Here is a 57,671-nt window from a genome sequence, read left to right as displayed (position 1 = left end):
TCGATTTAATTTTAAGAAACTTATATTAGTAGATCATGCTGAATCTCCTTTATATGATGTGCAACAGACTATGGTTTCTAATAAATGTAATGACATTATCTATGTTGTTGGGAATATTAGGGATACAAAGAAGATGGAATCTTTATTTGAACTTTATAGACCTAATTTAGTATATCACGCAGCGGCTTATAAGCATGTTCCTCTAATGGAATCATTCCCTTATGAAGCTATTCATACCAATGTAAAGGGGACTAAAGTGATTGCAGACTTATCAGTTCAATTTGGAGTATCAAAGTTTGTAATGGTTTCTACAGATAAAGCTGTAAATCCTACTAACGTTATGGGAGCAACTAAGCGTGCTGCTGAACTATATGTATCTACATTAAAAGATAATGGTATTACAAGTTTTATAGTAACTCGTTTTGGGAATGTTCTTGGTTCTAATGGATCTGTGATTCCATTGTTTAAACGTCAGATAGATGCTGGAGGACCATTAACAGTAACGCATCAAGATATTACTCGTTTCTTTATGACAATTCCTGAAGCTTGTCAATTAGTATTAGAAGCTTCAATTATGGGGAATGGAGGAGAAATCTTTGTTTTCGATATGGGAAAATCTATGAAGATATTTGACTTGGCTAAACGTATGATACGACTGAGTGGTTATAGTTATCCTGAAGACATCGACATTAAGATTACAGGTCTGAGACCAGGAGAGAAGATCTTCGAAGAGTTACTCGCTAATGATGAGAATACGGTGAAGACACATCATGAAAAGATAATGATTGCAAAAGTACGTAATCAAGATTTAGATGTGGTAAAAGCGAATCTAGAGATGATGTGTAACTATGTGTGTGAGAATGAGGGACAGGATGATGTAGAGTACTTAGTGAAACAATTAAAGATAATCGTTCCAGAATTTAAATCTCAGAATTCAAGATTTGAATGCTTAGATGAAGAAATAGAAAAATGTTCAGTTAGCTAACTGAACATTTTTTTTGTGTTATATGCTAAATCTGTAATCTCAGTAGGAAAATCATTTAATTCTAATATTTTGATTGCATTAGTTGTTTGTGGTTGACCTAGCTTTAATTTGTAGTCAAAATGTAACTCATTGTTGACAATACTTTCTTGTAAGTATTGACATTGATAACCTTCTTTTTCTAGTAGCTCAATGAGTTCGATATCATGTGTAGATACTATAACTATATCTTTCTCTTTATTTAGATATTTAAGTATAGCATACGCAGCGGAGATTCTTTCTTTTGTATTAGTTCCTTTTAGTATTTCGTCTAATACATATAATTGTGGATTTGTAGTATTTGATTGTATTATGAAGTGCTTTATTTGTTTTACTTCTTGTAGGTAATAACTAGTGTCATTATGTAAGTCATCTGTTATTCGGATAGAACTGTTGATTTGGTAAAAGTTAGCTTTATATGATGTAGCGAATACATACCCTATTGTTTGAGCTAATATTGTATTTAAGGTCAATGCTCTTATGAATGTAGTTTTACCTGCCATATTAGAACCTGTTAGTAGCAGGCTTTTATTTTCTAAATGTATTGTATTACTTACACAATTTTCGATTAATGGATGGATTAGGTTTTCTATTTGTATTTCTTTGCTATTGTGGAATACAGGTTGACATAGTCGATTATTTGTTTGTAGAGAAGCTATTGAGATTGCTGTATCTATCTTTGCAATTGTTTCAAAAGAAGTTTTTAGCTCTTCTTTAGCATGTTGTGCTCTTAAAAGAAAAGATTCGAAGGTTATAACTTCGATATTAAGCATTATTTTTAGTAGTTCTATAGGGAACATTACTAATGTAGTTATCTCATCTTTAATAGCGCTGTCTGATGTGAAAAAATAGGTTAGTGTATTTAATTTGCGCAGTGTAGGTATAGCTTTTTTTGTTTCGGTAAAATTATATGCTGTAGATAACTTTTGCATCTTTAGTAACTGACTAGTTGAATTAAGAATATGTTTAAAGTTTTGTGTAGCACTTAGCTGATCATATTGCGCTTATTTATTTTTATAATGTAAGACCAAGTTGACACTAAATACCGGAAGTAATACTAGTATCCAGATTAAACTATGTAAACTTAATAGTAAAGAACTAATTGTAATGATATTCAATACATAAGCTAGTTTTAGTTTGAAACGGTTTATTGTGATGTTATGGGTGAATAGAGTGTGATAGTAGTATATACTTCTATTCGTTAAGGTACTTAGTAGCATTTGTACTTTTAATCTTTCATCACTGTCAGTTCTGAAGAAATTAATTGTTTGATCAAGGTCTCTTACTTCTTCTGGTGACTTAATCGTGTGCAGTTTGTGATATAAGTATTGTTGTCCTATTAAGGAGTGTGTTCTGTCTAGATAAGTAAACGTATCGTCTAAATCAAGATCTTGATTAATAGTTTTGCTAATTGTTTGATACGATGTATTATGACCTAATGCGTGATGGTATGATGCTATTTTGTCAAAATTAAAATCAGTTAATCCTTTTGGATGTCCCCAGCTTTCTTTTAATTTTTGAAGTTGAGCATTCCTTTTGTTTCTATTTCTTTTTTTATCAAAAAGAATATATAGTATCAGTAATATAAATACACCTAGAATCCAGTTCATAATTTTGGTTTAGTTAAGTAAATATAAACCAATTCTAGTAATGTGTATAAGAGAGGATTCTTCTTATAGGAAAATATAAAAAAAAGAGACTACCAACAGCAGTCTCTTTATATGAATTGGATAAGAATATTACAAGCTAAATTTAGCTTTGATATCTTCTACTCTGTCTAATTTTTCCCAAGTGAATAATTCTACTTCTACTTCTTTAGTTTCTCCACCAGGTCTAGTGAATACTTTTTTTACTACTTGAGGTTTGCGTCCCATATGTCCATAAGCAGCAGTCTCGCTATAGATAGGGTTTCTTAGTTTAAGACTAGTTTCAATGAAGTATGGTCTTAGGTCAAATAACTCACTAACTTTTTTAGCGATTTCACCATCAGTTAGATTAACATTGCTTGTTCCGTAAGTATTGATGTATAAACCTGTTGGTTTAGCAACTCCAATAGCATAAGAAACTTGAACTAATACTTCATCAGCAACACCTGCCGCCACTAGGTTCTTAGCGATATGTCTAGTTGCGTAAGCTGCACTACGGTCTACTTTACTAGGGTCTTTACCAGAGAAAGCACCTCCACCGTGAGCACCTTTACCACCATAAGTATCTACGATAATCTTACGACCTGTCAATCCTGTATCTCCATGAGGACCTCCAATAACGAATACACCTGTTGGATTGATTAAGTACTCTATTTCTTCATTATTCTCAAATAAATATTTGTATTGAGGATATTTATTTAAAAGACGAGTAATTAAGATCTCTTTGATGTCTTTCTCTATTCGTGCTTGCATTGCTTTCTCAGCAACTTCTTTAGCTTGAGCAGAGTTATCCGTTGGTTGAACGAAATCATCATGTTGAGTAGAAAGTACGATAGTAACAATTCTGATAGGAGTATTGTTATCATCATATTCTAATGTAACTTGACTTTTCGCATCTGGTCTTAAATAAGTAACTTCCGTATTTTCTCTACGGATAGCTGCTAATTCTTGTAGCAATTTATGAGAAAGGTCTAATGCTAGAGGCATATAGTCTTCAGTCTCTTTAGTTGCATAACCAAACATCATCCCTTGGTCACCAGCTCCTTGTTCTTCTGGACTCTTTCTGTCTACTCCTTGGTTGATGTCAGCAGACTGTTCGTGGATAGCAGATAAGATACCACATGAGTTAGCGTCAAACATATATTCACTCTTAGTGTAACCAATACGTTTGATTACCTCTCTAGCGATTTGTTGTACGTCTAAGTATGTTTTAGATTTAACTTCACCAGCTAAAACTACTTGTCCTGTTGTTACTAAAGTTTCACAAGCCACTTTAGAATCTTGATCGAACGCTAAAAAGTTATCGATTAAAGCATCAGAGATTTGATCAGCAATTTTATCTGGATGTCCTTCACTAACTGATTCAGATGTAAAGTAATAAGCCATAATAATTGTTTTTTTAAGATTTTAAAAATAGAGGAAATGGCTAAAGGGGAAGTATGAATTTCTGCTTTAGCATTTTTTACCGAGGTTGCAATCAGTACAAATTTTTCCTCCTGTTATTTATGGTGCAAATGTATTAACTATTTTGGTAATCAAACAAATATTTTTGTAATTTATATTTATGTTAACGATTGATGGTGTTTGTAAATAGATGAAATTTAAATGCTTATCGATAAGAACTGATTTGAAGACCTACTAATTTTATATCTCTGTATGGTTCATCTCTTTTTAACTCTTTTACATTGAAGAGTAAGATAAAGGTTGAGATATTAATTGTTAATTATTGTTTATGAATTATAGTATTAATAAAAATTACTTCAAAAAATAATAATACGTTATATTTTATTGATTGTTTTGTATTTTTGCTATCAGTTTACAACTTAAATAAACAACAATCGAATGAGACTACACAACATAGAAGACCAAAAATTAGTTACACCAAAATTAGCTTTAGATTTCTTAGTGGAAGGAAATAAGCGTTTTGTAGAAAACTTAAAAGCACATAGTAATCTGTTAGAACAAGTAAACTCTACTAAAGAAGGACAGTTTCCATTCGCTATTATATTGAGTTGTATTGACAGCCGTACATCTGCTGAGTTAATCTTTGACCAAGGATTAGGTGATATCTTTAGTGCTCGTATTGCTGGTAATGTATTGAATGAAGATATTATTGGTTCTATGGAATTTGCATGTAAATTAGCAGGTAGTAAACTTATCATGGTTTTAGGACATTCACATTGTGGAGCTATTACTGGAGCTTGTAAAGGTGCAAAATTAGGGCATTTAACTAATTTATTAGCTAAAGTAGAACCTTCAATAGAGTATGTAAAAGAGAATAATAATAACCTTGATATAGAATCGAAAGAAGCAGTTGATTTAGTTGCTTATCACAACGTAGATCATACTATTGACCATATCTTAAGTAAAAGTACTGTTCTGAGTGAAATGTATCAAGCAGGTGAGATAGGAATCGTAGGGGCTTTTTATAAAGTAGAAACAGGTGAAGTGAACATTGTAAAAGAAATGTTTGTAGAGAAAAAATAAGACTATGGCACATAGTGATTTTTATAAGAAGATTCTAGAGCGCAATAAGCAATGGGTAGAGGAGAGACTAACTGTAAATCCTAATTACTTCAAAAGACTTAGCGAAAAACAAACACCCCCTGTATTATGGATAGGGTGTTCTGATAGTAGAGTACCAGCTAACGAAATTATAGGAGCAGAACCAGGTGATGTTTTTGTACATCGTAATATTGCGAATATGGTAATACACTCTGACATGAATATGTTGAGTGTTCTAGATTACGCTGTTAATATTCTGAAGATTAAAGATATCATTGTTTGTGGTCACTATGGATGCGGTGGGGTACTAGCTGCAATGAAGAATGAGTCTTACGGTCTGATCGATAACTGGATTAGACATATCAAGACTGTCTATAGATTACACAATGTAGAGTTAGATCAGATAGATGATGAAGTACAACGATTTAATCGTTTTGTAGAGCTAAATGTACAAGAGCAAGTGTATGATTTAGCAAAAACATCAATCGTACAAGAAGCTTGGTCTCGCAATCAAGAACTTGGAATACACGGATGGGTATACGGTCTTAACTCTGGTTATGTAACAGATTTAAATGTAAACTTGATGAGTAATCAAGATCTAGACGAAGTATACCAACTTCGATTTAGAAAGATATAGTTTATATTCGTTACTGCTCTGTATTTTCATTAAATGAAGAGGGGAGTAATGATGGGATAAACTTTAATAAAATAGGTAATAATATGCCTCCTCCAGGTAAAATAAAGATAGCAAGAGAAGGGATGGTTTTAATAACTTCTATAGTTTGTTTTTTGACCATCTTTTTTTCTTCTTTATTTAAATCTCTATGTGTAGAATCCACTAATAACTTCATTAGTTGGGTGTTCTTCTGTAATTCATTTACTAGCCTAGTTTTGTTTCGCGTTAGTAATAGCTCGATATAGCTTGTAGAGTTTTTGATTACATTATCAAATAAGTTGCTTGATTTGTAATAATGGTAATCATATTTATTTTTAACCAATACTATCGAAAAGTAAAATATACTCTCTTCTATCATCGTCTGTGAATAAGGAATAGACAAGAATGGCTCTTCCTCGAAGTTAGGTAGTATAATTTCTTGTACATCGTTTTTCCATGAGTTACATACGATGTAGTCTATCATAAAGTTTGCCTCGAAGCTACTGATAGGAGTATTCGGTTTTATAGAATCAATAGCTGCGCTGTTATTAGTTTTGTCTAAAAAGTCTATTAGTTGTAGGTCTTTTTTGCTTAACTCCTCTTTATTTCTTTTAACAGATAATGTTATTTCTTTTAATTGTTCTACCGTGTGTTGTATAAAGATTGTCGGATCTGTTTTTTCATTGATATAAGCCTCGAATGCTAGTATATCAATGAATAATAGAATCATATTTAGTACAAAATCATTGTTTTTTGATTGAGAAAAGAAATGTTCTTTACATCTGATAGAAAAGATATTTTCTAGTTTGTTATAAGGGTTTTTTTCTTCAAAGAATGAAGAGAATATATTGCTCTTATGAGGAATGAATACTTCGTAAAACTCTATGAGCTTATCGATGAAATTCTGTTGATTATCCCCATTGTTATATATATAATAAATCTTTTCTAAAAGCTGTAAGTAGCAGATCTTAGAAAGTTCTTCTTGTGTGTATTTAAAGTTTTTATAAATACTTGGTAATTCATCAATATCAATTATTCCATAACTGAATCCTATTCTTCTAATCTGTGTTGAAATCTCATGACAATTCTGAGTAGAGAAGATTTGATAGTCTAGGTGTTCTGTAAAGTATTTTTTGATCCAGCCGTTAGTAGATGGGTTCATAGCTTGTATTGATTTAAAAGAATAAAAGTGGTGATGGTTAGATCACCACTTTTTTATAATATTACCATTTTACTTGTTTTTCTATCGCTTTAATCATCTCTGAAGCAATATCTTTATTTGTAGCACCTTCTATTCCTTCTAATCCAGGAGAAGAGTTTACTTCTAGTAGAAGAGGGCCTTTAGCAGAGCGAATAATATCTACTCCAGCTACTTTTAGGTTCATAGCTTTAGCAGCTTTGATTGCTATCTTTTTCTCTTCTGGTGTTACTTTGATTACAGATGCTGTACCACCTAAGTGAATATTAGCTCTAAACTCACCAGGTAGGGCTTCGCGTTGTATAGCTGCTACAACTTTTCCGTCTACCACGAAGCAACGTATATCCTTACCATTCGCCTCTTTAATAAACTCTTGAACTAAGATGTTTGCATTAAGACTTTTGAATGCATTGATCACACTTTCTGCTGCTTTTTTCGTTTCTGCTAGTACTACACCTTTACCTTGTGTTCCTTCTAATAATTTGACAATAAGAGGACTTCCTCCCACCATCTTTATTAAATCATTAGTGTCTAAAGGCGAGTTAGCAAAACCAGTAGTAGGAATGTCTACACCGTTATTTAATAATAACTGAAGAGAAAACAGTTTGTCTCTTGATTGTGCTATCGCTGCAGCACTATTTAAACTATATACTTTAAGAGATTCGAAATGTCTAGTTAACGCACATCCATAATAGGTCATACTTGGTCGTATACGAGGTATCACTGCGTCAAAATCATTTAGAACTCGCCCACCTCGATAGTGTATCTCTGGTTGGTTAGCATCTAGTTTCATATAACAGTATTTCAGATTTAAGAAGTGCATTTCGTGACCTCTTAATTCTCCTGCTTCTATAATTCTTTTATTGCTGTATAGTTCTGGGTTACTAGCTAATAATCCTATACGCAGACCTTTCTTCTCTGTTTTTGGTTTAGTATAGTATTCTTCTAGTTTTTCTGTTGTTGGTTGACCTAGTAAGAAGTGCTTTTCAGGATCTACTAACACACGTCCTCCCATAGCTTCTCTTCCTAGTAGCATTCTATATCCCATAGAATCTCTATTAGTCAAAGTCAGTTCTATCACCCAGTTTGTATCCGCAATGGATATTTCTGTTTGGATTACGTATCTAGATTCTCTAGAGCCACTAGAGCTCTTCACGATTCTTTTATCTATTACCTTAGATTCACAGTGGATAACAGTTTTTCCATTGTTTTGCAGAGGATTGACATCAAATTTGACCCACTTTTCTCCCTCTTTTTCAAAAGGAACAATGTTTATAGCATGTAACGCAGATGTCTTAGCACCCGAGTCAACACGCGCTTTAATAGCAGGGATATTTAAAGTAGAAAAAGAACACCATTCTTCACTACCAACAATAACTTTGTCTAACATATATTAATAATAATCTAATGCGAATGTAGTGTATTAAAGATAATGCTTTTACACGAGATAGAAAAAAAAGTAAAATTTAATGATTTTACAACATATTGATGCTGGTTTAGAGAGAATATGTGACAAAAAAGCTTGTTAAGTGTTTGATTGTTTATGTTTTATAATAAAATATGGATCGTAGTTAGAGTTGTAAGGTGCTAAGAGTGGAATAAAATAATCCAATCAAAAGGTAAAAGAGTAGGTGTGTTGTAGTGTAATAGCTTGGATTTAAGAAGATAAAATATAAGGACTTAGCTTGCACTTTCTTGAGGTTTGCTAGGGGTATCCTTGGGGTTTACTAGGCAAAAAGCGGGTTTTGTCGAAGGAATGTCCTAGAATACTCCTAGAAACCCTAAAGCAACTTAGAGCAAAATAAAGAAAAGTAGGGTGTAGAAGGGAAGAAGAATAGGAGATGTGAGGGAATAAAAAAAGAGGATATCCTTTAAGGATATCCTCTTTTTATTGACTTCTTCTTGAGAGAAGAATGTTTATTATTTTGCTATAATTGCTATTTCTAATGCATCCTTAGCTTCGTTAAGTTTCATCTCGATACTGTCACCTAACGTTATTTTTGAATTTACAATCTCCTCTGCTAGAGGATCTTCTATATACTTCTGAATCGCTCTTTTAAGAGGTCTTGCTCCATATTGTTTATCGAAACCTTTTTCGGCAATAAAGTCTTTTGCGTCTGGACTTAATGTTAATTCATAACCAAGGTCAGTAATTCTTCTAAATAACTTCTGAAGCTCTATATTTATGATTAAGTCTATATGATTTCTTTCTAAAGCGTTAAATACAATGATATCATCTATTCTATTTAAAAACTCAGGTGCAAAGGCTTTTTTCAGCGCATTTTCTATCACAGATTTAGAATGTTGATCCGTTTGTTCCTGTCTAGCAGTGGTGCCAAAACCTACTCCTTGTCCAAAATCTTTTAACTGACGTGCTCCGATATTAGAAGTCATGATGATAATCGTGTTTCTAAAATCAACTTTTCGTCCTAAACTATCTGTTAGATGTCCATCGTCAAGTACTTGTAGAAGCATATTAAATACATCTGGATGTGCTTTTTCGATTTCATCAAAAAGAATCACGCTATAAGGTTTTCTTCTGATTTTCTCTGTTAACTGACCACCTTCTTCATAACCAACATATCCTGGAGGCGCTCCTACTAATCTAGAGATAGCGAACTTCTCCATGTATTCACTCATGTCGATACGGATAAGAGCATCTTCAGAGTCAAACATTTCTTTAGCGATTACTTTAGCTAATTGTGTCTTACCAACTCCTGTCTGTCCTAAGAAAATAAAGGAACCAATAGGTCTATTAGGGTCTTTTAATCCAGCTCTATTTCTTTGGATTGCTTTCGCTATTTTACTAACGGCTTCGTCTTGACCAATAACCTTACCTTTGATTAACTGAGGAAGATTAGCAAGTTTAGTGATTTCTTTTTCTGCAATTCTATTTACAGGAATGCCTGTCATCATTGAAACAACGTCAGCAACATTCTCTTCAGTAACCACTATTCTGTTTTCTTTTACTTCTTGTTCCCAGTTTTCTTGAGCTACAGCTAAGTCTTTTTCTAGTTGTTTTTCATCATCTCTTAAACGAGCAGCCTCTTCATACTTCTGTTTTTGTACCATTTCATTCTTTTGCTCCTTAGTATGTTCTAGTTTTTGTTCTAGTTCAAGGATATTATCTGGTACATTGATATTAGTGATATGAACACGAGAACCTACTTCATCCATAGCATCGATAGCTTTGTCTGGTAAGAAACGATCACTCATATATCTGTTCGTTAGCTTAACACATGCTTCGATAGCTTCATCAGTATAAGTAACATTATGGTGGCTTTCGTACTTGTCTTTAATATTGTTTAAGATCGTAATTGTTTCGTCTACAGTAGTAGGTTCTACGATTACTTTTTGGAAACGACGTTCTAAAGCTCCATCTTTCTCGATATGCTGTCTAAACTCATCTAATGTTGTAGCACCGATACATTGGATTTCACCTCGAGCTAATGCAGGTTTGAACATATTAGATGCGTCTAGTGAACCCGTAGCTCCACCAGCTCCTACGATAGTATGTATCTCATCAATAAATAAGATAATATCATCATTCTTCTCTAGTTCATTCATTACAGCCTTCATTCTCTCTTCAAACTGTCCTCTGTATTTAGTACCCGCTACAAGACTAGCTAAGTCAAGAGTTACGACTCTCTTGTTATATAAGATACGAGATACTTTTTTCTGAACAATGCGCAGAGCTAATCCTTCCGCTATAGCAGATTTACCTACACCAGGTTCACCGATTAGTAGAGGGTTGTTCTTCTTGCGTCTACTTAGAATTTGAGATACGCGTTCTATTTCTTTTTCACGCCCAACTACAGGATCTAGCTTGCCATTCTCAGCCATTTCGGTTAAATCTCTACCAAAATTATCTAATACTGGAGTTTTACTTCTCTTAGATGTTTTAGCTGTAACATTGTCATTGCTGTCAGTACTTTTACTGTCATCTTGACTTGCATCATCAAAAGTTTGTGCTTTTGGACTTTCAAATAAATCATCAGAAGAGTCTTTTTGAGCCTCGCTAGTATTTAAATACGCTTGTTTCACAGCTTCATAATCCACCTTCATCTTATTTAAGATTTGTGTAGTAGGATCATCGCTATTTTTTAGAATACAAAGCAGCAAGTGAACAGTGTTTATCTCTGTACTTTTGAATAGTTTTACTTCTAAGTATGTAAGTCTTAATGCACGCTCAGCCTGTTTTGTGAGGTGCAATTGTAGTTTATTACTCAGCAGTTCTTTATTATGAGAAGCAGGGTTTAATGTTTCTATTTTATGACGTAGAAAATCAACATCTATGTCCAGGTTATTTAAAATATTAGACGCTTCACCTTGTTCCACTTTTAATAGTCCTAGTAATAGATGTTCAGTACCGATAGAGTCATGACTAAGCCTAATAGCTTCGTCTTTGCTATATGAAATAACATCTTTTACTTCTTGTGAGAAATTATCATCCATTTTTCAATTCAAATTAGGTGAATATTCATTTTAATCTTTAAAGATACAAAAAGTGTACCTATAGTATAAAGCTGACAATAGCTAATTGACAAAAAAAAACTTTAATAAAAAAGGAAGAATGTGTTTTTTTTAGAAAAAATCAATTTGTTAGATAATCAAATGAAATACTTGTATAAAAACGTGGAGAAAACCTATAAAAACTGTATATTAGCGCGTTTAATAATTTGACAATTTTTAATTTTATATACTTATGTCTGAAGGAGAAAAGTTAATTCCTATTAACATAGAAGAGCAAATGAAATCTGCTTATATCGACTACTCGATGTCAGTTATTGTTTCTAGAGCGCTTCCTGATGTTAGAGATGGCTTAAAACCTGTTCATCGAAGAGTATTATTTGGAATGTATGAATTAGGCATCATGTCTAATAGAGCACATAAAAAGTCTGCGAGAATTGTAGGAGAGGTTTTAGGTAAATATCACCCACATGGAGATAGTTCAGTGTACGACGCTATGGTACGTATGGCACAGGATTGGAGTATGCGTTATCTACTAGTGGACGGACAAGGTAACTTTGGATCTGTAGATGGAGATAGTCCTGCAGCGATGCGTTACACAGAGGCAAGAATGAAAAAGATGTCTGAAGAGATTCTTGCTGATATTGACAAAGAGACTGTAGATTTTCAATTAAACTTCGATGATACTTTAGAAGAACCTAAAGTAATGCCGACTAGAATCCCTACGTTATTAGTGAATGGGGCATCGGGTATCGCGGTAGGTATGGCAACGAATATGGCACCTCATAACTTATCAGAGGTTATAGATGGTACATTAGCTTATATCGATAATAATGATATTGAAATCGATGAATTAATCAATTATATTAAAGCTCCTGATTTCCCTACTGGTGGTATTATCTATGGATATGAAGGAGTACGCGAAGCTTTTAAAACTGGTCGTGGACGTGTAGTAATGCGTGCTAAAGCTAATTTTGAAGAAGTAGATGGTAGAGAGTCTATCGTAGTGACTGAGATTCCTTTCCAAGTTAATAAAGCAGAAATGATTAAGAAAACTGCTGAAGCTATTAACGAGAAAAAGATCGAAGGTATTGCTACTATTCGCGATGAATCTGATAGAAAAGGAATGCGTATTGTATACGTATTAAAGCGTGACGCAGTTCCAAATATTGTTTTAAATACACTTTATAAATATACTCAATTGCAGTCTTCTTTTAGTGTGAATAATATCGCATTAGTAAACGGAAGACCTCAATTATTAGATTTAAAAGAGTTAATCTCTCATTTCGTTGATCACCGTTTGGATGTGGTGACTCGTAGAACTCAGTTTGAGTTAAGAAAAGCAGAAGAAAGAGCGCATATTTTAGAAGGATTAATTATTGCATCTGATAATATCGATGAAGTAATTGCTCTTATTCGTTCTTCTAGTAATGCTGATGAGGCTAGAGCTAAATTAATAGAGCGCTTTAACTTATCAGAGATTCAAGCTCGTGCAATTGTAGAAATGCGTTTACGTCAGTTAACTGGACTAGAGCAGGATAAACTACGTGCTGAGTATGAAGAGATCATGAAGTTAATTAATCATTTAAGAGAGTTATTAGCTAGCGTAGAGCTAAGAATGAACTTGATTAAAGAGGAATTAATTGAGATAAAAGAAAAATATGGTGATGAGCGTCGTTCTGTTATAGAATATGCAGGAGGAGATGTTAGTATCACTGATTTAATTGCTGATGAGCAAGTAGTAATTACTATTTCTCATGCAGGATATATTAAACGTACTCCACTGACTGAGTACAAAACTCAGAATAGAGGAGGAGTAGGACAGAAGTCTGCTGGTACAAGAGATCAAGATTTCTTAGAGCATATGTATGTGGCTACTAATCACCAGTACATGTTGTTCTTCACTCAAAAAGGTAAGTGTTTCTGGATGAGAGTTTATGAAATTCCAGAAGGTACTAAGACAAGTAAAGGACGTGCTATTCAGAACTTGATCAATATCGAGAATGATGATAAAGTGAAAGCGTTTATCTGTACTCAAGATCTTAAAGATGAAGAGTACATCAATGAGCACTTCGTTATCATGGCTACAAAACAAGGTCAGGTGAAGAAAACTCCATTAGAGCAATATTCTAGACCTCGTCAAAATGGTATTAATGCGATTACGATTAAAGAGGATGACGAATTACTAGAAGCAAAATTAACTGATGGTAAGAGTAAGGTGTTATTAGCACTTCGTTCTGGTAAGTTAGTTCGTTTTGATGAAGAGAAAACTCGTCCTATGGGTAGAACAGCTTCAGGAGTTAGAGGTATTACATTAGCAGATGACAAAGATGAAGTAATCGGTATGGTGTCTGTAAGTGATTTAAATAGTGAGATTCTTGTAGTATCAGAGAATGGTTATGGTAAGCGTTCTTCTTTAGATGAATACCGTGAGACTAACCGTGGAGGTAAAGGAGTTAAGACAATGAACATTACTGATAAGACAGGATTGTTAGTGTCTATTAATTCTGTTACTGATGCAGATGACTTAATGATTATTAACAAATCAGGTTTAACTATTCGTATGAAGGTTTCTGATCTTCGCGTAATGGGACGTGCAACTCAAGGAGTTCGTTTAATTAATATTAAAGGAAACGACTCTATCGCAGCTGTATGTAAAGTTATGGCAGAGGATGATGAAGATATCTTAGAAGGAGATGTTGATACAATCATTGATATTGATGATCAAGGGAGTGATAATTTAGAATAAAACACATACCAATATATTATGAATAAAAGATATGTTTACTTATTGTCAGCTTTAATGTTATCAGGGTTGACAATGGCTCAAAAGAAAGAGCTTAAAGACGCTGAGAAAGCTGTAAAAAAAGGAAATGTAACTGAAGCAACTGCTGCGTTAAAAGCAGTTGAGGCAGTATTAGGAAATGCTTCTAACGCTGAGAAAGCACAATATTATGCTCTACAAGGTACATTAGCATATTCTCAAATTCAAAAAGATGTAGATGTAGATAATAACGTTGATGCTATTATTGCTTCTTACAAAAAATTGAATGAGTTTGAAACAAATAAAGGAAGTAAAATCGTTAAACAGGCTGATGAAGAGATAGCAAGTGTTGCAACTAAAGTTGTAGGACAAGCTATTGAAGATAATGGTTCCGCTAATTATAAGGGAGCGACTAGACGTTTTACTCAAGCTTATCAGTTAAGCCCTAAAGATACAGTGTATTTATACTATGCTGCTTCTACGGCTATTAACTCTAAAGATTATGCTACTGCTGTAGAGAACTATAAGCAATTAGTTGATCTAGGATATAATGGAAGTGAGTCTTACTATACAGCTATAGAGAAAGCTTCTGGTCAAGTACAAAGTTTTGGAAAAGACTCTAAAATGCGTGACTTGATGGTAAAACAAGGTACTCATACTGACCCTAAGTTTGTAAAAGAGGATTCTAAAAGACCAGAAATTCTTAAGAACTTAGTGTTAATCTATAGCCAAGAAGGTAAAACAGAAGAGGCTGAGAAAGCTATCGTAGCAGCTAGAGAAGCTAACCCAGATGATATCAACTTATTATTAACTCATATGGATCTTTATTTAAAGTCTAATAATATGGGTAAATATGAGGAGTTAGCAAAACAAGCTTTAGCTAAAAACCCTAATGACGATGTATTATTATACAACTTAGGAGTTACTAGTTTTGATGCTGGACGTTTTGAAGATGCCCGTAAATATTATGAAGAAGCTATCCGTATCAACCCTAAGTCTGAGAATGCTTATTTAAACATGGCTTTCCTTAAGTTACAACCAGACCAAGAGTTGACTAATAAAATGAATAGCTTAGGTATGTCTGCTGCTGATAATAAGAAATATGAGCAGTACCAAAAAGAAAAACATGCTATTTATAAAGATGCGATGAATGACTTAGAGAAAGTTATTTCTATCAATCCTGGTAATGAAGCAGCTATTAGTACTTTAAAAAATATTTATCGTGCATTAGAAATGACAGATAAATTAAAAGCATTAGAAGCTAAAACAAACAAATAATAATAGGATTCTATTATAATATAAAAAGGTGGATTTATTAAATCCACCTTTTGTTTTTTAGAGCATTTCAGTTTACTATTAAACAAAAAAAGAGAAACATTAGTTTCTCTTTTTTTGTACTTATATATTTCTAATTTGGGTTAGTTTATCTTCCCAGATTTTTAAATCATCTCTTTGTTTTTCGATGCTCTTTTTAACTTCTTTTACAAAAGGATTGTCATCAGTAGCATTGTGAATATAAGCTAGGTTGTTTTCTAATTGAATGATAGAAGAGTTTATTTCTTCTATTTTTCTTTGAATAAATAGAGCTTCATTCTGTAGCTTTCGCTTGTCATTTGTCTCTAATATAGATTCTAATCTATTATTAAATTTAACAGCTTCAGTTTCTCTTTTACTCAAACTTAGTTTATCAAATAGTACATCTAGAATCTTGTTGAACTTACCTTCTATAAAACGTTTATTAGCAGGAACAGCACCAATAGATTTCCAGTTATTGATATGATTCTTAATTTCTCCTAGATCTGTCTTGTGATCACCAGATAGTTGGAATCCTTTTAATAAATCTAAGTATTCTTTCTTTCTATTATAAGCATCTAATTCTACAGCTGATTCTTTATTTTTAATAGCATGGTATCTATCAAAGTAAGAGTTACAAGCTTCTTTAAAGTCAGCCCATAGTTGATCAGAGTATTTGCGAGGTACATGGCCTATTAGTTTCCAGTCATCCTGTATCTTTTTCATAATCGGAGTAACCTTTGCAAAATCTTCACTGTCCTTTAATTCTTGAGCTCTTTTTATCAATGCTAGTTTTTTAGCATAGTTGTCTTGTTGCTCTTTTTTAAGCTCTTTGTAATAAGCATTTTTATTGCTATTAAAGTTTCTTGTAGCTAGTTTAAATAGATCCCAAACTTGCTCATTATTATCTAATGGTACTTTACCTATAGAGAAGAAACGCTGTCTTAGCTCTTCTACTTTAGCTATTTCTTTCTGCCATTGGTTATGGTTGGTTATCTTTTGCTTAGAAAGAATGTCTATTTCGCTTATTATAGCCACTTTTAAGGCAAGATTTTCTCTTTCGACACTTCTCAGTTGTTCGAATAATATTTCTCGCTTATCGTGCAGTTGTTTAGTGATTTCGCTGAACTGATCCCAGATTTGTTCTCTTATCTCTCGATCTACAGGACCGATCTCTTCTTTCCAGATTCTGTGTAGCGTCTGTAACTCTCTAAATGACTTAATAATGTCGTCATTCTCTAATAGCTCTTCTGCTCTTGCGATTAGCTTTTGTTTCTGTTCTAAGTTATATTTAAAGTCAAGATCTCTTGATTCTCTATCTAGGTGTAACTGATCGTAGAATCTCTCTACATGGAAGTGGTAGTTATTCCATACGTGATTGTATTTGTCCTTTGGGATAGGTCCCGCAGTCTTCCATTCTTCTCTAAGTTCTCCTAATTGTTTTAATGCATCACCGTTATGCTCGTTTTCTATTAATTGTTTTAATTTTTCTATAATAGATAAACGTTTTTCTAGATTTACATTAAGATTATTCTGAAGTTGTTTAAAGTATGCATTTTTAGCTACTCTATACTCATCATAGTATTTGTCAAAATCAGTTTTAATAGGAAGGATGTATTGAAAATCTGACTCATTCGCATCAGGATTCTCATCAAAGAAAGCTTCTTTCTTCTCATCCACAAGATCATTATACTTAGTATAGAATTCTTTTTTGATGTCTTCTACGTGATCTTTAATAGCTGTTACTTTGTAATTCTTGATTAGCTTATGAAGTTCCTTAGTTAGCTTTTCTAAGTCTAGTTTTTCATAGTTAACAGTAGGGATATTGCTTTCTTCATAAGAAGCTAAATCTTCACCTTCCTCAGCATTTGAAGCTGTAATAGAATCAAGAGCTTTTTCTTTATCAGTTGGGACAACCGCATTTGAATTTGATTCCGGTTTTTGTCCATCTGCTAGCTCATGCAGGTTATCATTCTTTTGTTCTAACATGTTTGAAAAAGTATTTATTTAAACAATATGTAGTAAAGCACAATAAATAAACGTGCTCTCTCAAATTTAGGAAAAAATATTGAATAAATCGCAATTTTCTTTTGCTAGAACTATTTATATCAATTATTTAGTATTAATCTCCACTGAATGGCTTATTCCAAATCTTATATGCTTTTTCTGCTTGAAGTACTAGCATTTCATAGCCGTTCTTTACTTTTGCACCATACACTTTTGCTTCTTTCATTAAGGTCGTTTCTTCAGGATTATAGATAAGATCGTATACTATATGTCTCTTCGATAGCAAGTGTACAGGGACTTCAGGCATCTGATCAATATTAGGAAAAGTCCCAACAGGTGTAGTATTGATTATAATGGTATAATGATTCATTACTTCTTCAGTCAGTTCGCTATAAGTTAGGTTATACTCTTCTTTTGTTCTGCTTACGAAAGTGTATTTTATACCTAATTTCTTAAGAGCATATTCTATTGCCTTGCTAGCTCCTCCAGTACCAAGTATTAAGGCGCGCTTATGATGGAATTTTAGCATTGGTTTTAGAGAATGGTAAAATCCATACCAATCCGTATTATAACCTTTTAATTGGCCTTTTTTATTAATTTGAATCGTGTTAACTGCTCCTATAGCTATCGCTTTTTTAGAAAGTGAGTCTAGATATGGGATAATAGATTGTTTATAAGGGATAGTTACATTTAACCCTTTAGTATCCTTGTGGTCTTCTAGTATTTTAGAAAACTCATTTATGTTTTGTAAATCAAAGTTTACATAGATACTTTTTCTATCTTTTAATTTCTCAAATTTTTCTGCAAAGTAAGTACGTGAGAAAGAATAATCTATGTTTTTACCTATTAATCCGTAGCGTTTAGTCATATTGAGTTCTTATAAAAAAAGCTATTCAGAAGAATAGCTTTATTGTTTATTGTGATTTTTGATAATACTTTGTACTATAGGATTCTCCCATTGATTAGGGAAGTATGTCTCTATAATTGTTCTCTTTTCAAAGTTCTTGTTTAGACCATTAGTTAGACATTCTGTACCTTTATCTATATCATGTAGGGTAAAGTGTATAACAGCTAGTCTATAATCTATCTCAGCATCATTAGGATGGAAGTTAGCTATTTGTAAAAGCTTCTGTATAGCAGTGTCAAAATCTCCTAGAAGATATAATACATCTGCCCAACCAGTCCAATGCTCTACAATATCAGTTCCAAGCTCTGCAGCTACCTTATAACCTCGTTCAGCTTCTTCAAAGTTAAACAATGTTTTATTTAGAATAGCATGTCTTATCCAGTATTTTTCATTGAACTCATCAATTTGTAATGCTTTTTGCAGATAGAATAATGCTTTTTCGTAATTAGTTTCTATGATACATAAATCAGTCAATGCTATCCAACCTTTGTCTAGCATAGGGTCTTCATGTACCGCTCTTTTGTAATACTGATAAGCTTGTGGGAAGTTATTAAGACTCTCATGACAACTACCTATACGCATAAGTACATAAGAATTAGGATCGTCTAATTCTAGTGTAGTCATGTAGTTTTCAATAGCTTCTTTATACTTATTTAGCTTTTCTTGCGTTTTTCCCTTTTCGATATAAGCTCCGATAAACTCTTCATCTATCAGGGTAGCATAATCAAAAGCCCACTCTGCCTTCTCATAATTCTTAACAGTGAAGTATTGTCTTCCTAATTGGTGCCAAGCAATCTCACTATATGGATTCTTATCAATAAATTTAGTTAAGTACGAAATAGCTTCCTCATTTTCACTAAGGAAGTCAAAACAGTATATAACATTATATAAAGCAGATTGATCCTCTTCATCATGTTCTAGACATAGGATAAAGTTATCTTTTGCTTGATCTATTTTATCTAATAATAGATATTCCATTCCTAATAAAGAGTAGACATCTGCTAGATCCTCTGTCAGAGTCAATGCTTTTTGTAGAGATACAATAGCTTCTTCATGTCTTCCTTTTTTAGAGTATACAGTAGCGCGTTGAATGAAAACTTCTTCATTCTCCGGATCGATACTCTCTATTTCGTTTAATAAGCGGTCAGCAGCTTCTAATTTGTTTTGGAATACTAATAATTCTACTTCTACCAGTTTTAACCCAATAGAGTTAGGATGTTGTTCTAGTCCCAGTTTTAGCGCTTTTTTCGCTAGGTTTAGCTTTCCAGAATCGAGATAGTGTAGAATGATATTCTCAAACTCTTCTGAATCAAAAAACAAAACCTTATTGGTCTTTAACATAGACTCAAAACGAGATAGAGATAATTTGTATTCTTCTTCTTCGTTATCTAAATGCATATTTGTATTTAAGTTGATTATTTAGGATACTATAATCCTAATTCTTTTTGTACTTCATTTAGCGCTTCAATGATGATAGCACATCCTTCTTTTATTTCTGTTTCTGATACTGTAAGGGGAGGAGTGATTCTTATCGCTTTTCCTTCAAATAGTAACCAGAATAATATTAATCCTTTGTCTTGACACTTCATGATCACTCTATTGGTGATATCAGCACTAGGTGTCATAGGAGCGATCATTAAACCACGACCTCTGATTTCTTCAATAAGAGGGTGAACTAATAGCTCTCTAAACAACTTTTCTTTTTCTAGTGTCTGAGCCATAAGGTCAGTTTCTACTAATTCTCTTAAAGTAGCTAAACTCGCTGCTGCGATAACAGGGTGCCCACCAAAAGTAGTGATATGACCAAATCTAGGGTTGTCATATAACAGATTCATGTGTTCGTCACTAGCAGTGAATGCACCTACAGGCATCCCACTAGCCATACCTTTTCCCATAACGATTACGTCAGGAACTACATCATAGTTTTGGAACCCAAACAGTTTACCTGTTCTACCGAAACCAGGTTGGATTTCATCTACGATCATTAACGCACCTACTTCAGTACATCTTTCACGTACTTTAGTTAAGAATCCGTCAAAAGGCTCTACAAATCCAGCACCTCCTTGTATAGTCTCTAAGATGATACCAGCTGTTTTAGTTGTTATCTTTTGTAAGTCTTCTACACAGTTAAAGTGAATGAAGTCCACATCAGGAAGTAATGGTCTAAAAGCACGCTTTCTTTCCTCAAACCCCATAACACTCATAGATCCCATAGTATTACCATGGTAAGCGTTAAAGCAAGAGATTAGTTGACTTCTTCCAGTTACTCTTTTTGCTAGTTTTAGAGCTCCTTCAGTAGCTTCAGTACCCGAGTTCACTAAATAGGTTTTATTTAATGGAGCAGGGATGTTCTCAGCTAATAGTTTGCAGAATTCTACAGAAGGATCTTGGATATATTCACCATATACCATAACATGCGAATACTTATCTAATTGATCCTTAATCGCGTTATTTACTCTTTCGTGTTGGTGTCCTAATGTACATGCAGATACACCTGCTACGAAGTCTAAATACGCTTTGTTATTCTTGTCATATATATAAGATCCTTTAGCATGAGAAATCTCCATTGCTAGAGGATTAGGTGAAGTCTGTGCTTGGTATTTATAAAAATCTTCTTTCATTACTTTACTTTTTGTCTTTTTTAGACGCTTTATTCTCTTGTTTTTTGCTGTCCTCTTCTAGCTTTTTAGATAGACCAGGAGTAGCTTTTATAGTTTCAGGGAGTATATCAATTGGTTTGTTGAACCCTTCTTTCATGTCTTCTCTCGCTTGTTCTCTCTTTTTTTCTTTATTTATTTCTTCATCAGTGAATATATCTTCTAATGAATTTATTTTTTCATCCCCTCTGTATAAGAAATCTCTTAATAGACGAGCATTCTTAGGTAGTAGCTTTTCAGGGTAGAGATCACCTTTAGGATCTACGTACTTCGTAGCCGTATTAATCTTACCTTCTAGGAAAGTAACATTGATATGACTGCAAATCCCTTTATCTATACCTACTAATTCATTCTTATCATTGTACATATAGTAGATAAGCTCCGCATTTTTAATCAGGTCTAACTCATCTAATTTATTCTCTTTAAACTTACCATATAAGTTAACACCTTTTAATTGATTATAACCATCTCCGATAGTATCTTTTTGAATCACGAAGGCATTTTCTAATACTTTTAGAGAGTCCATCTTCTGTGTCTCTGCATTACTTAGTAGGTGAATAAAACGACCTGTGACCTGGCTATCTCCATTCCAGATAACAGGTTTACCTATCATCTGTGTTAGCCCCACTTTTTCACTCCAGTGAATAGAGTCAGCTTTACCACTCATACTATCACGTAGTATACGAGCATCGTTAAAGGCACGTATTACACGCTCTTTGTCTTTTCCAGTCAGTAAGATACGTGGAGCATGCATATATACAGAATCTCCCTCTTGTGACTTCATACTAACTAAAGCTTTTTTAGTAACGAACATTGAGTCTTGAGCTTTGTATAACTCTGCGTAGTGTCCCGTTATTTTACTTTTGTTGATTGTATCTGTTATTCTAACGTTATTCGTTGCAGAAGCAAAATCTTTTAGTTTAGAATAATAGATAGAGTCTCCTTCTATTTTTCTTTTATCATACCAGATGAAAGAGTTTTTTACCATCTTACCTAAATCGTTTTTTACATCGTAAAAACCATTTTCTGTATAGATATAATCTTCTTTGTTAGTTATTGTTGAAGGGCCAAATACATACGAGTGTTGTGGAACTTCATAAAAATCTAAGTGATTAGACTTGATCACTGTTCCCTTATCTGAAGTTACTTTTACAGCTGTGAAGAATTGGAATTTCTTTTCAGTAGTGTAGTAACGTCCTTTTTCACTTTCTAATACGCTACCCTTGTTGTGAATAGTGGCATGACTATCATAGAATACAAGGTCTTTAAAACGATCGTACTTTAAAGTATCTGTCTCTAGGGTAGAGTCTGGAGAAGTAAGTAATACATCACCTTGTGCATAAGCAAAACCATTGATTCCATTATATTCTGCATAATGACTATTCATCGTAAGGGTGTCACCTTGTACAATGTGAACATTCCCAAAAAGCTTTAGGTAATTTTCTTTTTCGAAGAAGTACGCTTTATTACATGTCATATTCATGCCGTCATGCTCAGCAGAGATATTTCCTGTTAAGATTACGGCATCTGGCAGTACCTCATGATTAATATCAGAGTAGTCTGCGTGATGTATGATGATTTTTTTTTTGTTTTGACTAAAACCTAGTAATGCGAATAGTATAAAAAGTAAATAATACGGTATTGTTCTCAAGTCACTATATTTTTTTCAAATTTAAGTAAAAAATGCGTACAAAGATTTTAGTTAAGAAGAATTTATAAACAGGGTAGAAGAAGGGCAAAAAAAAACACTTCCTAAGAAGTGTTTTTAAGTATCTTATTTTACGATAGTCTGTGTTCTATCTGGACCTACTGAAACTATTTTTACAGGTACACCTACTTCATCTTCGATGAATTTGATATACTCTTTTAGTTCCACTGGTAATTGATCATACTCTGTCAATCCTGTTAAGTCAGCTTTCCAACCTTTTTTCTCAACATAAATTGGTTCAACGTTTTCTGGCTCGATATTGTAAGGTAAGTGAGTGATCTCTTCTCCTTTATACGAGTATTTAGTACATACTTGTAATGATTCAAAACCTGATAATACGTCAGCTTTCATCATGTATAATTCTGTAACTCCATTCACGTCTACTGCGTATTTTAAAGCTACTAGGTCTAACCATCCACAACGTCTAGCACGTCCTGTAACAGAACCGAACTCACGACCTACAGTTGCCATAGTAGCACCGATTTCGTTATCTAATTCTGTAGGGAATGGTCCACTACCAACACGTGTAGTATAAGCTTTAAAAATACCAAATACATTTTTAACTTTATTTGGAGCTACTCCTAATCCTGTACATGCACCTGCTGCTGTAGTAGTAGATGATGTAACGAATGGATATGTTCCAAAGTCAACGTCTAACAGCGATCCTTGTGCACCTTCTGCTAGGACAGATTTACCTTCTCTTAGAGCTGTATGGATATAGTTTTCACTATCGATGAACGTTAATTTCTTTAATTGCTCTACTGCTGCGAAGAACTCTTCTTCTAATTCAGCTAAGTTGTATTGCAATTCTACATCGTGGAACTTAATCATTGCCTCATGCTTATCTGCTAAGTTGCGGTAACGCTCTTTAAAGTCAGCAAGTTCGATGTCTCCAACTCTTAATCCATTTCTACCTGTTTTGTCCATATAAGTTGGGCCAATACCTTTTAATGTAGAACCGATTTTAGCTTTTCCTTTTGCTGCTTCAGAAGCTGCATCAAGTAAGCGGTGAGTAGGTAAGATTAAGTGAGCTTTTCTAGAAATTAATAATCTTGTGTAAATGTCGATGTTGAACTTCTCTAATCCCTCAATCTCTTTGATGAAAACTACTGGGTCAATCACTACACCATTTCCAATGATGTTAATAGAATTTTTATGGAAAATTCCAGAAGGGATAGTGCGTAATACATGTTTAATCCCATCAAATTCTAAAGTGTGTCCCGCGTTTGGTCCTCCTTGAAAACGAGCAATGATGTCATATTTAGAAGTTAGTACATCTACGATTTTACCTTTTCCTTCATCGCCCCATTGCAAGCCTAGTAGTAAGTCTACTGTCATTGTTTGTGTTGTTAAAAAGTTTGAAAATTAGTTGTTGTTTTCCACTTGTTCTTCCTCTTCTACTGTTTTTCTACTTCCGTAGAAGTATAGAGAATGATTGTGGATGTCTATATTAAAGATTTCTTCAATTGTCTTTTTAATAGTCTGTATACGCGGATCACAAAACTCGATTACTTCTCCTGTATCGGTTAAGATAATGTGATCATGCTGTTTATCGAAATATGACTTCTCGTAATGTGCTTGGTTTTGACCAAATTGGTGTCTTCTTACAAGCCCACATTCTAAAAGAATTTCAATAGTATTGTAAAGCGTAGCTCTACTTACACGATAATTTTTATTCTTCATTTTGATATAAAGAGACTCTATATCAAAGTGCTCTTCGCTATCATATATTTCTTGAAGAATAGCATATCTCTCAGGTGTTTTACGATGTCCTCTTTCTTCTAAAAACTTCGTGAACACATTTTTTACGATTTCTTGATTTTTTTCACTTCCCATATTCAAAAATATCTTAGTTGCAAATATAGAGCTATTTTCGTTTGAATTATAATAAATCAAATAAGGTTAGTCTATATGCGAATAAATTATAATTATTTTATGATGGATTTACACGTGTTACTTTTTCTATTCCCTCGATTTTCTTAAGGTTACCCATCATTTTTTTCAGTACATCATTGTTCGGAACGATCACTGTGATAGATCCTTTAAATATTCCAGCATTTTCACTTAATGAGATACTGCGAATATTGATGACTTTACTTTCTATGATAATCTTCGTAATCTCAGTAGTCAGACCAGCAGAATCAAGACCTGTAATATTGATAGTCGCTTCGAAGTTCATCGCTTCCTTAGAATCTACCCAATGTGCTTGGATGATTCTATAAGCATAATTAGATCGCATACTGATCGCGTTAGGACAGTCAGTCTTATGTACTTTTATTCCTTCATTTATCGTTACGAATCCGAATGCATCATCACCTGGTATAGGGTTACAACAAGTAGCTAGCTTGTAATCTAACTTCTCATTGTCTTTACCGAATACAAGTAAATCACCTGTTTTATTAGCAGCTGTATCTGTGATAACTGGGATAGAAGGCGCTCTTTTTATTGTCTTTTTAAAGAAGCTAAATAAAGAGTTGTTTCTATTGGCAGCGTATTCTTTTAACTGAACGTTATCAATGACACCAGCTCCAATTCTATAGAATAAATCTTGACTTGTTTTTAGCTTAAAATAAGCTACCATTTCATTGACCGTTTTTTCGTCTAGATTTACCTTTAGGTGTTTTAGCTTGCGCTGTAGTTGTTCTTTACCATCTTCAGCTATGCGCTTCGTATCTTCATTTAAAGAACTCTTAATCTTGTTTTTAGCACGAGTCGTAGTCACATAATCTAGCCAACTTACGCTAGGTTTTTTGTTTTCTGATGTGATTACTTCTACTTGATCACCACTAGCAAGCACGTGATTTAGGGGTACTAGTCTACCGTTAACACGAGTTCCTCTAGTACGCAAGCCTACCTCTGAGTGTATCGCAAAGGCAAAGTCAAGGGCTGTAGCTCCTTTAGGTAGAGATTTAATCTCTCCTTTTGGAGTAAAGATGTAAATCTCTTTAGCATATAAACTCAGCTTAAAGTCTTCTACAAAATCTACAGCATCTGTTTCCGCATTTTCTAATGCTTCTTTCAGTTGATTAAGCCATCTGTCTAAGCTGTTTTCTTCTGTGATACCTTGTTTATACTTATAGTGAGCAGCATACCCTTTCTCAGCTATTTCATCCATGCGCTCACTTCGTATCTGTATCTCTATCCACCTTCCTTTAGGTCCCATCACTGTGATGTGTAATGCTTCATATCCAGTAGATTTAGGAGCTGATATCCAATCTCTAAGTCTGTTTGGGCTAGGGCGGAAGTGGTCTGTCACAATAGAATAAATCTTCCATGCGATAAATTTCTCATCATGTGGAGTAGACTTATAGATAATACGCAACGCAAATTTATCGTAAACCTCATCAAAGGTTACGTTCTGAGCCTTCATTTTACGACGGATAGAGTAGATAGATTTTGGTCTACCTTTCATAGAATATTCTACTTGCTCTTCGTCTAATGATTTTTTTAATATCTCACTTACAGTCTGTATGTACTGATCTTGTTCCTCTTTACTTTCTTGCATTCTATTGACGATGTCTTGATAGATGCGAGGTTCTGTATATTTTAGACCTAAGTCTTCTAGTTTAGTCTTGATGTTAAATAATCCTAGTCTATGTGCTAAAGGGGCATAGATATATAAAGTTTCAGACGCTATTTTGGCCTGTTTATAATCTACCATGCTTTCCATAGTCTGCATATTGTGAAGTCGGTCAGCTATCTTAATTAAGATTACACGGACATCATCATTAAGTGTCAATAGCATTTTGCGGTAGTTCTCCGCTTGCATTGAGATATGAGGATCTGGTTCTAACAGCGCCATCTTTGTCAATCCTTCAACAATTTTAGCAATTTTAGGATTAAACCATTCTTCTATTTGCTCTACCGTAATATCTGTGTCTTCTACTACATCATGCATTAAAGCAGCTGCAATAGAAGTAGGACCCAAACCGATTTCTGAAGCGACAATTTTGGCCACAGCAATTGGGTGGAAAATATAAGCTTCTCCAGATTTTCTTCTTTGGTCTTTATGAGCTTCAACCGCTACATCAAATGCTTTACGGATTAGTTTTTTATCATCCTCAGATAAGGTCTGATAACTTATTTTTAAAAGCTCTTTGTATTCTTTAGCAATTGCTTTGTTTTCTAATTCAATTTCTTCCTCTGTCATATATAATTCGCAACTTTTATATCTAAAATAGTGTTCATTAAATATAGTGAAAAAACAGTTATAGGAGGACTATGATTTGTTAAAAAAATAGAGATTTATTATTTAGTTTTATTTCTTACACCTTGTTTGTTGTCAATTGATTAGATAGTATATTTGGATTTAAATAAGATTAAGAGAGCTAAATAATAGAGTAAATGATAGTAAAATACTGACTGATAAAGGTGAAATGATAAACTGTATGTTTATGAAAGAGATATATTATATATGATATTGTGTAATTCTTAAGAATAATCTAGTAAATCTCTTTTGTTGTCCTTAATGTATAGGTTTAATCTCATTTGGAATGAGTAAGTAGTAATTAAGACATGAATCTGTAATCACTCCGTTATTTTAGCCAAAATAACGGACTCACTACGGACTCATAACGGACACAGTACGGACTTATACCAAATCAATCTAATACCATTCAGCTAGAAAACTAGAGTAGTTTAGGATAATTAGTTAATCTGAAATATTTTATGAGTCATTAATCTGAAAGTGGCTAAATAACGATTAGAAGTTCTAGAGTGCAATATAATGAAAATAGAATCTATTTTCCCATTGCTCTTCTTCTTTCTGCTACTTCTGACATGTAGTTTTCTATGTAGGGAAGGACTTCTTCTAAAGTAGGAATCCTATTGAAGGTCTGCGCTTTTCTACCAAAGTAACCTCTTAGTTCACTCTGTATTTTTCCATCTTTATTGACTATAGATACAGTGTTGTCCACACTGGCAGTACCTTCGAGTATTAAGGCAAATTGATATAGCTTTTGAGAGCAATATTGAGTATGTTCTATTAGTACATCTATAGGCAGTGTATTTTTAGTAATCTGGGTAGTTAACCCATGGGCTTGATGTAAAGTTGCCTCTTCAGTTGGTAAGTTTAAGAATGGATGACCTACTTGTAGAGGTTGGTTCATTAAAGAATTAGTGTCCTTTTCCCACCAAAAACCTCTTGCGATAACTTCAACAAATTGGTCATGAAACTTAAAGATATAATGCTTAAAATCTGTACGCATATCTTCTACATCACCACCGAATTCATAAGCTCTTCCATAATGACTTTTTTCATATTTATATCGTTCCATCTGCCATTTTGAATGTTGTACTACATAAACCCAAGGCACTTCCTTATCTTCTGTCCAGTCATCTGGATAGGGAAGATATTCTCCACGACATACTCGTATCGCATCTAGATTACTAAATGTGATACGTCCGTACTGCTCATCTTCTGTGTTAAAGTAGATACCTGTAAGTTCGTCACCATACAGTACAGTAGGTGATAATACATAGTCTGCTTCTATTGGTACTGTGATACCTAGTGCATATTCAGTTTGATTCATTTGTTTTATGCTTTGTTGTCAAGGCGCATACGCATAGAGATATTAAAGGTCTCAAACCCTTCTCTTAGGTATAGGTCTATTGCTTTATTATTTTGAGAGAGAACACTTAGTTCAAAGTAGTTTACCTTATTTTGAACTCCCCATTCTTTGACAGTTTGGATTAGCTTCTTTCCATAGCCTTTTCCGCGACTATCTGGGTTAACGACTAAATCCAATAGGTAAACTAAACGTTGCTGCACAAAGCAGTTATAGGGTGGTGCGCTCTGTAACTGTGCTATAGCAAAGCCTTGAACTTCTTTATCGTCTTCTGCTACAAAAATAATAAAATCATTTTCTCCTTTGATAACACTTTCTATAAAAGCAGTGTCTTGCTGAGCTACCTTCATATAGGCAGGCTCTAATGCTGCCATTCCGTCAAAGAGGGTACTGTATAGTTTATGTATCGCAGGGATGTCGTCTAAGTGTGCTTTTCTTATCATGGGTTGTAGTATTAAATGACTAAAATATAGGTTTATCATTAGACTGACTAGGACATATGATATTTTTATATGAAAGGAGTTGGTAGCATAGGTTATATTTTTATCTTAGTAGGTAGCTGACCATAGTATTTCTTAAATGCTGTGGAGAAGTGGTGACTGTGTTTATAACCTACATACTCTGCTATCTCGTAGATATTATACTCTCTACTTTTTATCATTTCTAAAGCTTTCTGCATGCGCAGGTCATGGATATACTTAAACGTAGTCGTTCCGAAGAGTGTTTTAAAGCCTTTCTTTAGTTTGGTTTGATTAATACCTACTCTCAACGCTAACTCTTGTATTGTGAAGTCTTTGTTATAATTATCTGTGATATACGATTTGATTTCGTGTAGCGCCTGTTCATCTTTTCGGTGAAGGCTTAATTCTTTATGGGGTCTATTATAACTCCAATTGTGGTATTGTAATAAATGAGCTTCCTCTACTTTATTATTGATATAGTGTTCTGCAAGTTTTCCTTGATATGGATTAGAGATAAGCTGTTGTAATACTTGTAATGTATTAAGATTTAAGTCAAAGATGAGTTTAGAAGATTGGCTACCTAATAGCTCTTCTAAGTATTCTTTTTCTTCTTCAAATAAGTTGGTGACAAAGGTTTTGTTTACGGCTATTTCTAAGAATTCTCCTCTTTTGTCTTTTGCTGTTTTCATAATGTGTTCATAAGGAACAGCTTTTTCTTTAAACAATAGAGCCCCTTGCTCATGAATGTTGAGGTTGTCATGGTTTAAGGTTAAGCTACTTCCTTGTATACAGCTACATGTAAGAATAGATTCTTTAGTAGGGAGTACAGTGTGATAGAAGTCTTCTTCGGCAGTATATACCCCGTGTTTAATACTCGCTATAGCAGTATGGATTACTGTAATATCCATAGTATGTGTAGCTCCTACTATATGATGACTATCTACGATTAAGTTCCCTTGATTATTTCCTTGTAACATAGCTTATGTTTCTTATCATCTGCAAAAATAAGTTTTTATATTGGTTTTAAATAAGTTGTTAGTGAAATGATTTGTAGTTAGTTATGATACTTCTTCTCACGTTGTTTTATGACCTTATAGCGTTGTCTAGTAAGTATAATTCTTTAGGAATTTTGTAAGATAATAATAGCTTAGTTGAGGTAAAGCTTAAAACTAAGCTTTTAAAATGTGTTTTATGATTTTTAAAGACAAATGGTTTATACTATTTATTTTATTAGTAGCAACGATACTCTCTCCTTTAGATTTTTATATTGTTAATTTAGCATTGCCTTCTATACAACACTCACTTCGATCGAGTAGTAGTGAACTGCAGATGATAGTTTCTTTCTATACTAGTGCTTATGCTGTGTTTCAGATATCAGGAGGAAGATTTGGAGATATCTATGGAAGGAGAAAGATATTTATAATTGGATTAATAGGTTTTATTAGTTCATCTGTACTCTGTGGTCTCTCTCAATCTCCTGTGATGATGATTATAGGTAGAGTATTACAAGGGGTATCAGGAGCAGTTATGATACCACAGGTTTTGGCTATTCTGCATACGCTTTTTGATGAAAGAGAAAAGCGTTTAGTAATGGCTTTGTATAGTTTTACTTTTGGGATAGCCGCCGCATTAGGACAATATCTTGGGGCAGTATTGATAGAGTGGAATGTGTTTAACTTAGGATGGCGTGTGATATTCTTAGTTAATCTGCCTGTGGGGCTATTTGCGTTGGTCATGGCAATTATAGCCTTGCCTAAACAAGAGTTTAAGTCAATAGAGAAAGTCGATTATGGAGGGACTGCTTTGTTAAGTTTAGGATTAATGAGCTTTATCTATCCTTTGACTACTATAGTGGAGAGGGGAATAGATATACAGACTATAGTATTCTTAGTTGCTTCAGTAGTATTTTTGTATTTGTTTGTCAAGGTTCAGTATAAGCGTAAACAAGAAGAAAAGAGCATTTTAGTAGACTTTACTATCTTTAAGTTTAAGAATTTAAAACTAGGAGTAATTACAAGCTTTCTATACTATGCAAGTGGAGTGTTTTATTTAGTATTAGGTATTTATTTACAAGAAGAATTACACTGGACAAGTATGGAGGCAGGTAAGGCTATTATTCCTTTTGGTATTGGATTTATTATTATGTCGTTGAGCTCTTCTTTAATAAGTAAGTACTTTAAGCAGACTATACTTTCTTTAGGATTAGTTGTGTATGGAATAGGTTTCTTATTATTACTATATACTTTGTATAGTTTTGAGCCCTTTTTGTTTAAGGTTGATTTATTTGTAATTGGATGTGGAATGGGATTGACATTAGCATCTGTAGTTCGATTAAGCTTAAGTAATATACCTGTTCAGTTCGCAGGATTAGCTTCAGGAGTTGTCAATTGTGGTTTGCAGATAGGTTCAGCATTTGGAGTAGCTGCTATTGGAAGTGTGTTTTTTGGCATTGCTCAAACTATAGATTATACTTTAGCGTTTGCAGTAGTGCTGGCTTTAATTTGTGTATTATTACTAATAGCTTTGTTTTTGAGTTTTGGCATTGTCAAAGCTCTAAAAGAGTAATAAGAAACGCCCTTGCAAATCATTGCAAGGGCGTTTCTTATTATATCTTATACCTCATTACAGTATGAACAGGCTCGAAATGTTCTTTGAGATATAACTCATAAGCACGTTTGTTTTGTTCTACTACAAGAAGCTCTATGTAGTCTACTTGTTTATCTTTTGCCCATAGTTTAACAGCATCAATTAATTGCTTCCCAATTCCTGAGCTACGATACTCAGGCTCTACATAGATATCAGCAAAGTTGAGGTATCTATGTTGCACAAAGCATTCATAAGGTAAAGTATGCTCTATAAACAAAGCAACCATACCAATCAGTTGCCCATTATCTACAGCGACTAAGAAGTCCCATTCATCCGATTGTATGGTTTCTTCTAAGAATTCAATAGCAGGTAGATCAGCTTTAAAGTAATCAGGTTGATATTCTTGCATTACTACAAACTGCTTTTGATAAAGCAATTGTAATTGAGGTATATCTTCTAATCTAGCAGGACGTATTTGTATCATATTATTTAAACCATTTACTTAAAAAGTTTTTCAATGTGTTTTTGCTTTTAAGATCTAAAGGAACATCTAAATCGTGTTCTTTAGCTATATCTAAGTAATAAGCCAACTTTTCACTGTTTTTAAACTTCTCATCATAGGCATAAATATACAACAAATCAGTAGTAGCATATACATAACCTTTTTCCACAGCTTGTTCAAAGTATTCAATGGCTTTAGCCGTATCTTGTTTAACTTCATAACCAAGGTTATAGAATTTACCCATTAAGAAAGAACCTAAATGATCTTCTTCTTTAAGGTCTTTTTTAATATACTTCAACGCTTTTTTATACTCACCAAGAAGGTAATAACAATCAGCAATATAATTAGTCACATAGAAGCCCCATGTTTTGTCTAAAGGAAGAAAGTACTTTAGTGCTTCTTTAAAATCTCTTTCAACTCCCTCTGCGCCTTCATAGTAAATATAAGCTAAGTTTAACTTAGCTTGACTATTTCCTCTTTCAGCTCCTAATTTATAATATTTTATAGCTTGTTTACTGTCATAAGCTACTCCTAAGGCTTCAAAATACATATAACCAATGTTTGTAGCAGAATAATGATTACCCAACTCAGAAGCCTTTAAAAATAACTTTAATGCTTTAGGATAATCAAGATGTTCTTCTTCAGTTAAATATTTGTACCCTAAGTCTTGCAAGAGATCATCATTGTTTAATTCTTCTGCAAAGCTCAGTAATTGTTCATACAACTCTGTAAAGTCATTTTCTAAGTAATAATCTTTAATCTTAGTAATATAAAAAGGTTCTAAATTTTTATAATCCCTTAGTGTAAATTGTTTTGACTGTACTGTAAAAGAAGGTTTAAACAAACCTACTTCACCTTCCTGATTGTAATGCATTCGAGTAGCTAATGCTATTAATTGGGTATTAGATAATAGTTGCAAACTATTGTCATGCCAAGTATATACACCATTGTTTTTGTAAATAATAACAGGGTAGGTACTTTTGTTTAGAGGGTGTATTGTTATATAACTACATCCTTCTACTAATGGTATTTCTTCTTCTGTTCTTATTAATGACCATTGATTGTTTTTTAATGCATACAAATCATCTGCCACATTTTTTAAGTCTGTACAAACTTGTAATGGAGTAGTCCATACCCGTCTGTTACAATCATAAATACCTTTTTTCTTGCCAGAACTTACATATACTTCACCTATTCTAAGATTGATATCCATTAAGATATACTTTTCTATACGACCTTTTATAGGTGCGAATAAGTTTTGTTGTAACTCAATATCATAGATAGACATTCCAGCATCAGTGATTACTTTAATACATTTCTCCGATAACCCTTCTGCTGTTTTTACATTATCTAAGACAAGTTCTCCCTGTGCATTAATAATTTTCTTGAGTTTTGTGCCATTTGTTGAAGGAACTAATAAGCAATTACCTGTACCAATATCTGTGATATCACTAAAATCAAAGTTACCTATAAAACTATACTCGTTAGAATACATGATGTTTTTATTCTTCTGTTTTCCACAGAAATATTGATAATAGTATTCGAATGGAGCAGTAGAGGTAAACGGTATACACTCTTTTCCCTTATAATTAAATACAGCGTATAAATCACCTTGTAGAACATTGTAATAATCGTCTTTTAGTAGCTCTATTTCATCGTAGATAAAGTCTGTGATATAAGATTGAGATGTAAGATTATATAGTGCATATTTCTCTTCTTTCTTTAAAGAACAAGTTATTATGGTGTCATAGTTTTCAGGATCATCAGTATTACTCTGTACATAAGTGATACCCGTATCACTCACATAGTCCCAAACAGGCTCTAAGACAATCTTTCCTGTTTTATCTATTAATCCACATTTATCATTTAAAATAATATAAGCTAATCCACTTTCTTCAAACTCCCCAATTCCATCATAAATAGCAGGTAGAATAATCTCTCCATCAAGTTTTTTTATTCCCCAACGCTCGTTCTCTTCAAAGTGTAAAAAGTCATAGTTTGGTTGAAAAGCAACTTCTAACCAATCCCATCCATAGTTAGCATTATCATTATTAAGATACTCTTGGAATGTACTAAAAGGAAAGAAGTAACTTGCAATATCAGAGTTGTTGAATTGCTCTACGCTAGCATTACTGTCTAATAGCTCTTTAAACTCAGCAGCTAATCGCTCTATAGTAGCTAAATATTCTTTAGCTAGAGCTTTATGGCTACCTTCACTCATATTATAGACATCAGAACCATCAAGTACAAAGCTATCTCCCTCTAAATTATTGAAGTAATATAGTTGCTTTTGATAAGACTCAAAATAACTAGGTTGATGTTCTTTAGGAACGAGTATATCTATATTCGATTGTATCCACTGATGAAACTGTTTAAATAAAGGCATGGCTTCTTTCATTCTGAAGTATAGAAGGTAAGAAGGTTTTAGACTGTAATCTTTTAACTCTTTAGATTGTACGGGAATGCAGAATAGGGGAAAGAAGAATAAAGGTATTTCATATTTCCACTCTCCTACAAAATGATATTCTACTTCTCCTTGTGATGTTAAGTCTATATTAGTTACGATATGTCTGTGTCCCATGTTACTTTATTTTTGCATTCAAAAATAGAATAAAAGTTACAAATATTTATAGCTGTTTATAGCTAATTGGAAGTATAAAAAAAGCACCTTGGATAAGGTGCTGTATATCTTGTTATTTAAAATCTCGTTGGCGTTTTGCTTCGAACAGTAAGATAGAAGCAGCTACAGATACATTCATGGAGTCTATCACCCCACTCATAGGTATGATAATATTCTTCGTACTAGCATCTCTCCATTCTTGAGTAAGTCCAGTAGCTTCTGTACCTACTACGAATGCAGTAGCTTCTTTATAATCTCTTGTATGATAAGAAGTCGAATCTTGTAATGTAGCACAGTAGATATTGATACTGTGTTTTTTTAGAAAGGCAATAGCATCCGTAGTAGAAGCCATGGCTATCTGATTTGTAAAAACACATCCTACACTAGAGCGAACTACATTAGGATTATAGATATCACTTTTAGGGTTAGCGATGATGACAGCATCTATATTAGCCGCATCAGCAGTTCTAAGTATAGCACCTATGTTTCCGGGTTTCTCTGTAGCCTCAGCTACTAAGATTATAGGGTTCTCAGAAAGCTTTAGATCCTCTAGGTCTAATGATTTTGTATGTGCGATAGCTATTACCCCTTCAGTTGTATCTCTATAAGCTAGTTTCTGATATACATCTTTAGATATTTCTATTAGCTCTGTTTCTCTTGAAATAAAAGATCGTAGAGAGGTCTCAGACACAAGGTCAGGATAGAATAAAAGAGTCTTTAATGAATATCCTCCTTTAGTTGCTAATTCTATTTCTCGAAGCCCTTCAATAACAAATGTACCTGATTGTTTCCTATTTCTAGATTTTTCTTGAAGTTGAACAATGCTTTTAATCAAGGTGTTTTGTGAGCTTTCTATTTTTTTAATCATCATATTATAAGGTACCCTTAGCTTTGATTTGCAGGTATTTATTAATCGTGTTTATGGATAATTCTTCAGGAGCAGTTAGTATAGATTGAATACCATATTTGGTTAATTCATTTACTATTAAACGCTTTTCAAAGTTAAATTTTTCTGCAATTACTTTGTCAAAAATATCATCTGTGTTTTTAGCCTTTTTTTCAGTCAGTTTAGTTAACTCTGTATTCTCAAAGAAAACGACTAATAGAACGTGATTTTTTGCAATAGCTCTTAGGTAAGGCAACTGTCTTTTTAAGCTAGACAAGGATTCAAAATTAGTGTAAAGAATAATCAAACTACGATGTGTAATCTTATGTCTAATATGCGCATATAGTTTTCCGAAGTCACTTTCTACAAAGTTAGTATTGACTCTGTATAATTGTTCCATGACTTTTTGCAATTGACTTATTTTACTTTCAGCAGGAAGTTGGTTTGTGATATTCTCTGAGAAAGTCATTAATCCTACTTTGTCATTTTTCTTAAGAATAACATTAGATAAGGCTAGGGTTGAGTTAATCGCATAATCTAGTAAAGACAAACCATTAAAAGGCATCTGCATCACACGCCCTCTATCGATAATATTATAAACAGACTCTGTATTCTCATCCTGAAATTGGTTGACCATTAATTGACTAGATTTAGCCGTTGCTTTCCAGTTAATATTGCGTATATCATCTCCTAATACATATTCCTTTATTTGTTCAAACTCAGTAGTAGTACCTATCTTTCTGATTTTCTTCATCCCAAAAGCATACTTGTTTTTAGAAAAAGCAATCAAATCATATTTCTTCATCTGAATGAAAGAAGGGTAGGTAGCTAAGGTAACGTCATCACAAAAAACAAATCTTCTAGATACTAATTTAAGAGGACTAGATATATATACGTTTAACTTTCCGAAGACATACTCTCCTCTAGTCGTAGGTCTTAAGGTATAGCTAAGTGTTTTTTGTTCCTTAGGAGCCAAGGTTTTAGTGATTTCAAAATCTCTTTTCTGAAATTGAAAAGGAATCTCATCTATAATATCGCATTGTACTGCGATATTATATTTATTCTCTATGGAGATATAGATGGTATTATCATCACCATTAGATAGCTTTTCGGGTAAGATACGCACAGCATCTACTTTATTCTTCTTGTTGAACAACAGGGTGATATCTACCAATATGATAGCAAAAAATAATACAAATAACCCCCAAACAACTTTATACAGTATTGGAAATATAAAGGCAAGTACAAATAGAGCTATAATAGCCCCTAAGACCATATACACTCGTTTTTGTAAATAAAGTTGCTTGAATAATTTAAACATAAGTATTGTTTTTATTATCTAGGAATATCTATTGATTCGATGATTTGATTAATAATATCATTGGCTGTCACTCCCTCCATCTCTCTTTCAGGAGATACTATTATACGGTGCTTTAGTACTGGTATAGCAGCTTCTTTAATATCCTCAGGTGTTACAAAGTCTCTGTTGTTAATAGCAGCGAATCCTTTTGCGGCATTCAGGATGGCAATAGAGGCACGAGGAGAAGCTCCTAGATATAACAATGGATTAATACGAGTATCAGCAACAATCTTAGCAATGTATTCGATGATCTTTTCTTCAACGATAATCTCTTTGATTAGCTTTTGGAAAGAAATGATTTCATTAGGAGTAACTACTTTATTGATCATCGTAGTTTTCTTTTTATCTAATAATTCATGTTCTCTCTGAACGATGGCGATTTCTTCTTCTAATGAAGGATAGTCTATATTAATCTTAAATAAGAAACGGTCTAATTGCGCTTCAGGTAATCTATAAGTACCTTCTTGTTCAATAGGGTTTTGAGTAGCGATTACTATAAATGGTTCATTCATTTTATAAGAATGTCCATCTATTGTGATTTGGCGTTCTTCCATTACTTCAAACAGCGCAGCCTGAGTTTTGGCAGGAGCACGGTTTATCTCATCGATTAAGATTAGATTAGAGAATATTGGACCTTTTTTAAATTCAAATTCACTTTTTTGCATATTGAAAATTGAGGTACCTAATATATCAGAAGGCATTAAATCAGGCGTGAACTGAATACGGCTAAAGCCCATATCGATAGTTTGAGCTAATAATTTAGCAGAAAGTGTTTTGGCTACTCCAGGTACACCTTCTAATAGAATATGCCCATTAGCCAATAGAGATACAATGATTTGATCTATCGTTTTATCTTGACCAACGATTACTTTCTGTATCTCACTTTTGATTCCTTTTACCTTCTCTTGTAACAAACTCAAATCTAGTCTAGATTCGAAATGTAAGTTTTCTTCTGGGGTTACTGTATTTTCCATAGTATATCTTTAATCAATGATTTTCTCAATTATTTTGTTTAATTCGATTAGCATTTCTTCTGATGCATGGTGTGGGGCAGCTTTAAACTGCTCTATAAACCTGACAAATTTGACGATATCTTCTTTGTCTTTCTTGGTTTTGGTATGCAGGTTATTGATAAATACTTCATCTAGTTTAGTGGTGTCTAGCCAATGTACACGTCTTATTTTTTCTAAGGTGTATATAATGTGCTTATTGATCAAGTCTTCATAGTCTTTATTTTGAATATAAAGATTAGACACTGTTTTGGTAAATTCAACAGTGGTGTTAGACAGCGGTGTGATAATCGGTATTACTCTCTGCTTCCTTTTTGCAGTGAAAATGATAAACACAAACAAGGTTCCAAGGAAGAAATACCATGCCCATGTCAAGGCTGGATGTTTAAACACAAATCTAAGAATAGAAGTAGAGTGGTACTCATTATCTCCTGGTAATCTAGATACAGTGAAGTAGGTGTTCTGTTGAGGTAAGTAAGATAATACACCCTGTACATAAAGGTGATTATTACTTTCTAACAAATTATAGTTTGTAAATGCAATAGGTTGAAGCCCTAATATGAGTTGACCTGATCCCTCTTTATAACGAATGAGGTTAGGATATTTGACTCCTTTATACTTTAAGTATCCTAGCACCTCTACCTTGGTACGTAGAGAATCTGGAATATCGAAGTAGTTCGTATTTAAGTCTTTTAGCTGAAACGAATAGGTAGAAATATTCGGATTAGCCAATGTCACTGACACCTTATCCTGATCTAATAATTCTTCTCTTAACGTATATTGTAGATAGTCTGTCTCTATCCCCTCTATTAACCCATCTATATTATCTTGAAAGATAACAGCAGTGTTTCCCTTTGCGATATAGTGATGTAGATTTACTCTAGCGAAAGAGTCTATATACCCATAGTTCTTTAAAGAGAACAGTGTGTTAGTGTGTATACTATCATACTTTTTATCTTTAAAGAAGTCATAGACATTTCCAGTGATTCTGATTACACTATCATTAGGAAACACTTTGTCTATTTCCTGATCTAGTATATATGTCCCAAAGGGAATTTTATGTGTATTATCTAAAGTTTCGCGCCAATCTATCGGATCTACTTTATTAGACTCTATAAAATAAACAAAGCCCATAATCACGATAAAAAGGAACAACATTATTTTTGTTGATTTACTCATTTTAGCTTTGTTTTAGTATAGTGTCAAATGACTGTTTTGCACGGTTAAACTCAGATTCTTCTATTTCAAATTCTCCATACCATATATTGTTATATAGATAAGAAAGATACTTAAAATTCTCTTTTAGTTTACTATCTTTTATTTCGTTTTGATAGTCAGAGTTCGTTTTTTCGATATGCCATTCGATCTCCTCTTTTTCTTGTAATCTCTGTAGTAGCCATAGGTAATAGTAACGAATACTTAGACGGTATTGTTGCTCCGCAATGGTCTTGTTTAATAGAGAAGGGAAGTCCACTACTTTAAGGTTTAACTCAATTTCATCGACCTGTATCTCCATCTTTTTAGCGCTCTTCTTGAATAGCCAATAGGCATCTTTCTGAATAACAGCTCTTATGATATAATAAATTAAAAGAAAGATAACTAGTATCCCTGCTATTCTATAAAAAACTTGCAAACGGCTACTTGTTTCATAGTCAATATCAAATTGTCTAAAGAAGTCAGTTAATTGCTGATTTAACCATCGCTTAAAGCGCTTCCAAATAGAGTCTTTGTTAAGTTCTTCTTTATAGTCAAAGTCAGGATCTTTCTTGTATTTCTTTTTATAATCTGTTTCAAATTTAGTAGGTACTATATCTGTACTCGTCTCTTCTAAGTATGGAAGTACATTGACAGGTTTAGCCTTGATAACTCCAGCTTCATGAGCAGTCGCAGAGATGTCTTCTTCATCTTGTGAAGATTCTACATCAGATACAATAGTATCCTGCTCTACCTGCCCAAAATGAGGCGTAGCAAATGATAAAAATAATAGTATAAATAAGAATCTCTTCATTAGTTTTTTCCAATCATATCAATGTCTGCATGAGACTGTGTATTTTCTTTTTGCTCTCTGATGCTGTAGTAAACTAATCCTTGATTAATCAACATTATATTATTCATCACGAAAGATACTAGTGTACTTAAGATAATTATACCGATGAGCATTAGTTTAAAACCTTGTGTCTCTTCTAGATCATAAGAACTTTTTTCACTGAATATTGTTCCTCCATAGAACATGATTTGAGTGATAATGTTTAGCGTCATTGTAACGATTTGTATTATTAGATAAACTAAGAAAGTGTTCCCTATGATAATCCAGAATTTACTTTTCAGCATATAGTAAGCTGTTTGATAAGACTCATAGATTCCACTTCTATTGGTCACATATTCATAATAAGCCAAGTTTATCCATGAAGCAACAGCAGGCATCATAATCAGTAAAAGGGGAATCCCTATTAATAAAAAGATTAAAACAGCCGCGATAGAGAAAGCAATTATAATTAAGGGAAATATAGTAAAAAAAGAAGCAAGTGCGAAACCAAGTAATCTCCAAATATCCTTTTTTAGAGGATTAATCACATGCTTTATATCTTGGTAATCCTTAGGGTGTTCTACCATCGCTTTTAGATAGTATACAGGATATGACATAGCGATAATACTTATAAGAATAGTAACAACCGCCGCTACTAAGATAATTAAGAAGAATAGCCCTGCGTTATTGTCTATAAATGCATCTATTGCTGAATTTTTTGCACTACTAGATGCTGCAAATACCATATCAAATAAAAAGTAAGTACATACAAATAAGACTAGTAATAATATACCACATAGGGTAAAGTAATTTTTGAAGAATGGTTTTCCTTCTATTTTAAAGAATGAAATCGTATCATTCATTAAGTCACTAAAATCTCTTTTTTTAAAAACAACAAACATAGATTATAATTTAATAAGTTTTGAATACACTCTTCTCGGATAGATGAAGAAGTAATAAATAATGATAGAGAATGTACCTAGTATAATAATATAGTTTAGTACATCAGGCATCTCTTTAGCATAGCGTGTTATAAAGCCCTCTATAAAAGCAGCTGTGATAACGAATGGTACCATCGCTAAGAATATTTTAAATCCATTCTTAAACCCTCGAATAAAGGAGTTTTTTCTCGAGAAGGTCTTAGGAAATAGAAGACTTCCCCCAAATACAAAGCCTGCAAATGCCTCAATGATAATCCCTGTAATCTCTATAGCACCGTGTAACCATATTCCTCTAAAGCTATCCATAAAAGCATTTTCTTTGATAAACATATATTGGAATGCCCCTACCATAATACCGTTATAGAGTAGATAGAATAGTGTACCTAATCCAGCGAAGATTCCGTATATAAAAAATTGTAGAGACACATATAGATTGTTAAACGCTATACCTATAAAGCTTCCCCAGTTACTACCAGACTTATAGATACCCATCGCGTCATCATTCTGTATATTATCTAATGTTAGATTAACATAATGATCTCCTAATATTAAACGAATAAACTCTAAATCATAATGAGCAGAAACAAAACCGATACCTACAATAATCAGAAAGGTTAGTACAGAAAAGTAAAGATAATTTCGATTTTCATGCACAACTAGAGGAACTTCTGTCTTAAAGAAATAAATAAGTCTATTTTCTTCAATACGTTTTGTTTTGTAAATTTTTTGATAAGTTTGCGCTGCTAAAATATTGAGATATTGTGTAACTTTACTCTTGGGATAATAAGTTTGCGCATAGGATAAATCATTCATTAACTGAATGTACATATCGGCCAAGTAATCAGGTTTATGAATTGAGTTAGAATATATTGTATGTTCATATTCAATCCATTTTTCTTTATTATATTTGATAAAAGCGACTTCTCTCATTTAAAAGCAGATAATTTATGGCTAATTTAACAATAAATACAACACAAAATATCAAAATAGAATTTAAAACTGCATCTATTGGTGAAAGAATGATTGCTTCTATTTTAGATCTTATTTTTAAGGGATTGTATTTGATTCTGATTTTTTATATTGTAAGTCAACTAAGAATAGTTAATGCTTTTATAGATGAGTGGTCTAAAATCGCGGTTATGATTCTCATCGCTTCTCCTGCTTTGTTTTATACTCTATTTTTTGAGACGATTATGCAGGGAGCCACTCCAGGTAAGAAGGTTATGAGGATTAAGGTGATTAAGATAGACGGGTACGAAGCTTCTGTAGTAGACTATGCTAGCCGTTGGGTAATGAGATTAGTAGATTTTTGGATAGGTTCAGCAGCAGTTGGTTTGATTACAATTATATGTACAGATAAGAGTCAGCGATTAGGTGATATTTTAGCAGGTACAGCAGTGATATCTGTCAAAGAAAGATTACTTTTGTCATCCACTATTTTTCAGGAAGTAGAGGAGGAGTACACCCCATTATTTGCGCAGGTGTTAAGTTTGACAGATAAAGATGTTTATATTATAAAAGAAGCTTTAACTACTTTTAAAGCAAATAGAGATCACGAGTTATTACAGAAACTAGTCGTGAAACTTAAGAGCGTACTAGGTATAGGTGAGCTGAAGACACTCTCTGATCAGGAGTTTATAGAAACCGTATTAAAAGACTACAATTATTTAACAGCTAAGGTTTAGCGCATTATTTTTATACTATTTAATGTTTAATTTTTTCGATATTTTAGATTTGCTCGGAACATTAGCTTTTGCAATTTCGGGAGCATTAGCAGGGCGTGAAAGAAGGTTAGATCTGTTTGGGATGACTATTTTAGCATTCGCGACAGCTATTGGAGGAGGGACTATCAGAGATATGATGATCGGATGGACACCTGTGATGTGGCTTACTAATCTTAGTTATTTTTATGTAACCTTATTAGGGGTAGCTATGGCTATTGTGTTCTATAAGAAGTTTAACTTCTTGCGTTATTCTCTTTTCCTATTTGATACCATAGGTATCGCTGTGTTCACACTAATCGGTATAGAGAAAGGGATGACAGTAGGCTTACACCCGATTATCTGTGTTACCTTAGGTACGATTACTGCTTGTTTTGGAGGGGTTATTCGCGATATTTTAGCGAATAAGATTCCACTTATTTTTAAACAAGAGATCTATGCCACAGCATGTATCCTTGGAGGTTTAGTTTATTATTTACTAAACTATTTTGAGCTGAGTAAGGATATCTTATACGTAGGTACAGCAGGTATTATTATTCTGATTAGAGTATTAGCTGTGAAGTATAAGTGGAGTTTGCCATTTGCGAATGTGTAAGCTTGCTTTCTTAGAATAAATAACTAAAGAAAGAATATAAAGTGTATAGTACATATCATGATGTAGTATACACTTTTTTTTATTGAGTATATTAGCGATGAGTAAACAGGGATAAATGTACTAGACTAGAAGGCTTCATATTAGTAATAGTGTATTGTAGAACAATCTGTTAATTATGATATAGTCAATAGTGAATCAATATAATTTAGTTAAGTTCGGTAGTTCGAATTTTGTCTTACTCTGGGAGCATTCTTGTTCTTGTTTCCCTTGATTTGAGTCCGTAGTGAGTCCGTTATGAGTCCGTAGTGAGTCCGTTATGAGTCCGTAGTGAGTCCGTTAAATCAAGTAAAATAACGGACACAATATAGACTTATAGCATTATCATATAGTTTTTATACAAAACGAGACTAGAATATCATACGTACTTCAGTGCAATAGAGCGCTAATCCGAATCTTTGGATGATATGCGTTAGAAACTAAGTGTGGTTAATCTAATGCTAAGATAAAACATGAGATCTATTATGATTAGAAAATAGTTTACTAATTAGGTTAGCGATAGGTACTAATATAAGGATAGTAGCTAACCCAATAGTGTTATACCATAGATAATGAATAGGAGTAGTGATGTATAGGGTAATAATAGTGATTTGAGTTAGTAAAATGGTGTAAAACAAAGCTTTATTATTGTTTTTAAAGTACATGGTCACTAGTAAAATACCAAGTAGAGTTCCTGAAAACAGAGAAGAGTACGCCCATAGTATTTGGATAAGATTTAAAAATACGGGAATATTATATACTATAATCAGAGCAAGGATAATAATAATAAGCGTAATGATATCATGATATCTTTTGTTATCTGGATGAGGCAGAGCACTTGACTTGGTCTGAGATAACAGTTTTTTTGTTTTTTTTGATAGCCAATTTATTTCGTGAAATCCTATCGAAAGTAAACAGATAAAAAATAAAGCCATGATAACACCTGCTATCCCTGTGGGTACATGAAAGTTGATGAAGTGAAGAAGTATAAAGTCAGAATCATTCACTTCTACATTATGATTCGCCTTTTTAATTAATTTTTTTGCTTCTAGTTGAAGTTTATTTGCATTTTCTGTTAAGCTTAGTATTTGATCTTTTAGTATTTGATTACTATAGTTCTGATAGATTTGCCCACTATATAAGAAGCTAGCTTCTTTCTTTAAGTTCAATATTTTTTGATACTCTTGTTTGATTTGATCGTATTGTTCAGCATATTCAGATTGATAGACTGTGTGCACGTTATGAGGGTTATAATGTAAAGGTGCATCGTTAAACTGGTAAAATGTAAATAACACACACCCTGTCAATAGAATAAAGAAATGAAAAGGGACATTGAATAACCCATTGATAATCAATCCATCCTTAGTCTTATCAGAGTATTTACTCTGTCTATATATCTGTAGAATCTTTGTATCTATAGATAATAGGGCGACGAATAGTATAGTACCATTTACTAAACATTTAAGCAAGTCAAACTTATCTTTTAGAGCAAGATCGCTATCGATCACAGTAAGTTTATCAAAAGAGGCGGTGAAGCTTAATGTATCTTCTAGATACATACCTTCTGGTAGTTTGTATAATATGGTCAGAAAGATGATAGTCGTTATTATAATGGCGTATAATAACTGGTTTCGTCTAGGGAATAAATTGGTTTTGTTTTTAAAAAGAATGTTCAGAACGATAAAAATTGCACTTATGATTAAGAGTAAGATTTTGAAATCTATTTTTAATAAAATAGAGAGTATCATAGCCGTAGCATAGAATGTAATAGTAAGAACAAGTAATCTTAGGATTAGATAAATAATGCTGGTTAAGTAATAGACTCTTTTATTAGACTTCGCCTTGATGTATTCAAATGCGCTTTTAGTATTGTGTTTTTTGTATTTTGGGATAATTAAGAATATAACTATAAATACAGCTAAGGGAATACCTAGATACAGCTGTAGGAATGTCATTCCCTGTGAATAAGCTTGTCCTGGAAGAGAGATAAAAGTGTATATAAAAGATTGTACCGCTATAATCTTGAAACCATAGTGTAGTGTTGACTTTTCGTAAATAGAGTTGTTATCTGCTTTATTAAGTTTAAAGTGCTTAATGGTGATAACGATAAATAAAATTAGTATAAAAATACTCCAATCAATTGCATTCATTTCAACGAAATTAAGAAGGGATAAATAACAAATGATATTGTGGTACTGGCCTTTATATAGCTAGAATAGAATCTATGATCTTCTATAAAGAGTACAGTATAGATAAGTGTTTGTGTTCTGAAGTAGTTTTATTGATTAGTTTTAACTTTATAAAAAAAAGACTAGTAAAACCTATAAATAGGTTAACTAGCCTTTCTTCTACTACCATTTGACTATTTAAACCGAAATGGTAAATACAAAATTTGTGCCACTATTATATTGTAGGATTGTCTATATCCTCTTTTTTATTGACTATAACAATTCCCTTTTGTAATAATAAACTGTTAGGATAAGAGATCTTCTCGTTCTCTGTAGTGAGTAATATAGTACAGAATGCTTTGATATCAATGATTTTAGCTTCTATAGGGAAATCTTTGTCTTGTAATCTGATGGTATCTCCTATTCTAAATGGAAATGAGAAGAATAATAAGATTCCTGCTGTGATATTACTTAATAAAGACCACTGAGCGAACATCGCTACCCCTATTACTGTAAATACAGATGTAAGTGTAACCATAAAATTCTCTGGTTGAACTCCCCAAATCGTTAGTACGAGAATTAAAAAAATAACCGATAAAAGTGTATTAAATAATCTGATAATCAGTAGTACTCGGCTATCTTTACGCTGCTCTTTAGTAGAGAAAGATCGGATGATATATCCTATTAACTTTCTACAAGGAATATATAGAACTAATGTAATTACAGTTGCTATAATTTCTGTGTAATATTCTTTTAGCATATTTAGTTTTTAATGAATTTTAGTAATTCCTCTACAAGTTCTTTAGTAGGTAAGCCTACTATATTAGTATAAGAACCATCTATTTTATCTATGCCTACTAATCCTATCCATTCTTGTATACCATAAGCCCCAGCCTTGTCATAAGGTTTGTATTGGTCTATATAGAAATAAAGGGCTTCATCAGATAGATCAGAGAAACTCACTTTAGTAATACAGTGGAATACACTTACGCTCTCCTTGCTCTTTAAACATACAGAACTGATTACTTCATGCTCATGACCACATAAGCTCTTTAGCATGGTATAGGCTTCATCTCTATTTTCAGGTTTGCCTAGTGAAGTATGATTATTCCACACAGTAGTATCACTGGTAATGATGATTTCGTTATCGTGTAATATTTCTATAGCATCAGCCTTTGCTTTTGCAATATAGTCAGTGATTTGTTCTCTTACCAACTCTTCAGGATAAGACTCATCTATATCCGAAGCTCGGACTGTAAAAGAGAACCCTAAGTCCGTTAAATATTGTTTACGTCTAGGGGAGTTAGATCCTAGTACGATGTTATAATCCTTAAATAGCTTATTAAGCATAATATTTATTAGTCAAATTTAGCGTTAAAGTGTTGAAACCACTTTTGTTGTGTTTTCATGACTTGTTCGATCACATCTCTAACAGCCCCTCTGCCACCGTTAAGATGAGAGATATACTTAGAGATTCTTTTTATTTCTGGTGCAGCGTCCTGTGGAGCAGTAGGCAGTGCTACTTCTTGCATGATATGATAGTCTGGTATATCATCTCCCATGTATAATACGTTATCAGGATTGATATTATTAGCTGCTATATATTCTTTAAATACTTTTACTTTATCAGGTACCCCTAAGTAGATGTCTTTCACACCAAGGTTAGCAAACCTCGTACGCACACCTTCATTACTACCTCCTGAGATAATACATACATTATATCCATTTTCGATAGCAGCTTTCATCGCATATCCATCTCTAATGTACATATCTCTTAGTAAATTTCCTTCTTGTGTTACGTGAACAGTACCATCTGTTAATACACCATCTACATCAAATATGAACGTAGTGATGTCATTCATTATCTCTTTAAAATGTTTAGACATTAGTTATTTTGTATTGAATTAGTTATGAGTTGATATATTTCTTTTTTTATAGGGTCATTTAGCGCTTCTAGATGACGGTCTATAGTTCCTTGATCATTACGTGCAGCTGGTCCTGTCTGTGCTTCTCTAGGCGATAAGGTCTGTACCTTAGTCGCTGTCTCTAAGATAAGAGGCTTTAGAATGTCAAAGGGCACCATATTCTCTTTACAAATATCTTCACCTAGTTTAAAAAGATGATTGGTGAAGTTGTTTACAAATACTGCTGCTAGGTGTATAGACTGTCTCTGGTCAGTAGAGATTTTATATACTCTTTCAGAAAAAGATAAAGCTAACTTTTCTAAAAGTTCAAAATCTTGTTTGTTACTAGCTTCGATACAATAAGGGATAAGGCTGAAATCAACCTCCTTATCGATAGAGAAAGTCTGTAGCATATAGAAGACTCCTTTTCTACTTGTGGTAGCAATAGAGTTCATCGGCATTGTCCCAGAAGTATGAACCACAAAGGCATCTTTTAAAGGGATGGTAGAGGATACTTCTTCTATAGCATCATCACTAACAGCAATGATAAAAATATCTGCAGGTTTTAGCTCATTGATATCTGAAATAATTTGATTGTGAGAGACTAAGTCCTTAACTTTGTTAGGAGTTCGTGCATACACTTGTTGTAAACAAATATTGTCGTGTTCTAAAAAGTTTAGTATCAAGTGATGAGCAACTTTGCCAGAACCTAAAATGGATATTGTAATCATAGCAGTAAAGTTTAGCATTTATTTGTAAACAGATAGTGTGTAAAAATAATAATTTGTAATGAGAAAAGATATAGAAAACATAGAAGATATTAAGGTATTAGTAGATACCTTTTATGGAAGAGTACAGGAGAATGAGTTTATCGGCCCTATTTTTAATAGTAAACTAGAGGGGAGATGGCCTGAGCATTTAGAGAAAATGTACGCCTTCTGGCAAACTATTCTATTAGAAGAGTATACATATAGAGGAAAACCTTTTCCTCCTCATGCACAGCTACCTGTAGAAGGCGAGCATTTTGAAGAATGGAAGAGAATCTTTAATGGTACGGTGGATGAACTATATGAAGGAAAAATAGCTGATGAAGCGAAGTGGCGAGCAGAGCGTATGGCTGCGATGTTCTTAAGTAAAATAGAATACTTTAGAGAAGCAGGGATGAAGCCATTGGAGTAAAGAAGAATATAGTGTTATCATAAAACGGGGTTGCTTTGAATAGTAACTCCGTTTTTTTGTTAGTATCATATTGCTTTAATTTATCGCATTACTTTTTTTATTCTGTGTTAGATAATCTATAAACTTGTAGTATTAAATCAGTGCTTATGGATTTGTTTAGTGATTATAGTCAGGAGTTTACGAATATTCTTCCTTATGATGGAGAAGTAGATTACTATGGTATCGTATTTAATAAAGAGCAGTGTGACTATTATTACAATCAACTTTTGACTCATGTAGCTTGGCAATGTGATCAAGCTATCATCTTTGGGAAGAAAGTAACTACTAAGCGCAAAGTGGCTTGGTATGGCGATATTCCATTTAGTTATACTTATTCAAATATTACTAAGACTGCCTTGGTTTGGACGGAAGAGTTATTAGCATTAAAGAAAATAGTAGAAGAGAGGACAGGGGAGACTTATAATTCATGTCTTTTAAATTTATATCACACAGGAGAAGAGGGAATGGCGTGGCATAGCGATGGAGAGAAGGATTTAAAAAAACATGGAGCTATAGCTTCTCTGAGCTTTGGAGCAGTTCGTAAATTTGCTTTTAAACACAAAGAGAATGGTGTGAAAATAGATGTTATTTTGGATAATGGAAGCCTATTAGTAATGAAAGGGACTACTCAAGAAAATTGGCTACATAGATTACCTCCTACAAAAGTGGTTCATACTCCACGTATTAATCTTACCTTTAGAACCATCGAAATAAAAGAGTCTGTCTGATGAGAAAGGAGTCATTTAGTATACTGTCTAATGTGATAAAACAAGACTTGTGGAAGTCATTATCACTATTAGTACAAGAGCAGGTATTAGAAAATAAAGAAATGCTAATCTGCGAAGGAGAGGTAGCTGATAAGATAGTGTGGATAAAAAAGGGTGTTTTACGTTCTTATTTTCTATTAGAAAGTGGAGAAGAGCGTACATACTGTATCACCTTCGACGAAAGTATGATGACAGCGATGACTTCCTTTATATCAGGACAACCATCTAAAGAGAATATACAGTCTATAGGCAAAACAGAATTATATGTCCTCTATAAAGCAGATGTAGATAAACTATGTGTAGATAGTATAGTATGGACAAACTTCTTTAAACAGTTATTAGAAGAGCAGTTTATGGAATTAGAAGAAAAACTCTTCGATATCCAACGTCTAGATGCTAAAGATAGGTACCTGAAGTTACTTCAGAACTATCCTCACTATATTCAACAGATACCTGGTATATACTTAGCTTCATTTTTAAATATTACCCCAAGGCATTTGAGTAGAATACGCAAGGAAGTGAATTTATAGACCTATGTCCTCTAGGATGTGGTAAAAAGACAAGACTTTTGTTCTTTACAGTAATCATTTAAGATATGAATATAGATAAAGAACTATTAATAGCACTGTCTTTAAGTGCTTGGACACAGATACCTTATGATTCTCTTTTAGAGTCTAATCCTCAACAAATACGCATCACAGAAGAACGATTAATGCTAGAGGAGGGAGCTATAACTATACCTCATGATATCAGTGTATATAATCAAGTAATTTCTACAGCATATAATACTTCTCTTAAAATAAGAATATATAAGCCAAGAGAAATAGATAAACCCTTGCCTGTAGTCTTGTTCTTACATGGAGGAGCTTTTATTTTTGGAAGTCCAGAGCAGTATGATTTTCAGTTGCTAGATCTAGTGAGAGAGGCGCAGGTGATTATAGTATCTGTTGATTATCGATTAGCGCCAGAGCATCCTTTTCCGGCTGCTTTAGAAGATAGTGTAAGTGCTCTAGAATGGTGTTATAGCAATATAGAAGCAATAGGAGGAAATAAACAGAATATCAGTGTGATGGGAAGTAGTGCAGGGGGCACAATAGCTCTATCTCTTTTACACTTAAATAGAGATAGTAATATTATCCCTATAAGCAATGCTCTCATCCTATATCCTCCTACATCAGATGAGCTGAATACTCCTTCTATGCAGACTTATGCTCACGCACCTATGCAATCTAAGAAAAGTGCAACTTATATGTGGAAACATTATTTGTCAGGGGATAAGAATAAGTGGAGGGAATATGCAGTGCCTAATAAGATGCAGAACTACCAATCACTACCGTCTATGACAATGGTACTAGCAGAATATGATCCTCTAATAGATGAAGCAAAAGAGTATGTGACTTCTGTAGAGAGCAATGGAGGAAAAGTCACAGTCTTAGAAGTAAAAGGTGCTGTGCATACTTTTGATTTCTTTGAGTGTAAACTAACAGATGATTTTACAAAGTATAAGATAACGTATTATAAACAATTACACTTGAAGTAATTATCTTTGTTTTATAACTTATATTCAATGAACAAACTTATACAACATATCGAAAAATTCGTAGGGACTTTATCAGTACCTGAAGCAGATTCTATTTTATCTTATTTTGAGCTGATCAAGGTCAAAAAGAAAGAGATTCTTTTAGAAGCAGATATGCTTTGTGATAAGTTATTCTTTGTGGAAGTAGGGTGCTTGAGAAGTTATTATATGAAGAGTAATGGTGTAGAACAAACTATTGATTTTGCTATAGAGAATTGGTGGTTAACGGATAATATGGCTTTTGAACAGCATACGAATAGTAACTTCTATATTCAAGCAGTAGAGCAGTCAGAAGTAATCGTGATTACTAGAGAACAATTTGTTTTACTATTAGAGAAACACCCAATTATGGAGAAGTACTATAGACAAGTTTTTCAACGTGCATATGCTGCTGCTCAATATAGAGTGAAGTATTTGTACGAGTTTAGTAGAGAAGAGTTGTACTTCCACTTCGAAGAGAGATTTCCAGAGTTTATACAACGTATTCCTCAGTATTTAATGGCTTCTTATTTAGGGTTTAGCCCAGAGTATTTAAGTGAGATAAAGAAGAAGAGATTTTCTTAAACCTGTTTAAGTTTATTGATTAATCATAGCTTTAGATTTGTTGAAATTAAAAACAATAAAGTTACGATTATGAGAAAGACAATTTATGGTGTACAGCCTAAGGCGTATGAAGGAATGTTATTATTAGAAAAATACTTAAACGAATCAGAATTAACACCAATACATAAAGAGCTAATAAAGATTAGGGCATCTCAGTTAAATGGATGTGGGTACTGTTTAGATATTCATACACAAGACGCTTTAAAGCATGGAGAATCTGTTAGAAGATTATTAGTGTTAGCAGGGTGGCAAGAAACAGAGCTGTTTACAGAAGAAGAACGTGTGATTCTGGAGATGACTGAAGCGGTTACATTTATTCATCAAGGAGGAATTAGTGATACATTATATGCGCAAGCAGAAGAGTTATTTGGTGAAGTGTATTTAGCGCAACTTATTATGTGCATGGTTACTATTAATGCTTGGAATAGAATAGGAGTAGCTACTCATCTTAAAGCAAAATAGTAATTATAGAATAGAAGCGGGATAATGTATCCTGCTTTTTTATTATACAGAAGTATTTGTTTTTAGTCAAATATGCTTTCTTTTAGAGGGGAATAGAAAAAATAAATATCAAAAAAAGTAATATTGATTTACTTATTTAAGTATATCTATTTGATTAATAGAATGTTGATTCACTTCTGTTTTGTGGTTAAAAAAGAGGGATTATTTGTGAATAATTGTCGAAATATTCATAATTTTAGTAAAGACCTATTGAGAATAGGGAGTAGAGAGCGCAAAATTCTCTCATTACGTATTACCTAATTCATTAATATCTATTACTATGATAAAAGATTACTTGAATAAATTAGTAGGCATTCGCTTAAAAGGTAGAAAGAAAGAATTAATACTAGGTATAGTATTAGCTTATAATGATAAGTGGTTATTAACGAAGTGTAATTCGGTCGATTATATTATAGATGGGTATGAGTTGATAGCTGTGGATAAAATATCTACTATAGAGCGTGGAGAAAATATTGCTTTTATTGAAGAAGTACTGAAAGCAAAACATGTTGACTTTTATAGTAGCCCTATTCAGTTAAAAGACAATATTTTTGATACTTTAAAAGCTATTGGGAATAAATATGGTGCTTTTGGATTAGAATTTAAGGAAGAGGATTGTGTCTATGTAGGGAAGTATATGGATAGTGATGATAGTGAGTATTTTGCATTCGAAGAGTTATCTGCTTCAGGTGAATGGTTTGAGGAGATAGAGGAATTTAAGGTGTCTAAAATTTATAAGATTGACTTTGATGGAGACTATGTAGAGTCTTTATTATTGTATGCGAATAGAAAACTAAGTGAATAAGAGTATTAGAAAATTTTAATGGTAGTTCATACATAGACTTGCATGATTATTGCATGTCGTTATAAGTAATTAAAGATGATGAGAAACTAATTTAAAAAGATCTATTATGAAAAGAGTTTTAAGTTTATTGACAGTATTGCTTCTAAGTTTTGCAGTGTTTAGTTGTAGCAGTGATGACGATTATATTGATTTGTCAGAACATGCAGGTGGTTTTACTATGGTAAATGCCTATGAGAGTGAAGATGCGCTTATTTATGTTGCAGATGGTCGCCCTATTCAGAGTCCATATTATCCTCTGTTTTATCAGAGTGTAGGTTATGTGAATCTATGGCAAGGAAATAGATTAATAGACATCTATGGAGGTAATAAGGTCAAGCCAATTACTACAACTACGAAGAAGATAACTAGTGGGCAGTTTTATACTTCTTTTATAGGAGGGAACGAATCGAAGGTAATCCACTTTATAACAGAGGATAATGTTAAGAAAGCAACTCCTTTAAATGAAGTTAAGCAGTCAGGAGTTCGTTTCTTTAATTTGAGTTCGGATAATGTAGTAGCTACTGTTCAGTTTAATGATAAGACAGTAGTAAAAGAATTTGAAAATAGAGTTCAAGACAGTGAAACGACTGCTTTGAAAACACAGGAGTTTAACGCTTTAGATTCTAATACTTATGCTATTACGATTAAAGATAAGGATGGTAAGGTACTGGCAACTAGAAAAGATGTTGTGTTTAAACCTTCACAGTTTTATTCTATTATCTTGATTGGTGCAAAAGATAATGCGAAAAAGCCTTACTATATAGGTGTTGTAAATCAAGCTGTAAAGTAATAAAATAGTAACTTGTAATAAGAAGTCCTTTAAAGGTGTATTACTTTTAAAGGATTTTTTTTATGGATTGCATACAACAGTATCTCTTTTTAAATGATATATTTACTAGTAGAATCAATGTCTGTATAAACAGAAGGACAAGAGTATGAATAGTATGTTTGAAAATAAACAAATTGATATAGATACATTACCTCAAGTAGAGCAAGTAATGTTTAAAAACTTAGACTCTAGGTATCGAACAGTAGTTGGGGTAAGATTAATAATAATTTCTATTATTATCTTACTAATTGCTTTTACACCTTATATTTTTCAGTATTTGACGAGTGAACCTTTGTTGAATGAAGCATTGTTATACTCACTTATGGGATTAGGAGTTGTAATGATTATTCTGATATGTATTATCTCTATGAAGGGAGTAGCAATGAAAGGCTATGCGCTACGTGAGCAAGATATTATTTATAAAACAGGTATTATTAACAGATCTCAGACTGTTATTCCTTTTAATAGAGTGCAGCATGTAGGAGTATATGAAGGAGCCTTACTTCGAATGTTTAACTTATGTACGGTAGAGTTTTTTACTGCGGGAGGAGCTTTAGGTGATCTAAAAATCACAGGGATATCTAAAGAGGAGGGAGAGCGACTAAAAGCGTATGTTATACAGAAGATAACGAAGTCTCCTCAACAGGATTTAAGGACTAATCTAGATATTGTAGAACACTCACAGGAATCTGTTCATGGATAAGAATAGTTTTTATCAACCTACTAGACAAGCTACAATAGGAATCATTGCTAACTTTCTGAATGCCTTACAGAAAATAGTAAGAGCTTTTGTTCCTCTTATAGTACTATTTTTAGTGAATAAGCGTATAGAATTCCCTATTAGTATTTGGGGGATTGTGATAGGAGGAAGTGTTTTAAGTCTTGGAATAGCTTATCTGAGTTATCGCAACTTCTTGTTTTATATTGATGAAGAAACTAATTCATTTATCATTCAAAAAGGGATTATCAATAAATCGAAAGTTACTATTCAACTAGAGAAAATACAGCAGGTGAATCTCAATCAGAGTTTTATTAATAAAATAATCAATGTGTACTCTGTAGAAATAGACTCTGCAGGTAGTAAAGATAAAGAAGCTACTATCCCTTCTATGGCTTTATCAGATGCTGATGCATTGAAACAGATACTGCTAAATTATAAGAATGAACAAGTAATAGACGATACTTCAACAGATACAATAGATAGAGAACAGAAGCTTATAGAGCAACAAAAAAACACAAAACAAATAAGTATACTTACACTTCTAAAAGTTGGTATTACTTCTAATTACTTATATACATTAGGGTTGATACTTGTATTCTTTAATATGGTGTATGATTCGATTGTGAGAAGCATCTCTATAGAAGAGTATATCGATAAAGAAGAGGTGACAAGCTATATAGAGGGAGGGATGTCTTTGGTCGCTTTTCTATATTTAATTGTGTTTTTAGTTATCACTGTGTTAGTAGTTAATGTGATCCGTACATTATTAAAATTCTGGGACTTTAAAGTTACATTTTCGAATAAGACTTTGTTATTATCTCATGGATTACTGTCTACTAGGAATACGATTATTAGGCCAGAACGAGTTCAAAAGGTTGAAATAGAACAGAATTATTTTCAGAAGTTATTTGATATCTGCAGTCTAAAGATAAGTCAGGTGGCAGGAGAAGAGGGAGATAATAAAAAGTCTGGGTTACAAATACCTGGTTGTTCTACTCAGGAGAGAGAAGACCTATTTAAAATAGTAATGTCTAAAGAAGAGAAAAAAGAGTATACTACTGTTCTAAAGTATAATTATAGATACCTAGGTTTTAGAGTATTCTTATTTATAGTTCTTCCTTTAGTCTTTTTAACCTTGTTTTTTAGATCAAATTTTAGTTCTGCTATGTTTATAGGAACAGTAGTGAGTTATAGTGTGATTATGCTACTAGCACTGTATAGACTTTATAGTGTAGGGAGGTTAAGAGTAAGTGAAGATTTTATAATGATAAGAAGGGGGATATGGGATATCTCTTATATTTATATAGAACCACATAAGGTACAGAAGATTGTCTTGTCTCAGTTATGGTGGCAACAGTCAGCAGATGTAGGTAGCTTAAAGCTTTATACTGCTGGAGGAACAGTGTCTTTTAGTACTACTCAGTATAGTGAGTTAGTGAAGTTAAGAGATAAATGGCTTTATCAGGTAGAATCATCAGCATTACACTGGATGTAATAAGTATAAAAAAACGAGGGAATACATACTATTCCCTCGTTTTTTATTCCTCTTCTTGTACTTTTTTTAAAGCACGGTTTAAGGTACGTGTAGTGATACCTAGATAAGAAGCCATATCTTCTTTAGAGATATGTACTTGTTCTTTCTCTTGTAGCTCTAACAGTTTTTCTAGTGCGTGTTCTACTGTATAAAGTTGTTGAAAAGAAGCTCTTTCACTAGTGTGAAATACTCTTAATGCTTCTACTTCGAGTAGGGTGTTATTAAAGGTTATATCTGTTTTTAATAAATGTTCAAATACGGATAGAGGAATGATATAAGCACTTACGGGTGTTATAGCTTCTACTGAGCATAGACAGTTTTTTTTACCAATAAACTCTATCTCTCCCATTATCTCTCCTGTACTTAAGAACTCAGGGATATATTCCTTACCATTTTCTTCTGTGATATAGCATTTAGTAATCCCTTCTTTAATAACAATAACCTTAGTAACAGGATCACCCTGATGTAGTAGAACTTCTTTAGGCTTATAAGGTTGCAATAAAATTTTGTCATTAAAAACATCAGTCTGTGCCAATGATTCAATGTATGATAGAAAGTCAATATTTATTCTTAACATTTTTTTATAGCATTAAGGACAAATGTCCTATGTGAGTTATACAATAATAGTGATTTTTGCAGTATCAAAATTAAGTATTAATACTTATTAATTTAAATGAATTAAGGAGTTTTATACTAAGATTAAGAAGAATGCTGTGCTAGTGTTTTCATTAATTAAATTTGATAAGTTTTTTTCAATTATATATTACAAAGTGATAAGTGTTTTTTAAAATTAAAACGGGAGAGCAAGGTAAGTGGTGTTTTCCCGTTTTCTTATGTAAATGTAGAATTGAATTATTTTAGAACAATTTTGTGTTGTTTATTTGTTGTAGACAGCATTTATATAAATAATTGTGTTACGTGTGTTTAAAAAAGCAGGGAGAGTAGTGTGCACTACTCTCCCTGCTTTTTTATTTATTATAACTCTTTGATTCTAGCTGTTTAGCTGTAAATTGATAAAATGAAATAGCTTCATCTACATACTTAGATTGTAATTCATCTAGTGTAGTAAGTGGAGTTATTAGATTATTTACTGCTTGAGTATTGAATGCATATTGTCTTACCTTCTGATTAGGACTAAGAATGGTTAATGTGTTGTCTCGGATATAGCCTAAATCTTGATATGTTGCTATAAAGGCTCTTGGTTTATAGTCTGCTTGTAAAACATTAGTCCCAAAAAATTTAGAGTCATATTTAAAGTTAAGTATACCTAATAAGGTAGGCATGACATCTATCTGTGAGATCATTTGATCAAACTGTTGTGGAGCAAGCCCTTTAGGAGCATATATCATAGCAGGTATTCTATATTTATCTAAAGGTAGCTGTGTCTTACCCGCACTAGAAGCACAGTGGTCAGCTAAGATTACAAAGATGGTATTATCATACCATGGCTGTTGTTTAGCAAGTAAAAAGAATTCTTTAATAGCATAGTCAGTGTATCTAACTCCTTTATCTCTAGCACTAGTAAGGTCTGAGGTGTCTAATACTCCATCAGGATAAGTGAAGGGTCTATGATTACTTACAGTCATGATATGGTTAAAGAAAGGTTTGCCTTGCTGATATTCCTCATTCATTACTTCTATAGCTTTCTTAGCCATATCTCCATCAGCTACACCCCATACATTCTGAAAGGTAATCTGATCAGGCTTAAAATCACACTTATCTACGATGTTGTAATTATTGCCTTCGAAGAAGTCTTGCATATTGTCAAAATAAGCATCTCCTCCGTATAGGTACTTGACTGTGTATCCATTTTTAGCAAATACACTTCCTGTTGTAAATTTGTCTTTATTGTCTTTACGCT

The 57,671-nt window shown here is 33.1% G+C and carries 51 protein-coding genes (2 of these 51 cut by a window edge); 18 read left to right on the top strand and 33 right to left on the bottom strand.

The genetic code is table 11. The annotated features are described in order from the left end of the window. Nucleotides 1-985, top strand: partial view of a polysaccharide biosynthesis protein gene (locus AABL87_RS11065; protein WP_058699471.1) — the 3' portion only. The gene continues 947 nt to the left of window position 1, outside the view; 985 of the gene's 1,932 nt are visible here — the last part of the coding sequence; the start codon falls outside the window, past its left edge; the stop codon is at nt 983-985. Here the strand turns inward: AABL87_RS11065 and AABL87_RS11060 are convergent. The 3 genes from AABL87_RS11060 to metK all read right to left on the bottom strand — a co-directional run bounded on the left by AABL87_RS11060 (nt 982) and on the right by metK (nt 4,053). After that, nucleotides 982-1,953 (bottom strand): MutS-related protein, encoded by a 972-nt coding sequence (locus AABL87_RS11060; RefSeq protein ID WP_232234263.1) that lies wholly within the window; start codon nt 1,951-1,953, stop codon nt 982-984. The two genes, AABL87_RS11065 and AABL87_RS11060, sit on opposite strands and share 4 nt — an antisense overlap. Nucleotides 1,954-2,025: 72 nt before the next feature. Then, nucleotides 2,026-2,631, bottom strand: a complete 606-nt coding sequence (locus AABL87_RS11055; RefSeq protein WP_232234264.1) for a hypothetical protein — start codon at nt 2,629-2,631, stop codon at nt 2,026-2,028. 129 nt (nt 2,632-2,760) lie between these two features. After that, nucleotides 2,761-4,053, bottom strand: coding sequence for a methionine adenosyltransferase (gene metK, locus AABL87_RS11050; RefSeq protein WP_006259455.1), 1,293 nt, complete (start codon nt 4,051-4,053; stop codon nt 2,761-2,763). A gap of 456 nt (nt 4,054-4,509) precedes the next feature. Between metK and AABL87_RS11045 the strand changes: the two genes are divergently transcribed. Both AABL87_RS11045 and AABL87_RS11040 read left to right on the top strand, forming a co-directional pair. Continuing rightward, entirely contained in the window at nt 4,510-5,154 is a 645-nt protein-coding gene (locus AABL87_RS11045; protein ID WP_341277340.1) for a carbonic anhydrase family protein, read from the top strand. A gap of 4 nt (nt 5,155-5,158) precedes the next feature. Then, nucleotides 5,159-5,809 carry a carbonic anhydrase gene (locus tag AABL87_RS11040; RefSeq protein ID WP_006263172.1) on the top strand — a complete coding sequence of 217 codons (651 nt, stop codon included), beginning with the start codon at nt 5,159-5,161 and terminating at the stop codon, nt 5,807-5,809. A gap of 10 nt (nt 5,810-5,819) precedes the next feature. On the opposite strand, the gene AABL87_RS11035 is transcribed toward AABL87_RS11040, so the two are convergent. The 3 genes from AABL87_RS11035 to AABL87_RS11025 all read right to left on the bottom strand — a co-directional run bounded on the left by AABL87_RS11035 (nt 5,820) and on the right by AABL87_RS11025 (nt 11,480). After that, entirely contained in the window at nt 5,820-6,989 is a 1,170-nt protein-coding gene (locus AABL87_RS11035; RefSeq protein WP_006259452.1) for an LETM1-related biofilm-associated protein, read from the bottom strand. A 61-nt stretch (nt 6,990-7,050) separates the two neighbouring features. Further along, nucleotides 7,051-8,415, bottom strand: a complete 1,365-nt coding sequence (gene rimK, locus AABL87_RS11030; RefSeq protein ID WP_006259451.1) for a 30S ribosomal protein S6--L-glutamate ligase — start codon at nt 8,413-8,415, stop codon at nt 7,051-7,053. Between the two features lie 530 nt (nt 8,416-8,945). Then, nucleotides 8,946-11,480 carry an ATP-dependent Clp protease ATP-binding subunit gene (locus AABL87_RS11025; protein WP_341277339.1) on the bottom strand — a complete coding sequence of 845 codons (2,535 nt, stop codon included), beginning with the start codon at nt 11,478-11,480 and terminating at the stop codon, nt 8,946-8,948. A gap of 250 nt (nt 11,481-11,730) precedes the next feature. On the opposite strand from AABL87_RS11025, the gene gyrA reads away from it, so the two are divergent. Both gyrA and AABL87_RS11015 read left to right on the top strand, forming a co-directional pair. Then, nucleotides 11,731-14,244, top strand: a complete 2,514-nt coding sequence (gene gyrA / locus AABL87_RS11020) for a DNA gyrase subunit A (RefSeq protein ID WP_341277338.1) — start codon at nt 11,731-11,733, stop codon at nt 14,242-14,244. An 18-nt stretch (nt 14,245-14,262) separates the two neighbouring features. Then, nucleotides 14,263-15,537: a tetratricopeptide repeat protein gene (locus AABL87_RS11015; RefSeq protein ID WP_006259448.1), complete on the top strand. Its 1,275-nt coding sequence runs from the start codon at nt 14,263-14,265 to the stop codon at nt 15,535-15,537. A 120-nt stretch (nt 15,538-15,657) separates the two neighbouring features. Here the strand turns inward: AABL87_RS11015 and AABL87_RS11010 are convergent, their stop codons facing one another. The 11 genes from AABL87_RS11010 to AABL87_RS10960 form a co-directional block, all read right to left on the bottom strand. Further along, complete coding sequence (locus tag AABL87_RS11010; protein ID WP_006263173.1) at nt 15,658-17,541, bottom strand: DUF349 domain-containing protein; 1,884 nt, start codon at nt 17,539-17,541, stop codon at nt 15,658-15,660. A 133-nt stretch (nt 17,542-17,674) separates the two neighbouring features. Continuing rightward, entirely contained in the window at nt 17,675-18,427 is a 753-nt protein-coding gene (locus AABL87_RS11005; protein WP_058699475.1) for a shikimate dehydrogenase family protein, read from the bottom strand. A 39-nt stretch (nt 18,428-18,466) separates the two neighbouring features. Then, nucleotides 18,467-19,864, bottom strand: a complete 1,398-nt coding sequence (locus AABL87_RS11000; RefSeq protein WP_006259445.1) for a tetratricopeptide repeat protein — start codon at nt 19,862-19,864, stop codon at nt 18,467-18,469. Between the two features lie 29 nt (nt 19,865-19,893). Next, complete coding sequence (locus AABL87_RS10995) at nt 19,894-21,087, bottom strand: aspartate aminotransferase family protein (RefSeq protein WP_006259444.1); 1,194 nt, start codon at nt 21,085-21,087, stop codon at nt 19,894-19,896. Nucleotides 21,088-21,091: 4 nt separating this feature from the next. Then, the gene (locus tag AABL87_RS10990; protein ID WP_341277337.1) at nt 21,092-22,774 is read right to left on the bottom strand and encodes an OstA-like protein; all 1,683 of its coding nucleotides are present in this window, start codon (nt 22,772-22,774) and stop codon (nt 21,092-21,094) included. Between the two features lie 123 nt (nt 22,775-22,897). Further along, nucleotides 22,898-24,169: an adenylosuccinate synthase gene (locus tag AABL87_RS10985; protein WP_006259442.1), complete on the bottom strand. Its 1,272-nt coding sequence runs from the start codon at nt 24,167-24,169 to the stop codon at nt 22,898-22,900. A gap of 27 nt (nt 24,170-24,196) precedes the next feature. Beyond that, a complete protein-coding gene (locus tag AABL87_RS10980; protein ID WP_006264998.1) occupies nt 24,197-24,667 on the bottom strand; it encodes a Fur family transcriptional regulator in 471 nt (156 codons plus the stop codon). Between the two features lie 97 nt (nt 24,668-24,764). Further along, on the bottom strand, nt 24,765-26,981 hold the full coding sequence (locus AABL87_RS10975) for a RelA/SpoT family protein (protein ID WP_006264999.1): 2,217 nt from the start codon (nt 26,979-26,981) through the stop codon (nt 24,765-24,767). Nucleotides 26,982-27,570: 589 nt separating this feature from the next. After that, on the bottom strand, nt 27,571-28,362 hold the full coding sequence (locus AABL87_RS10970; protein WP_341277336.1) for a hypothetical protein: 792 nt from the start codon (nt 28,360-28,362) through the stop codon (nt 27,571-27,573). 5 nt (nt 28,363-28,367) lie between these two features. After that, nucleotides 28,368-28,841 carry a GNAT family N-acetyltransferase gene (locus AABL87_RS10965; RefSeq protein ID WP_341277335.1) on the bottom strand — a complete coding sequence of 158 codons (474 nt, stop codon included), beginning with the start codon at nt 28,839-28,841 and terminating at the stop codon, nt 28,368-28,370. 92 nt (nt 28,842-28,933) lie between these two features. Further along, nucleotides 28,934-29,836, bottom strand: coding sequence for a helix-turn-helix transcriptional regulator (locus AABL87_RS10960; RefSeq protein ID WP_058699477.1), 903 nt, complete (start codon nt 29,834-29,836; stop codon nt 28,934-28,936). A 214-nt stretch (nt 29,837-30,050) separates the two neighbouring features. Here AABL87_RS10960 and AABL87_RS10955 point away from each other — a divergent pair, with 214 nt between their 5' ends. Beyond that, nucleotides 30,051-31,424 carry an MFS transporter gene (locus tag AABL87_RS10955; RefSeq protein WP_058700030.1) on the top strand — a complete coding sequence of 458 codons (1,374 nt, stop codon included), beginning with the start codon at nt 30,051-30,053 and terminating at the stop codon, nt 31,422-31,424. 40 nt (nt 31,425-31,464) lie between these two features. Here the strand turns inward: AABL87_RS10955 and AABL87_RS10950 are convergent, their stop codons facing one another. The 9 genes from AABL87_RS10950 to AABL87_RS10910 form a co-directional block, all read right to left on the bottom strand. Beyond that, nucleotides 31,465-31,929 (bottom strand): GNAT family N-acetyltransferase, encoded by a 465-nt coding sequence (locus tag AABL87_RS10950; RefSeq protein WP_006263182.1) that lies wholly within the window; start codon nt 31,927-31,929, stop codon nt 31,465-31,467. 1 nt (nt 31,930) lies between these two features. Beyond that, nucleotides 31,931-34,528: an SEL1-like repeat protein gene (locus tag AABL87_RS10945; protein ID WP_058699478.1), complete on the bottom strand. Its 2,598-nt coding sequence runs from the start codon at nt 34,526-34,528 to the stop codon at nt 31,931-31,933. 112 nt (nt 34,529-34,640) lie between these two features. After that, entirely contained in the window at nt 34,641-35,435 is a 795-nt protein-coding gene (locus AABL87_RS10940) for a TrmH family RNA methyltransferase (protein WP_006265005.1), read from the bottom strand. A 4-nt stretch (nt 35,436-35,439) separates the two neighbouring features. Then, entirely contained in the window at nt 35,440-36,774 is a 1,335-nt protein-coding gene (locus tag AABL87_RS10935; RefSeq protein WP_058699479.1) for a DUF58 domain-containing protein, read from the bottom strand. Between the two features lie 14 nt (nt 36,775-36,788). Further along, nucleotides 36,789-37,787, bottom strand: coding sequence for an AAA family ATPase (locus tag AABL87_RS10930; RefSeq protein ID WP_006259431.1), 999 nt, complete (start codon nt 37,785-37,787; stop codon nt 36,789-36,791). A 9-nt stretch (nt 37,788-37,796) separates the two neighbouring features. After that, nucleotides 37,797-39,002, bottom strand: a complete 1,206-nt coding sequence (locus AABL87_RS10925; protein WP_071307256.1) for a hypothetical protein — start codon at nt 39,000-39,002, stop codon at nt 37,797-37,799. A gap of 1 nt (nt 39,003) precedes the next feature. Then, on the bottom strand, nt 39,004-39,831 hold the full coding sequence (locus AABL87_RS10920; RefSeq protein WP_071307257.1) for a DUF4129 domain-containing protein: 828 nt from the start codon (nt 39,829-39,831) through the stop codon (nt 39,004-39,006). Continuing rightward, a complete protein-coding gene (locus AABL87_RS10915) occupies nt 39,831-40,751 on the bottom strand; it encodes a hypothetical protein (RefSeq protein WP_071307258.1) in 921 nt (306 codons plus the stop codon). Before AABL87_RS10915 ends, AABL87_RS10920 begins: the two co-directional genes overlap by 1 nt. 3 nt (nt 40,752-40,754) lie before the next feature. Continuing rightward, nucleotides 40,755-41,720: a stage II sporulation protein M gene (locus AABL87_RS10910; protein WP_039329125.1), complete on the bottom strand. Its 966-nt coding sequence runs from the start codon at nt 41,718-41,720 to the stop codon at nt 40,755-40,757. A 17-nt stretch (nt 41,721-41,737) separates the two neighbouring features. Here AABL87_RS10910 and AABL87_RS10905 point away from each other — a divergent pair, with 17 nt between their 5' ends. Both AABL87_RS10905 and AABL87_RS10900 read left to right on the top strand, forming a co-directional pair. After that, nucleotides 41,738-42,475, top strand: coding sequence for an RDD family protein (locus AABL87_RS10905; RefSeq protein WP_071307259.1), 738 nt, complete (start codon nt 41,738-41,740; stop codon nt 42,473-42,475). Between the two features lie 22 nt (nt 42,476-42,497). After that, the gene (locus tag AABL87_RS10900) at nt 42,498-43,106 is read left to right on the top strand and encodes a trimeric intracellular cation channel family protein (RefSeq protein WP_006259425.1); all 609 of its coding nucleotides are present in this window, start codon (nt 42,498-42,500) and stop codon (nt 43,104-43,106) included. Between the two features lie 497 nt (nt 43,107-43,603). Here AABL87_RS10900 and AABL87_RS10895 read toward each other — a convergent pair whose 3' ends face one another. The 5 genes from AABL87_RS10895 to AABL87_RS10875 all read right to left on the bottom strand — a co-directional run bounded on the left by AABL87_RS10895 (nt 43,604) and on the right by AABL87_RS10875 (nt 47,945). Next, complete coding sequence (locus tag AABL87_RS10895) at nt 43,604-45,292, bottom strand: hypothetical protein (RefSeq protein WP_039329127.1); 1,689 nt, start codon at nt 45,290-45,292, stop codon at nt 43,604-43,606. 253 nt (nt 45,293-45,545) lie between these two features. Continuing rightward, nucleotides 45,546-46,070 carry a mechanosensitive ion channel domain-containing protein gene (locus tag AABL87_RS10890; RefSeq protein WP_006263195.1) on the bottom strand — a complete coding sequence of 175 codons (525 nt, stop codon included), beginning with the start codon at nt 46,068-46,070 and terminating at the stop codon, nt 45,546-45,548. Between the two features lie 2 nt (nt 46,071-46,072). Beyond that, a complete protein-coding gene (locus tag AABL87_RS10885; RefSeq protein WP_006263196.1) occupies nt 46,073-46,660 on the bottom strand; it encodes a Maf family nucleotide pyrophosphatase in 588 nt (195 codons plus the stop codon). Nucleotides 46,661-46,668: 8 nt separating this feature from the next. After that, nucleotides 46,669-47,196, bottom strand: coding sequence for a KdsC family phosphatase (locus tag AABL87_RS10880; RefSeq protein ID WP_006263197.1), 528 nt, complete (start codon nt 47,194-47,196; stop codon nt 46,669-46,671). Further along, nucleotides 47,196-47,945: a Rossmann-like and DUF2520 domain-containing protein gene (locus AABL87_RS10875; protein ID WP_006263198.1), complete on the bottom strand. Its 750-nt coding sequence runs from the start codon at nt 47,943-47,945 to the stop codon at nt 47,196-47,198. Before AABL87_RS10875 ends, AABL87_RS10880 begins: the two co-directional genes overlap by 1 nt. A gap of 58 nt (nt 47,946-48,003) precedes the next feature. On the opposite strand from AABL87_RS10875, the gene AABL87_RS10870 reads away from it, so the two are divergent. From AABL87_RS10870 to AABL87_RS10825, 10 genes are all read left to right on the top strand, one after another. Further along, nucleotides 48,004-48,393 carry a group III truncated hemoglobin gene (locus tag AABL87_RS10870; RefSeq protein WP_006259418.1) on the top strand — a complete coding sequence of 130 codons (390 nt, stop codon included), beginning with the start codon at nt 48,004-48,006 and terminating at the stop codon, nt 48,391-48,393. A 146-nt stretch (nt 48,394-48,539) separates the two neighbouring features. Further along, a complete protein-coding gene (locus AABL87_RS10865; RefSeq protein ID WP_006263199.1) occupies nt 48,540-49,160 on the top strand; it encodes an alpha-ketoglutarate-dependent dioxygenase AlkB family protein in 621 nt (206 codons plus the stop codon). Next, entirely contained in the window at nt 49,160-49,729 is a 570-nt protein-coding gene (locus tag AABL87_RS10860; RefSeq protein WP_006263200.1) for a Crp/Fnr family transcriptional regulator, read from the top strand. The genes AABL87_RS10865 and AABL87_RS10860 overlap by 1 nt, the downstream gene beginning before the upstream one ends. Before the next feature lie 65 nt (nt 49,730-49,794). Further along, nucleotides 49,795-50,739: an alpha/beta hydrolase gene (locus AABL87_RS10855; RefSeq protein ID WP_006263202.1), complete on the top strand. Its 945-nt coding sequence runs from the start codon at nt 49,795-49,797 to the stop codon at nt 50,737-50,739. A 27-nt stretch (nt 50,740-50,766) separates the two neighbouring features. Next, nucleotides 50,767-51,342: a Crp/Fnr family transcriptional regulator gene (locus tag AABL87_RS10850; protein ID WP_006263203.1), complete on the top strand. Its 576-nt coding sequence runs from the start codon at nt 50,767-50,769 to the stop codon at nt 51,340-51,342. 69 nt (nt 51,343-51,411) lie between these two features. Continuing rightward, the gene (locus AABL87_RS10845; protein WP_006259413.1) at nt 51,412-51,843 is read left to right on the top strand and encodes a carboxymuconolactone decarboxylase family protein; all 432 of its coding nucleotides are present in this window, start codon (nt 51,412-51,414) and stop codon (nt 51,841-51,843) included. A 319-nt stretch (nt 51,844-52,162) separates the two neighbouring features. Continuing rightward, nucleotides 52,163-52,687, top strand: coding sequence for a hypothetical protein (locus AABL87_RS10840; RefSeq protein ID WP_006259412.1), 525 nt, complete (start codon nt 52,163-52,165; stop codon nt 52,685-52,687). 106 nt (nt 52,688-52,793) lie between these two features. After that, nucleotides 52,794-53,516, top strand: coding sequence for a DUF4397 domain-containing protein (locus AABL87_RS10835; protein ID WP_058699484.1), 723 nt, complete (start codon nt 52,794-52,796; stop codon nt 53,514-53,516). 154 nt (nt 53,517-53,670) lie between these two features. Next, nucleotides 53,671-54,258 carry a PH domain-containing protein gene (locus AABL87_RS10830; protein WP_225602617.1) on the top strand — a complete coding sequence of 196 codons (588 nt, stop codon included), beginning with the start codon at nt 53,671-53,673 and terminating at the stop codon, nt 54,256-54,258. Next, the gene (locus AABL87_RS10825; RefSeq protein WP_006263206.1) at nt 54,251-55,771 is read left to right on the top strand and encodes a PH domain-containing protein; all 1,521 of its coding nucleotides are present in this window, start codon (nt 54,251-54,253) and stop codon (nt 55,769-55,771) included. The genes AABL87_RS10830 and AABL87_RS10825 overlap by 8 nt, the downstream gene beginning before the upstream one ends. Before the next feature lie 43 nt (nt 55,772-55,814). Here AABL87_RS10825 and AABL87_RS10820 read toward each other — a convergent pair whose 3' ends face one another. Together AABL87_RS10820 and AABL87_RS10815 are read right to left on the bottom strand one after the other, a co-directional pair. Beyond that, nucleotides 55,815-56,387 (bottom strand): Crp/Fnr family transcriptional regulator, encoded by a 573-nt coding sequence (locus tag AABL87_RS10820; protein ID WP_006259408.1) that lies wholly within the window; start codon nt 56,385-56,387, stop codon nt 55,815-55,817. 391 nt (nt 56,388-56,778) lie between these two features. Continuing rightward, nucleotides 56,779-57,671, bottom strand: the final stretch of a protein-coding gene (locus AABL87_RS10815) for an LTA synthase family protein (protein WP_341277334.1). It continues 1,189 nt past the right edge of the window; only the last 893 of its 2,082 coding nucleotides appear in the window; the start codon falls outside the window, past its right edge — the gene reads right to left on this strand; its stop codon occupies nt 56,779-56,781.

Origin of the sequence: Myroides sp. C4067 (assembly GCF_038039665.1) — a bacterium.
Lineage (GTDB): Bacteria > Bacteroidota > Bacteroidia > Flavobacteriales > Flavobacteriaceae > Flavobacterium > Flavobacterium odoratimimum.
The sequence above is the reverse complement of the archived record's forward strand: the minus strand, read 5'-3'. Positions and strand labels throughout refer to the sequence as shown.

What these genes read in the sequence shown, in the direction of transcription:
- AABL87_RS11060 (WP_232234263.1), bottom strand. Translation starts at nt 1,953, where the DNA reads ATGCAAAAGTTATCTACAGCATATAATTTTACCGAAACAAAAAAAGCT.
- AABL87_RS11055 (WP_232234264.1), bottom strand. Translation starts at nt 2,631, where the DNA reads ATGAACTGGATTCTAGGTGTATTTATATTACTGATACTATATATTCTT.
- metK (WP_006259455.1), bottom strand. Translation starts at nt 4,053, where the DNA reads ATGGCTTATTACTTTACATCTGAATCAGTTAGTGAAGGACATCCAGAT.
- AABL87_RS11045 (WP_341277340.1), top strand. Translation starts at nt 4,510, where the DNA reads ATGAGACTACACAACATAGAAGACCAAAAATTAGTTACACCAAAATTA.
- AABL87_RS11040 (WP_006263172.1), top strand. Translation starts at nt 5,159, where the DNA reads ATGGCACATAGTGATTTTTATAAGAAGATTCTAGAGCGCAATAAGCAA.
- AABL87_RS11035 (WP_006259452.1), bottom strand. Translation starts at nt 6,989, where the DNA reads ATGAACCCATCTACTAACGGCTGGATCAAAAAATACTTTACAGAACAC.
- rimK (WP_006259451.1), bottom strand. Translation starts at nt 8,415, where the DNA reads ATGTTAGACAAAGTTATTGTTGGTAGTGAAGAATGGTGTTCTTTTTCT.
- AABL87_RS11025 (WP_341277339.1), bottom strand. Translation starts at nt 11,480, where the DNA reads ATGGATGATAATTTCTCACAAGAAGTAAAAGATGTTATTTCATATAGC.
- gyrA (WP_341277338.1), top strand. Translation starts at nt 11,731, where the DNA reads ATGTCTGAAGGAGAAAAGTTAATTCCTATTAACATAGAAGAGCAAATG.
- AABL87_RS11015 (WP_006259448.1), top strand. Translation starts at nt 14,263, where the DNA reads ATGAATAAAAGATATGTTTACTTATTGTCAGCTTTAATGTTATCAGGG.
- AABL87_RS11010 (WP_006263173.1), bottom strand. Translation starts at nt 17,541, where the DNA reads ATGTTAGAACAAAAGAATGATAACCTGCATGAGCTAGCAGATGGACAA.
- AABL87_RS11005 (WP_058699475.1), bottom strand. Translation starts at nt 18,427, where the DNA reads ATGACTAAACGCTACGGATTAATAGGTAAAAACATAGATTATTCTTTC.
- AABL87_RS11000 (WP_006259445.1), bottom strand. Translation starts at nt 19,864, where the DNA reads ATGCATTTAGATAACGAAGAAGAAGAATACAAATTATCTCTATCTCGT.
- AABL87_RS10995 (WP_006259444.1), bottom strand. Translation starts at nt 21,087, where the DNA reads ATGAAAGAAGATTTTTATAAATACCAAGCACAGACTTCACCTAATCCT.
- AABL87_RS10985 (WP_006259442.1), bottom strand. Translation starts at nt 24,169, where the DNA reads ATGACAGTAGACTTACTACTAGGCTTGCAATGGGGCGATGAAGGAAAA.
- AABL87_RS10980 (WP_006264998.1), bottom strand. Translation starts at nt 24,667, where the DNA reads ATGGGAAGTGAAAAAAATCAAGAAATCGTAAAAAATGTGTTCACGAAG.
- AABL87_RS10975 (WP_006264999.1), bottom strand. Translation starts at nt 26,981, where the DNA reads ATGACAGAGGAAGAAATTGAATTAGAAAACAAAGCAATTGCTAAAGAA.
- AABL87_RS10970 (WP_341277336.1), bottom strand. Translation starts at nt 28,362, where the DNA reads ATGAATCAAACTGAATATGCACTAGGTATCACAGTACCAATAGAAGCA.
- AABL87_RS10965 (WP_341277335.1), bottom strand. Translation starts at nt 28,841, where the DNA reads ATGATAAGAAAAGCACACTTAGACGACATCCCTGCGATACATAAACTA.
- AABL87_RS10960 (WP_058699477.1), bottom strand. Translation starts at nt 29,836, where the DNA reads ATGTTACAAGGAAATAATCAAGGGAACTTAATCGTAGATAGTCATCAT.
- AABL87_RS10955 (WP_058700030.1), top strand. Translation starts at nt 30,051, where the DNA reads ATGATTTTTAAAGACAAATGGTTTATACTATTTATTTTATTAGTAGCA.
- AABL87_RS10950 (WP_006263182.1), bottom strand. Translation starts at nt 31,929, where the DNA reads ATGATACAAATACGTCCTGCTAGATTAGAAGATATACCTCAATTACAA.
- AABL87_RS10945 (WP_058699478.1), bottom strand. Translation starts at nt 34,528, where the DNA reads ATGGGACACAGACATATCGTAACTAATATAGACTTAACATCACAAGGA.
- AABL87_RS10940 (WP_006265005.1), bottom strand. Translation starts at nt 35,435, where the DNA reads ATGATTAAAAAAATAGAAAGCTCACAAAACACCTTGATTAAAAGCATT.
- AABL87_RS10935 (WP_058699479.1), bottom strand. Translation starts at nt 36,774, where the DNA reads ATGTTTAAATTATTCAAGCAACTTTATTTACAAAAACGAGTGTATATG.
- AABL87_RS10930 (WP_006259431.1), bottom strand. Translation starts at nt 37,787, where the DNA reads ATGGAAAATACAGTAACCCCAGAAGAAAACTTACATTTCGAATCTAGA.
- AABL87_RS10925 (WP_071307256.1), bottom strand. Translation starts at nt 39,002, where the DNA reads ATGAGTAAATCAACAAAAATAATGTTGTTCCTTTTTATCGTGATTATG.
- AABL87_RS10920 (WP_071307257.1), bottom strand. Translation starts at nt 39,831, where the DNA reads ATGAAGAGATTCTTATTTATACTATTATTTTTATCATTTGCTACGCCT.
- AABL87_RS10915 (WP_071307258.1), bottom strand. Translation starts at nt 40,751, where the DNA reads ATGTTTGTTGTTTTTAAAAAAAGAGATTTTAGTGACTTAATGAATGAT.
- AABL87_RS10910 (WP_039329125.1), bottom strand. Translation starts at nt 41,720, where the DNA reads ATGAGAGAAGTCGCTTTTATCAAATATAATAAAGAAAAATGGATTGAA.
- AABL87_RS10905 (WP_071307259.1), top strand. Translation starts at nt 41,738, where the DNA reads ATGGCTAATTTAACAATAAATACAACACAAAATATCAAAATAGAATTT.
- AABL87_RS10900 (WP_006259425.1), top strand. Translation starts at nt 42,498, where the DNA reads ATGTTTAATTTTTTCGATATTTTAGATTTGCTCGGAACATTAGCTTTT.
- AABL87_RS10895 (WP_039329127.1), bottom strand. Translation starts at nt 45,292, where the DNA reads ATGAATGCAATTGATTGGAGTATTTTTATACTAATTTTATTTATCGTT.
- AABL87_RS10890 (WP_006263195.1), bottom strand. Translation starts at nt 46,070, where the DNA reads ATGCTAAAAGAATATTACACAGAAATTATAGCAACTGTAATTACATTA.
- AABL87_RS10885 (WP_006263196.1), bottom strand. Translation starts at nt 46,660, where the DNA reads ATGCTTAATAAGCTATTTAAGGATTATAACATCGTACTAGGATCTAAC.
- AABL87_RS10880 (WP_006263197.1), bottom strand. Translation starts at nt 47,196, where the DNA reads ATGTCTAAACATTTTAAAGAGATAATGAATGACATCACTACGTTCATA.
- AABL87_RS10875 (WP_006263198.1), bottom strand. Translation starts at nt 47,945, where the DNA reads ATGATTACAATATCCATTTTAGGTTCTGGCAAAGTTGCTCATCACTTG.
- AABL87_RS10870 (WP_006259418.1), top strand. Translation starts at nt 48,004, where the DNA reads ATGAGAAAAGATATAGAAAACATAGAAGATATTAAGGTATTAGTAGAT.
- AABL87_RS10865 (WP_006263199.1), top strand. Translation starts at nt 48,540, where the DNA reads ATGGATTTGTTTAGTGATTATAGTCAGGAGTTTACGAATATTCTTCCT.
- AABL87_RS10860 (WP_006263200.1), top strand. Translation starts at nt 49,160, where the DNA reads ATGAGAAAGGAGTCATTTAGTATACTGTCTAATGTGATAAAACAAGAC.
- AABL87_RS10855 (WP_006263202.1), top strand. Translation starts at nt 49,795, where the DNA reads ATGAATATAGATAAAGAACTATTAATAGCACTGTCTTTAAGTGCTTGG.
- AABL87_RS10850 (WP_006263203.1), top strand. Translation starts at nt 50,767, where the DNA reads ATGAACAAACTTATACAACATATCGAAAAATTCGTAGGGACTTTATCA.
- AABL87_RS10845 (WP_006259413.1), top strand. Translation starts at nt 51,412, where the DNA reads ATGAGAAAGACAATTTATGGTGTACAGCCTAAGGCGTATGAAGGAATG.
- AABL87_RS10840 (WP_006259412.1), top strand. Translation starts at nt 52,163, where the DNA reads ATGATAAAAGATTACTTGAATAAATTAGTAGGCATTCGCTTAAAAGGT.
- AABL87_RS10835 (WP_058699484.1), top strand. Translation starts at nt 52,794, where the DNA reads ATGAAAAGAGTTTTAAGTTTATTGACAGTATTGCTTCTAAGTTTTGCA.
- AABL87_RS10830 (WP_225602617.1), top strand. Translation starts at nt 53,671, where the DNA reads ATGTTTGAAAATAAACAAATTGATATAGATACATTACCTCAAGTAGAG.
- AABL87_RS10825 (WP_006263206.1), top strand. Translation starts at nt 54,251, where the DNA reads ATGGATAAGAATAGTTTTTATCAACCTACTAGACAAGCTACAATAGGA.
- AABL87_RS10820 (WP_006259408.1), bottom strand. Translation starts at nt 56,387, where the DNA reads ATGTTAAGAATAAATATTGACTTTCTATCATACATTGAATCATTGGCA.